General features: G+C 50.0%; 47 protein-coding genes and 1 tRNA gene (1 of these 48 running past the window's edge). 22 read left to right on the forward strand and 26 right to left on the reverse strand.

Annotation, left to right across the window (positions count from 1 at the left end):
- The coding region (locus C233_RS22295; RefSeq protein WP_039747275.1) for a transposase at positions 1-183 on the reverse strand (183 nt) is incomplete at its 3' end.
- 239 nt (positions 184-422) lie between these two features.
- Between C233_RS22295 and cls the strand changes: the two genes are divergently transcribed.
- From cls to C233_RS0104895, 3 genes are all read left to right on the forward strand, one after another.
- Positions 423-1,613 (forward strand): cardiolipin synthase, encoded by a 1,191-nt coding sequence (gene cls, locus C233_RS0104885; RefSeq protein ID WP_262482810.1) that lies wholly within the window; start codon positions 423-425, stop codon positions 1,611-1,613.
- A gap of 91 nt (positions 1,614-1,704) precedes the next feature.
- Positions 1,705-2,499, forward strand: a complete 795-nt coding sequence (locus C233_RS0104890) for a thymidylate synthase (protein ID WP_018666304.1) — start codon at positions 1,705-1,707, stop codon at positions 2,497-2,499.
- 84 nt (positions 2,500-2,583) lie between these two features.
- Complete coding sequence (locus C233_RS0104895) at positions 2,584-3,072, forward strand: dihydrofolate reductase (protein WP_018666306.1); 489 nt, start codon at positions 2,584-2,586, stop codon at positions 3,070-3,072.
- A gap of 1 nt (position 3,073) precedes the next feature.
- Here the strand turns inward: C233_RS0104895 and C233_RS0104900 are convergent, their stop codons facing one another.
- Positions 3,074-3,550, reverse strand: coding sequence for an Lrp/AsnC family transcriptional regulator (locus tag C233_RS0104900; RefSeq protein ID WP_018666308.1), 477 nt, complete (start codon positions 3,548-3,550; stop codon positions 3,074-3,076).
- A gap of 188 nt (positions 3,551-3,738) precedes the next feature.
- On the opposite strand from C233_RS0104900, the gene C233_RS0104905 reads away from it, so the two are divergent.
- Entirely contained in the window at positions 3,739-5,016 is a 1,278-nt protein-coding gene (locus C233_RS0104905; RefSeq protein WP_026314737.1) for an IgA Peptidase M64, read from the forward strand.
- A 31-nt stretch (positions 5,017-5,047) separates the two neighbouring features.
- On the forward strand, positions 5,048-5,581 hold the full coding sequence (locus C233_RS0104910; RefSeq protein WP_018666312.1) for a GNAT family N-acetyltransferase: 534 nt from the start codon (positions 5,048-5,050) through the stop codon (positions 5,579-5,581).
- Positions 5,582-6,120: 539 nt separating this feature from the next.
- Here the strand turns inward: C233_RS0104910 and C233_RS0104915 are convergent.
- The 9 genes from C233_RS0104915 to C233_RS0104955 form a co-directional block, all read right to left on the reverse strand.
- A complete protein-coding gene (locus C233_RS0104915) occupies positions 6,121-6,585 on the reverse strand; it encodes an ExbD/TolR family protein (RefSeq protein WP_018666314.1) in 465 nt (154 codons plus the stop codon).
- The gene (locus C233_RS0104920; protein WP_018666316.1) at positions 6,585-7,175 is read right to left on the reverse strand and encodes an ExbD/TolR family protein; all 591 of its coding nucleotides are present in this window, start codon (positions 7,173-7,175) and stop codon (positions 6,585-6,587) included. The genes C233_RS0104915 and C233_RS0104920 overlap by 1 nt, the downstream gene beginning before the upstream one ends.
- A gap of 15 nt (positions 7,176-7,190) precedes the next feature.
- Complete coding sequence (locus tag C233_RS0104925; protein WP_018666318.1) at positions 7,191-7,673, reverse strand: hypothetical protein; 483 nt, start codon at positions 7,671-7,673, stop codon at positions 7,191-7,193.
- Between the two features lie 12 nt (positions 7,674-7,685).
- A complete protein-coding gene (locus C233_RS0104930; protein ID WP_025068646.1) occupies positions 7,686-8,501 on the reverse strand; it encodes a MotA/TolQ/ExbB proton channel family protein in 816 nt (271 codons plus the stop codon).
- Between the two features lie 80 nt (positions 8,502-8,581).
- Positions 8,582-8,669: transfer RNA gene (locus C233_RS0104935), tRNA-Ser, on the reverse strand.
- Positions 8,670-8,833: 164 nt separating this feature from the next.
- Positions 8,834-9,613, reverse strand: a complete 780-nt coding sequence (locus C233_RS0104940; protein ID WP_018666323.1) for a TatD family hydrolase — start codon at positions 9,611-9,613, stop codon at positions 8,834-8,836.
- Positions 9,610-10,323, reverse strand: coding sequence for a hypothetical protein (locus C233_RS0104945; protein WP_025068645.1), 714 nt, complete (start codon positions 10,321-10,323; stop codon positions 9,610-9,612). Before C233_RS0104945 ends, C233_RS0104940 begins: the two co-directional genes overlap by 4 nt.
- Before the next feature lie 22 nt (positions 10,324-10,345).
- Positions 10,346-11,320: a polyprenyl synthetase family protein gene (locus C233_RS0104950; RefSeq protein ID WP_018666327.1), complete on the reverse strand. Its 975-nt coding sequence runs from the start codon at positions 11,318-11,320 to the stop codon at positions 10,346-10,348.
- 78 nt (positions 11,321-11,398) lie between these two features.
- Positions 11,399-12,085 carry an energy transducer TonB gene (locus C233_RS0104955; protein WP_018666329.1) on the reverse strand — a complete coding sequence of 229 codons (687 nt, stop codon included), beginning with the start codon at positions 12,083-12,085 and terminating at the stop codon, positions 11,399-11,401.
- A 267-nt stretch (positions 12,086-12,352) separates the two neighbouring features.
- On the opposite strand from C233_RS0104955, the gene cmk reads away from it, so the two are divergent.
- The 3 genes from cmk to pfkA all read left to right on the forward strand — a co-directional run bounded on the left by cmk (position 12,353) and on the right by pfkA (position 14,967).
- Positions 12,353-13,042 carry a (d)CMP kinase gene (gene cmk, locus C233_RS0104965; RefSeq protein WP_018666333.1) on the forward strand — a complete coding sequence of 230 codons (690 nt, stop codon included), beginning with the start codon at positions 12,353-12,355 and terminating at the stop codon, positions 13,040-13,042.
- Positions 13,043-13,057: 15 nt separating this feature from the next.
- Positions 13,058-13,921, forward strand: coding sequence for a 4-hydroxy-3-methylbut-2-enyl diphosphate reductase (locus C233_RS0104970; RefSeq protein ID WP_018666335.1), 864 nt, complete (start codon positions 13,058-13,060; stop codon positions 13,919-13,921).
- A 65-nt stretch (positions 13,922-13,986) separates the two neighbouring features.
- A complete protein-coding gene (gene pfkA, locus C233_RS0104975; protein WP_018666338.1) occupies positions 13,987-14,967 on the forward strand; it encodes a 6-phosphofructokinase in 981 nt (326 codons plus the stop codon).
- 240 nt (positions 14,968-15,207) lie between these two features.
- Here the strand turns inward: pfkA and C233_RS0104980 are convergent, their stop codons facing one another.
- The 7 genes from C233_RS0104980 to C233_RS0105005 all read right to left on the reverse strand — a co-directional run bounded on the left by C233_RS0104980 (position 15,208) and on the right by C233_RS0105005 (position 23,422).
- Positions 15,208-16,047: an SDR family oxidoreductase gene (locus C233_RS0104980; protein WP_018666340.1), complete on the reverse strand. Its 840-nt coding sequence runs from the start codon at positions 16,045-16,047 to the stop codon at positions 15,208-15,210.
- A 34-nt stretch (positions 16,048-16,081) separates the two neighbouring features.
- Positions 16,082-17,302, reverse strand: a complete 1,221-nt coding sequence (locus C233_RS0104985; RefSeq protein ID WP_018666342.1) for an NADH:flavin oxidoreductase — start codon at positions 17,300-17,302, stop codon at positions 16,082-16,084.
- Between the two features lie 201 nt (positions 17,303-17,503).
- Positions 17,504-18,274, reverse strand: coding sequence for a DUF1295 domain-containing protein (locus C233_RS0104990; protein ID WP_018666344.1), 771 nt, complete (start codon positions 18,272-18,274; stop codon positions 17,504-17,506).
- Positions 18,275-18,385: 111 nt separating this feature from the next.
- Positions 18,386-18,571 carry a hypothetical protein gene (locus C233_RS24420; RefSeq protein ID WP_167321133.1) on the reverse strand — a complete coding sequence of 62 codons (186 nt, stop codon included), beginning with the start codon at positions 18,569-18,571 and terminating at the stop codon, positions 18,386-18,388.
- Between the two features lie 17 nt (positions 18,572-18,588).
- Positions 18,589-19,932, reverse strand: coding sequence for a citrate/2-methylcitrate synthase (locus tag C233_RS0104995; RefSeq protein WP_018666346.1), 1,344 nt, complete (start codon positions 19,930-19,932; stop codon positions 18,589-18,591).
- A 91-nt stretch (positions 19,933-20,023) separates the two neighbouring features.
- Complete coding sequence (icd, locus tag C233_RS0105000) at positions 20,024-21,175, reverse strand: NADP-dependent isocitrate dehydrogenase (protein WP_018666347.1); 1,152 nt, start codon at positions 21,173-21,175, stop codon at positions 20,024-20,026.
- 3 nt (positions 21,176-21,178) lie between these two features.
- Positions 21,179-23,422, reverse strand: a complete 2,244-nt coding sequence (locus tag C233_RS0105005; protein ID WP_025068644.1) for an aconitate hydratase — start codon at positions 23,420-23,422, stop codon at positions 21,179-21,181.
- Between the two features lie 193 nt (positions 23,423-23,615).
- Here C233_RS0105005 and C233_RS0105010 point away from each other — a divergent pair, with 193 nt between their 5' ends.
- Positions 23,616-25,517, forward strand: a complete 1,902-nt coding sequence (locus tag C233_RS0105010; RefSeq protein WP_018666350.1) for an AAA domain-containing protein — start codon at positions 23,616-23,618, stop codon at positions 25,515-25,517.
- Positions 25,518-25,837: 320 nt separating this feature from the next.
- On the opposite strand, the gene ilvC is transcribed toward C233_RS0105010, so the two are convergent.
- From ilvC to ilvD, 5 genes are all read right to left on the reverse strand, one after another.
- Positions 25,838-26,881, reverse strand: coding sequence for a ketol-acid reductoisomerase (ilvC, locus tag C233_RS0105015; protein WP_018666352.1), 1,044 nt, complete (start codon positions 26,879-26,881; stop codon positions 25,838-25,840).
- A 46-nt stretch (positions 26,882-26,927) separates the two neighbouring features.
- Positions 26,928-27,677 carry an acyl-[acyl-carrier-protein] thioesterase gene (locus C233_RS0105020; protein ID WP_018666354.1) on the reverse strand — a complete coding sequence of 250 codons (750 nt, stop codon included), beginning with the start codon at positions 27,675-27,677 and terminating at the stop codon, positions 26,928-26,930.
- A complete protein-coding gene (gene ilvN, locus C233_RS0105025) occupies positions 27,674-28,237 on the reverse strand; it encodes an acetolactate synthase small subunit (protein ID WP_018666355.1) in 564 nt (187 codons plus the stop codon). Before ilvN ends, C233_RS0105020 begins: the two co-directional genes overlap by 4 nt.
- A gap of 83 nt (positions 28,238-28,320) precedes the next feature.
- Complete coding sequence (ilvB, locus tag C233_RS0105030; protein ID WP_018666357.1) at positions 28,321-30,015, reverse strand: biosynthetic-type acetolactate synthase large subunit; 1,695 nt, start codon at positions 30,013-30,015, stop codon at positions 28,321-28,323.
- A gap of 112 nt (positions 30,016-30,127) precedes the next feature.
- Positions 30,128-31,930, reverse strand: a complete 1,803-nt coding sequence (ilvD, locus tag C233_RS0105035) for a dihydroxy-acid dehydratase (RefSeq protein WP_018666358.1) — start codon at positions 31,928-31,930, stop codon at positions 30,128-30,130.
- Between the two features lie 548 nt (positions 31,931-32,478).
- On the opposite strand from ilvD, the gene C233_RS0105040 reads away from it, so the two are divergent.
- The gene (locus tag C233_RS0105040; RefSeq protein WP_018666360.1) at positions 32,479-33,045 is read left to right on the forward strand and encodes an FKBP-type peptidyl-prolyl cis-trans isomerase; all 567 of its coding nucleotides are present in this window, start codon (positions 32,479-32,481) and stop codon (positions 33,043-33,045) included.
- A 148-nt stretch (positions 33,046-33,193) separates the two neighbouring features.
- Here C233_RS0105040 and C233_RS0105045 read toward each other — a convergent pair whose 3' ends face one another.
- Positions 33,194-34,480, reverse strand: a complete 1,287-nt coding sequence (locus C233_RS0105045; RefSeq protein WP_018666362.1) for an L-cysteine desulfidase family protein — start codon at positions 34,478-34,480, stop codon at positions 33,194-33,196.
- Between the two features lie 174 nt (positions 34,481-34,654).
- Between C233_RS0105045 and C233_RS0105050 the strand changes: the two genes are divergently transcribed.
- The 6 genes from C233_RS0105050 (at position 34,655) to C233_RS0105075 (ending at position 43,923) form a co-directional block, all read left to right on the forward strand.
- Positions 34,655-35,815, forward strand: a complete 1,161-nt coding sequence (locus tag C233_RS0105050; protein ID WP_018666364.1) for a PCMD domain-containing protein — start codon at positions 34,655-34,657, stop codon at positions 35,813-35,815.
- A gap of 7 nt (positions 35,816-35,822) precedes the next feature.
- Positions 35,823-36,608, forward strand: a complete 786-nt coding sequence (locus C233_RS0105055) for a porin family protein (RefSeq protein WP_018666366.1) — start codon at positions 35,823-35,825, stop codon at positions 36,606-36,608.
- A 601-nt stretch (positions 36,609-37,209) separates the two neighbouring features.
- Positions 37,210-38,541 (forward strand): TonB-dependent receptor, encoded by a 1,332-nt coding sequence (locus C233_RS0105060; RefSeq protein WP_018666368.1) that lies wholly within the window; start codon positions 37,210-37,212, stop codon positions 38,539-38,541.
- A 41-nt stretch (positions 38,542-38,582) separates the two neighbouring features.
- Positions 38,583-39,824, forward strand: a complete 1,242-nt coding sequence (locus C233_RS0105065; protein ID WP_026314738.1) for an imelysin family protein — start codon at positions 38,583-38,585, stop codon at positions 39,822-39,824.
- A gap of 87 nt (positions 39,825-39,911) precedes the next feature.
- Positions 39,912-41,573 carry a di-heme oxidoredictase family protein gene (locus C233_RS0105070; RefSeq protein WP_018666372.1) on the forward strand — a complete coding sequence of 554 codons (1,662 nt, stop codon included), beginning with the start codon at positions 39,912-39,914 and terminating at the stop codon, positions 41,571-41,573.
- A gap of 109 nt (positions 41,574-41,682) precedes the next feature.
- Positions 41,683-43,923, forward strand: coding sequence for a cytochrome c biogenesis protein CcsA (locus C233_RS0105075; RefSeq protein WP_025068643.1), 2,241 nt, complete (start codon positions 41,683-41,685; stop codon positions 43,921-43,923).
- Positions 43,924-44,364: 441 nt separating this feature from the next.
- Here the strand turns inward: C233_RS0105075 and C233_RS0105080 are convergent, their stop codons facing one another.
- Positions 44,365-46,167 carry a PCMD domain-containing protein gene (locus tag C233_RS0105080; RefSeq protein ID WP_025068642.1) on the reverse strand — a complete coding sequence of 601 codons (1,803 nt, stop codon included), beginning with the start codon at positions 46,165-46,167 and terminating at the stop codon, positions 44,365-44,367.
- Positions 46,168-46,534: 367 nt separating this feature from the next.
- On the opposite strand from C233_RS0105080, the gene aroC reads away from it, so the two are divergent.
- From aroC to C233_RS0105095, 3 genes are read left to right on the forward strand one after another with little or no spacing between them, the layout of a single operon-like run.
- Complete coding sequence (aroC, locus tag C233_RS0105085) at positions 46,535-47,611, forward strand: chorismate synthase (protein WP_018666377.1); 1,077 nt, start codon at positions 46,535-46,537, stop codon at positions 47,609-47,611.
- A 20-nt stretch (positions 47,612-47,631) separates the two neighbouring features.
- Complete coding sequence (locus C233_RS0105090) at positions 47,632-48,984, forward strand: dipeptidase (RefSeq protein WP_018666379.1); 1,353 nt, start codon at positions 47,632-47,634, stop codon at positions 48,982-48,984.
- Between the two features lies 1 nt (position 48,985).
- A complete protein-coding gene (locus C233_RS0105095) occupies positions 48,986-49,540 on the forward strand; it encodes an NUDIX hydrolase (RefSeq protein ID WP_018666381.1) in 555 nt (184 codons plus the stop codon).
- A 25-nt stretch (positions 49,541-49,565) separates the two neighbouring features.
- On the opposite strand, the gene C233_RS0105100 is transcribed toward C233_RS0105095, so the two are convergent.
- Positions 49,566-51,821 (reverse strand): DNA topoisomerase 3, encoded by a 2,256-nt coding sequence (locus tag C233_RS0105100; protein WP_018666382.1) that lies wholly within the window; start codon positions 51,819-51,821, stop codon positions 49,566-49,568.
- A gap of 349 nt (positions 51,822-52,170) precedes the next feature.
- Between C233_RS0105100 and C233_RS0105105 the strand changes: the two genes are divergently transcribed.
- From C233_RS0105105 to C233_RS0105115, 3 genes are all read left to right on the forward strand, one after another.
- A complete protein-coding gene (locus C233_RS0105105) occupies positions 52,171-53,574 on the forward strand; it encodes a sulfatase family protein (protein WP_018666385.1) in 1,404 nt (467 codons plus the stop codon).
- Between the two features lie 110 nt (positions 53,575-53,684).
- Positions 53,685-56,315: a DUF4962 domain-containing protein gene (locus C233_RS0105110; protein ID WP_018666386.1), complete on the forward strand. Its 2,631-nt coding sequence runs from the start codon at positions 53,685-53,687 to the stop codon at positions 56,313-56,315.
- A 279-nt stretch (positions 56,316-56,594) separates the two neighbouring features.
- Positions 56,595-57,671, forward strand: the 5' portion of a protein-coding gene (locus C233_RS0105115; RefSeq protein WP_018666388.1) for a SusC/RagA family TonB-linked outer membrane protein. Its footprint extends 2,109 nt past the window's final position; the window shows 1,077 of its 3,186 coding nt (coding positions 1-1,077); the start codon lies at positions 56,595-56,597; its stop codon lies beyond the right edge, outside the window.

Below are 57,671 nucleotides of genomic sequence, written 5' to 3' on the forward strand. Positions count from 1 at the left end.
TTTAGGATGATAAGCTGAGCGCCCCGTTTCTTTATAAAGCTTCTTGAAATTATCAAGATCGAGACTGTCAACAACTGCATTGACTATGCGGACAGGGTCGCCCGCAGCTATGTTTTCATCAATTCTTTGTGGAAAAAGAACCGTTTGGTTGGGAATGTAAGGACGAAAATGTAACTTTGCCATAACGAAAAAACTGATGCCTAAAGTTACATAAACTTTGGCTAATAACAAAGCCCGGGCTTGGGAAAGTCTGGGCTTTGTGCATAAAAAAGGTTGTGTCAAAATGTTGACACAACCTCCTAATTTTTTTTAAACGAATGAGCATATCTCGATGATATATTGTATATTTGCCAACTCATAAAACTAAATAAACTTACAAAGTTTTGAGACAGGCTCTATTCGTCATATTATTTACATTTTTCATTGGAAGCGTCCGGGCGCAAAGTACCAGCGATTCTCTTGTAATGAACTACATGCAGGAAATGGGAATACCGCTGACCTACAACAATAAAGTCGGGCTATTGATGACCGGTCGCGAAAAGTTTATCGACTTATTCGAAACTATCCGCCATGCCCGGCATCACATCCACCTGGAATACTTCAATTTCCGCAACGACTCTATCGCCAACGCCCTTTTCGACTTACTGGCCGAGAAAGCAAAGGAGGGAGTAGAGGTACGTGCCATGTTCGATGCCTTCGGCAATTGGTCTAACAACAAACCGCTTAAAAAACATCATTTGCAGGCTATCAAAGAGCGTGGTATCGAAATCGTGAAGTTCGACCCTATCACCTTTCCCTATATCAACCATGCCATGCACCGGGACCACCGCAAAATCGTCGTCATCGACGGAAAAATCGGTTATACGGGCGGCATGAACATAGCCGACTACTATATCAACGGCTTACCCAAAATCGGCAAATGGCACGATATACACATGCATATAGAAGGAGATGCCGTGCGCTACCTGCAAGGAATTTTCCTGACTATGTGGAACCGGGAAACCGGGCAACACATCGGCGGTCCGGCATATTTCCCCGACCTGCCCCAGTTTCCCGACAGCATAGCCGAGGAAATTTCGATAGTAGACCGTACGCCCCGGGAAACGCCCCGCTCTATCAGCCATGCCTATACCGCCTCAATCGAAGCCGCCCAGAAAAAAATCCAGATAGTAAATCCCTATTTCGTACCAACGAAATCCATTCGTAAAGCTATTAAGAATGCATTAAAGAAAGGTACGGAAGTAGAAATAATGATACCGGCTGTATCGGATATTCCCTTCACTCCCGAAGCATCTTTCTACATCGCCCACAAACTGATGAAGCGGGGAGCGAAAATCTACCTGTTCAGAGACGGGTTCCACCATTCCAAGGTAATGATGATAGACGGCTCATTCTGCACGGTAGGTACGGCAAATCTCAACAGCCGCAGTTTGCGTTACGACTATGAAACGAATGCTTTCATTTTCGACCCGGCAACGACGCACCAACTGAACAGCATGTTCGAAAGAGACAAGCAGAACAGTACGCTGCTCACTCCAGAGTTGTGGAAAAAGCGCTCGGGCTGGAAAAAATTCATCGGCTGGGTAGGTAACCTGCTGACCCCTTTCCTATAAACCTTTCCTCCATTTTTTAATTTTTAAATTTTAATTTTCAATTCTCCCGAGAACTTTGGCTACCTTTGGCAAGGCTTTTAACAAGTAATCCATGAAACAATATTTAGATTTGCTCAACCGCGTGCTGACCGAAGGCACAGAAAAAAGCGACCGTACCGGAACCGGTACAATCAGCGTATTCGGACACCAGATGCGCTTTAATATGGACGAGGGTTTTCCTTGCCTGACAACTAAGAAACTTCATTTGAAATCCATTATATACGAACTGCTATGGTTCCTGAAAGGTGATACGAATGTAAAGTACCTGCAAGATAACGGCGTGCGTATCTGGAATGAATGGGCCGACGAAAATGGAGACTTAGGACACATCTACGGCTACCAATGGCGTTCGTGGCCGGATTACAAAGGCGGGACAATCGACCAGATTAGCGAAGCCATAGAAACTATCAGGCACAATCCGGACTCGCGCCGTATCATAGTCAGTGCCTGGAACGTAGGCGACCTGGACAACATGAACCTGCCGCCCTGTCACGCATTCTTCCAGTTCTACGTAGCCAACGGGCGGCTCAGCCTGCAACTCTACCAGCGAAGCGCGGATATATTCTTAGGAGTGCCGTTCAACATCGCATCGTATGCCCTGCTTCTGCAAATGGCAGCACAAGTAACCGGGCTGAAAGCAGGAGATTTCATACACACCCTGGGAGATGCGCACATCTACCTGAACCACCTGGAACAAGTGAAGCTCCAACTGAGCCGTGAGCCGAGGTCGCTCCCGCAGATGAAAATCAATCCGGATATAAAAAACATCTTCGACTTCAAGTTCGAAGACTTCGAACTGGTAAACTATAATCCGCATCCGCACATTGCCGGAAAGGTAGCTGTATAAACTACCGTTTCCCGGTATAAACCCGGTACGGGAAAGCACCCCTTATCTTAAAAAAACAAATCGGACTCCTATACAACAAGACATATGATTAGCATTATCGCTGCAGTAGACCGCCGCATGGGTATCGGCTATGAAAACAAGTTATTATTCTGGCTTCCCAATGACTTGAAACGCTTCAAAGCGCTCACCACCGGACACACAATCATCATGGGGCGCAAAACCTTCGAGTCGCTGCCCAAAGGCGCCCTACCGAACCGGCGGAACATCGTCCTGTCTACCCGTCGCGACATCCGATGCCCGGGTGCAGAAGTTTTCCCCTCCCTCGAAGAAGCCCTGAAAAACTGTGCACAGGATGAGCAGGTTTACATTATAGGCGGAGCCAGCGTATACCGCCAGGCTCTCCCGCTGGCAGACGCGCTCTGCCTTACGGAAATAGATGCGGAAGCCCCCGAAGCAGATGCCTGCTTTCCGGAAGTAGACCCCGAAATATGGCAAGAAAAAAGCAGGGAGTCTCATCCGGTAGACGAGAAGCATCCCTGCCCTTATGCTTTTGTCGATTATATCCGCAGATAGTTTATTCCTCCTCCTCTTCCACGATTATCGGCATCTGCCGTTTAATGGCCTCGTGGAATGAAATCAGCGTTTCCGTACGCGACAACCCCAGCGGCTGCAACTTATCGTGGATAATACTCAGCAGATGATGATTATTCCGGGCGTACAACTTAATAAACATATCATACTTACCCGTTGTAAAGTGGCACTCCACAATCTCGGGAATGGCTTCCAACGCTTTTGTCACGGCATCAAAAGTAGCGGGATCTTTTAAATAGATTCCAATATACGCACAAGTCTCATATCCTATCTTTTCCGGGTCTATGACATATTCCGACCCCTTCAATATACCCAGATTGGTGAGTTTCTGAATACGCTGGTGGATAGCCGCCCCAGATACATTGCATGCCCTGGCTACTTCAAGGAAGGGAATACGCGCATTATCGGCAATCAACTGCAATATTTGCTCGTCTAAAGTATCCAATTGATGATGTCCCATTTCTAATTCCAATAATTAATTAAATGAATATTTTACCGTATTCTGCTACGGCAATGTGCAAAGTTAGCCATTTTTTCTCCAATTAAAATACGAATTATAACTTTTCTTGCTAAAAAGAGAATAATCGCATATGCCGGGTAATACAGACAAAAATCGTATCTTTGTAAAACGGTTAAATTACAATGGATATGAAAAAATATATATTACTCTTACTCTGTTCGGTAGCGCTCTCCCCCCTCCGCGCACAGGTTTTCGCCGACTATTTCGCGGATAAAACCCTCCGTGTAGATTACATCTTCAACGGCAATGCATCCCGGCAGGATATTTGCCTGGACGGACTATCCTCCCTCCCGACCTGGGCAGGCAGAAAACACCACCTGGCAGAACTGCCGTTGCAAGGCAACGGGCAGATTGTCATGCGCGATGCAGCCAGCGGAAAAACGATATATGCCACATCCTTCTCCTCGCTTTTCCAAGAGTGGCTGGAAACGGAAGAAGCTACAAGCATAACGAAAGGATTCGAGAATACATTTCTTCTCCCCTATCCGCTCCAACCGGTCGAGATAGAAATCACGCTGCTCGATTCCCGCCGCAACATACGTGCCGCAATGAAACACACCGTACATCCGGACGATGTATTAATCGCACAGAAAGGCACTTCGCACATCACCCCGCACAAATACCTGCTGCAAAACGGAAACACGGAGCAATGTATCGACGTAGCAATCCTTGCAGAAGGATATACCCCCCAGGAAATGCCGACATTCTACCGGGACGCCGGTATTGCCTGTGAAAGCCTTTTTGCACACGAACCGTTCAAGTCGATGAAGAAACGGTTCAATATCGTGGCAGTAGCCAGCCCTTCCATGGACAGCGGGGTCAGCGTACCCAGATTAGGCGAATGGAAGCATACCGCTTTCGGCTCTCATTTCAGCACCTTCTATTCCGACCGCTACCTAACCACGTCGCATGTAAAAGCGATACACGATGCCTTAGCGGGAATACCTTACGAACACATCATTATATTAGCCAATACGGAAGAATACGGAGGAGGAGGTATCTATAACTCATATACCCTTACCACAGCCCACCACCCGCTGTTCCGTCCGGTAGTGGTACATGAATTCGGCCATAGCTTCGCTGGGCTTGCCGACGAATATTTCTATGACAACGACATTATGACGGATACTTATCCGCTGGACATAGAACCCTGGGAGCAGAACATCAGCACACGGGTAGATTTCGCCTCGAAATGGAAAGACATGCTTGCCGAAGCCACCCCTATTCCCACCCCGTCCGGTGAAAGCGGTAAATACCCGGTCGGTGTGTACGAAGGAGGCGGTTATTCCGCAAAAGGAGTTTACCGCCCGGCAAACGATTGCCGTATGCGTACCAACGAATATCCCACCTTCTGCCCCGTATGCCAACGCGCTATCCGTAAAATTATCGAGTTTTATACAGAATAAACAACAATAACCAACTTCAAAAAACAGACTTATGATTAAATTTCAACGTATCACGACTGCGGATACAGCCCTGTATAATTACATGGAGCAGTTAATGACCGCTTCTTTCCCACCCGAAGAATACCGTTCATTGGAGGAGCTCCGTACCTATACGGATACCAAACCGCATTTTCACTGTAATATCATCCTCCACCATGACACCCCGGTAGGGTTTATCACCTACTGGGATTTCGGGCAGTTCTATTATGTGGAGCATTTTGCTATCGACCCGTCCCAACGCAATGGCGGTCACGGAAAGAATGTCCTGGAACATTTGTGCCGGCAGATAGACAAACCCATTATTTTGGAAGTGGAAGCGCCCGAAGAAGAAATGGCTGTGCGACGCATTAACTTCTATAAACGGCATGGCTTTACCCTATGGGAAAAGCCTTATATGCAACCTCCCTATAAACCGGGAGACAACTACCTACCTATGTTGCTAATGGCGCACGGCAATCTGGAATGCGAGAAAGATTTCGAACAGGTAAAAGAACATATCTACCGGGAAGTGTACAATGTGAAATAAACGATGAGGTTATGTAAATCCCTATTAAGTAATAGGAGATAAAAATATAGACGGGTATCAAAGCTAAGATGAACAGTACAACCGTCCGCGATAGCATATTATAACCTGCCAATAGTGTTCAGTTTTCTCCATATTGATAAATTCAAAATTTATGGCTAAGTTAGAACTGATATGAGCAAGTTATAATATGCTATCGCGGACGGTTGTACTTCGGGATATTCAGTAAATGTCTTTAAAAAAACAACTAATTCGCAATAATTCGAATATGAATTAGTTGGCTAATCTTATTCTATCTACTGAATGTCCCTACCCCGAACTGAAGTGCACCCCAAAAGTTTTGTGTCTAACTTTTGGGGTGCACTTCAGTTATACGTTTTTTTATTACCGATAAAGGGTATTTAGCTTCAGATTAAAAATTCATTCCCTCTAAAGCCGAGCTTTGACCTCTTCTCTTGCTGTAAAGCAGTACATTAGTTACAAACAATAAAGGTCGCCTGTTGGAACAAGCGACCTTTATTATATAGTCTGAATTAACTTTCTTACTGGCGCGGTTGCGCAGAGTAGTTAATTTTCAATGCATAAGCTTTACGAAGAGCCTCTTTGATATCTGTTACGATACCCATTTTCGTATCTTGGTCAACTTTCAAGGATACTGTCATTTGCGGCTGGTCCTCTTCCTTCATACTGGCGCGTTCACCAATAATGTAGTCCTGGATTGCAGCAACTTCAGCATAACTGTCGTTCAACTGGATACGGCTCTCATTACCTAATTTCTTACGGAATTCAGCAGTAGGTTTTCCTACGTAGATAAACGTAACCAAAGACTTCTTCTCGAGTTTTTCCAACTCCGTACCTTGTGGAACCTTAAACTCAACCTTCAATGTTACCTCACGCATGGTCGTTACAATCATGAAGAAGAACAACAGGGTAAAGATAAGGTCAGGCAGAGAAGAAGTGTTCAACGCCGGCATTCCGCGCTTTCCGGTTTTATTAAATTTTCCCATTACTTCTTTTCTCCGTACTTTTTAGGTTCTGCCTCAGAAATCTTCTGAGGATAAATATCACGAATCGCTTCTTGTTGTACTTCATCTAAGTCGGCATATTTTTTCTGCCACTTTTCCTGAGCCAATTCATCGCGTAATTCATTGTACGCAGCTACCAGCTCATTCTGTACAGCTATATATGTCTTATAAGAAGTACCGCGGTCGCATCGCAAAGAAACTACGTGCTTTTCCGTAACCATCATATTTCCAAAAAATGGCACATCTTTGGCGTGCTTTTCCGGTTTTGTTTCATCGTTATACGGATTAGCAATAAACTCCTTTGCCTTTGCGCGCAATTCGTCTATACTAATATAATCGTTACCGCACATTAACTGGTCGTTCATATTCACGAACACCTGCAATACGTTGCGCTCTTTCAACTTTACATCGTCATTTTCCTGATTCTGTTCGGGCGGAGGCGGCAAACGTCTTGCCAAACCACGGTCAGTATCCATTGACGTTGTAATCAAGAAGAAAATGAGCAACAAGAAAGCAATGTCCGCTGTAGAACTAGAGTTGATTTCAGGTACTTCTCTTTTCTTTTTAGCCATCTCAGTTTCCTTTTATTATTTAAACTTTTTAGCTATACCAAAACCAAATATCAACAGAATCATTGCACCCATCATAATATAGATAGTGTACAAGAACATATCTGTCAACTTCAACCAGAACGGAACATTTTCTGCACCATCATAGCCAGGCATTACCAATGGTTGGTCGCTTCCCATAGCCCATGATATAACCAATACCACGATAATGAGAATCAAACCTAACAATGATTTAATTGCAGTCATAGGAGAATCAATGAATCCTGTTACAAATTGATAAATAGCAGCTACGATTGTAATAATAACAGCTATTCCAAACAGGATATACATCCAGTATATCAAAGCATCTGTTTGTGCAGGCTCCTCCATTGCAGTATCTGCGACCAAACGCTGATCAACTGGGGTTTCTCCGCCAAAGAAGAACATACCCAGGATGACCAATGTAATGGCAAGCATCACATACAATACAGTACCTGAAACTTTTTGAATTCTAATTTTCATATCGCAGATAAATTATTTTTTATATTTCAAATCATATTTGATAACCATATCCAACAGAGTGATAGAAGAGTCTTCCATGTCGCTGGTCAGAGCTTCAATCTTAGACAGGATATAGTTATAGAATACCTGGAGAATCAAGGCAACAATCAAACCGAAGATAGTCGTAATCAAGGCAACCTTCATACCACCTGCTACAACCGTCGGAGAGATATCACCTACCTGTTGGATTTTATCAAATGCCTGCACCATACCGATTACAGTACCCAAGAATCCCAATGACGGAGCCATTGCAATGAACAGCGTAATCCAGGAGCAACCCTTTTCCAGGTAACCGGCCTGTACGCCACCGTAAGAAACAACAGACTTTTCAACAACATCGATACCCTGGTCGATTCTCATCAAACCTTGATAGTAGATAGAAGCGATAGGACCTCTGGTGTTACGTGCGATGTCTTTAGCAGCCTCAACGTCTCCTTTTTCCAAAGCAGCCTCGATAGCGGCGATGAACTTCTTGGTATTGATTTCTGCCAAGCTCAGATAGATGATACGTTCGATACAGAAAGCAAGACCGATAACCAATGCTATGGCAACGAAACTCATAAAGAATGCAGAACCTTCAATAAATTTCGTTTTCAGTTCTTTGTGGATACCACCTTCTTCTGCTTCGATAGTAGCAGGAGCAGCAGCTTCATCGGCAGGAGCTGCTTGTGCTGCAGGAGCAGCTTGTTCTGTTTGTTCAGCGGCAGGAGCATCTTGAGCCTGAGCAAGTTGAGTTGAGCCAAATGTTAAGACTCCCATCACAGCAACAATTGCAAATAACTTTTTCATTGTGTGTCTAATTTTTAAGATTAATTAATTAAATTACTTATTATGTTTATTTATTGTTCTTCTTCTATCTTAAACATCCGCGGAGAGACGGGGATTCGAACCCCGGATACCCTTTAGGGGTATACACGCTTTCCAGGCGTGCCTCTTCAACCACTCGAGCATCTCTCCAAATAGACGCCTTTCCTCGAAATCGGGTGCAAATTACAAAAAAAATGCGAACCCCAAGCGTTTTCAGCTACAAATGTATTCTTTTTTTTGTTCTTCCACAGCATTCTCAAAGTTTTATCCGCAATAAAATCTCAAAATTAATAAACTTTAAAATCTTCGAAACGTTATTTGAGCATTCCAAACACTTTTAAAGCATTTTCAGAGGTGATGCAAGCTACTTCTTCGGGCTGCTTTCCGTATATCCCGGCCACTTTTAACAGAGTATCCTTTACATTCGCACTCTCGTTTCTTTTCCCCCGGTTCGGTACGGGAGTAAGATAAGGAGAGTCGGTTTCGAGGACTATCCGGTTTAAGGGAACACCCAGCAAAACCTCCGGTAAGTCCGACTTTTTAAATGTCACCACCCCGTTGATTCCGATATAGAAACCGGCAAACTCCAACAACCGGTGCGCCTCTTCCAGCGTCCCCGTGAAACTGTGGAAGATACCCCTCAGGGGAGACGATTTATAAGGTTCCAACACATTATATATATAATCGAAAGCCTCGCGGCAATGGATAACTACGGGCAACCCGTACTCCAACGCCCACTGCACCTGCTGTTCGAAAACCAGCAACTGTTCTTTCAAGAATGTCCTGTCCCAGTAAAGGTCTATCCCGATTTCACCGATTGCCACATAATTATCCGGCATCGCCAGACGTTCGGCCACAACCGCCAGCTCCTCCTTGTACCCGGTATCCACGGAAGTCGGATGCAGCCCTATCATCGGGAAGCAATAACCCTTATACTCCTCACACACACGGAGCATGGGCTCTACGGTCGTGCTGTCGATATTGGGCATAAAGATATGGGTTACCCCCGCCGCCTGCGCACGCGCTATCACTTGCGGCAAATCATCCCGGAACTCGTCCAGGAAAAGGTGGGAATGCGAATCGACTAACCTCATTGCGCTATTTCCTCTTTTTCTTTTTCACCGGTACGGTAATAGTAAATCAGGCCGTAGTCGCGGCATAAATCCAACCGCTTCTCGTTGGGTAGCACCTTTTCGTATTTCCGCTCCACCTGGTTCCAGATATCCAAAATCAGGGCATCGGCATCGGCGCGCATGGAAGCGAGAGTTTCCAGGCTGCGGGCAGTCAAAGTCTGCAAGTTCTTCTGCTTCTCATAGCTCTCCATGAAAATATCATAATGCACCCTTACTTTGGCTATCGTAGGATTATAAATAGGAATACCCCCTTGCGAAATGCGCCTGCTCTCACCGTCTACAATCTTACGTCCCCATTCGGCGAGCGCCGCCTCCGTCGATAAATCCGGCACGTTATTGTTTTTCGTATCCAGGCCGTAATACTCCTTATGCGCCGTACGCACCTCCGAACGGATTACCGCCAGATTCAGGACTTGGATGAAATGCGATATATACAGGCGGGCAATCTTTACATTAGACTGATGTTTGCGGGCAGCCTTGGACTGACGCTCGAAACACTCCGCATAATAAGTCTGGGCAGCCTCGAATTTCATCAGGAAATTCCGGGCATCCGTAAGTGTCTTTAAAGATACTGCCAAATCGTACACGTTATATATATCACCCTTCACGACTACGGCCTTCAACGCCCGTATCCTTGCTTGGTCTGTATTCGGTAATCTCCTATAAGGCATTTCTAATCGGATTAATTATGAGTTACACTTCCCGGTACATCAGATTTTCAATAAGTTTTCCAAGTTCGGTTTTCTTCCCGTCCGCCACACTCACGGCAGCCAGGCTCTCCATTGCCTTGTTGCTATATTCCACCATTTTATTCTCGCATAAACCCTTGACGCCTATCCGGTTATACAAGCCGGTTACCGCGGCAATCTTCTCCGCCGGTTCGAACTCCGCTGCATTTATCCAATGCTCCAATTGCTGCAACTGCTCCTTGTCCGCATGCTCCAATGCCTTAATCAGCATGTACGTCTTTTTGTTGCACAGAATATCCCCTCCTATATTTTTTCCGAAGACAGCAACGTCGCCATACACATCCAGCCAGTCGTCCTTCAGTTGAAAAGCCACTCCCATATTCATACCGAAATCATACAGGCGCCCTGCATCGTCTGCGGAAGCGCCGCCCAGCAGCGCACCGATTTTCAGGCTTGCCGCCAGCAGGACGGAGGTCTTCAGGCGAATCATCTCCAGGTACTCCTCCTCCTTCACATCATTGCGTTTCTCGAACTCCATATCCATTTGCTGTCCCTCGCATATTTCGAGAGCAGTGAGGCTGAACAAATCCATGACCTCTTTCAAATGCTCCACCGGACACTGCGCCATAAACTGGTAAGCCAACACCAGCATGGCATCGCCCGAAAGGATAGCCGCATTGTCATTCCACACCTTATGCACGGTTTCCTTGCCGCGGCGTTTATCGGCGCGGTCCATTAAATCGTCATGCAGCAACGTATAGTTATGATATACCTCGATACCCGTTGCCGGCGAAAATATGGAGACTACATCCTCCTTATAAAGATTATAAGCCATTAGCATCAGTACGGGGCGAATCCGCTTTCCACCCATTGACAAGACATAGGTAACGGGGTCATACAGACCTTTCGGGGTACGGACAAACTGCAAACCTGCAATATGGGAATTTATTTTTTCGAGAAGTTCGGAAGCTGTAAACATAAGTATTTCAATTTAGGAATGGCAGGGAATAAAAAGAGGCTGCCTAAAAGCAGCCTCTTTATGCTATGGATAATTTTATTACTGCAATCGGAACATTACAGGCACTGTGTACTTCACACGTACCGCTTTACCGCGCTGCATACCCGGTTTCCATTTCGGCATCGAGCTAATCACACGGATAGCCTCCTTATCCAGGTACGGGTCAACGCCTCTAAGCACTTTGGCATCTACGATACTACCGTCCTTGTTAACGACGAACTGTACGGTAACACGGCCTTGCGTACCGTTTTCCTGGGCGATAGTAGGATATTTGATATTCTTGCTCAGATACTGCATCAAGCCTGCCATACCGCCATTGGGAAATTCGGGCATCTGTTCTACCACCTCGAAGATAGTCTGTTCTTCCGGTTCCTCTTCTTCAACGGCTACGGGCACATACTTGATTTCCACCGCCTGGTTGGTTTCCTCAGACGTAGCGATAGTAGTTTCCTCTACATCGGCATCATCGTCCACGATTGTCAGGGTTTCTGCAATCGAAGGAGCCTCGGGAGGGGGAGGAGCAATCTGCTCGGGTTGTTCCGTAATAGGAATGATTTCCTCTTCAAATACAAGGTCGGTAATAGCCTGGCTCGTATCAATCTTGATATCACGCTTAGTCCATTCGAATGCGACGAACATAAACGCGAGCACAATCACGTAACCGACGAGCAGCCAAGTTGACTTTTTATTCTCCAAGTCTGCCTTAGGTGTCTTTTTAATTTCCATAATTTATAATATAATTTTAGTGTTTCTCATTTGTGGCAAATATAGTACTTTTCCCACGATTGTTCTTGCTTAGCTGTGTTTTTTTACACAATAAGCGGTGCATTTTCATTTTTTTAATTCTTCAAAAGCCTTCATCTGCTTTTGTGCCACAAATGTAACGAGATATTTTAAAAATACCGTATCTTTGGCAAGAATTTTAAACGAAACATTCAAATTTTCCTGTCCGGAAGAATATTTCTATATAAATATAGTATAAAATCTTTCCATATGAAAAAGATAACAATCGCAATCGACGGCTTTTCCTCCTGCGGAAAAAGCACAATGGCCAAAGACCTTGCCCGCGAGATAGGCTACATATACATAGACAGCGGAGCCATGTACCGCGCCGTTACCCTATACAGCATGGAGAACGGGCTGTTTACAGATAACGGCATCGATACGGAGGAGCTGAAAAAGCAGATTAAGGATATCCGCATATCCTTCCGGCTGAACCCGGAGACGGGCTGCCCCGACACCTACCTGAACGGCGTCAACGTAGAGCGGAAAATCCGTACAATGGAAGTGTCGTCGCACGTCAGCCCTATCGCAGCCCTGGATTTCGTGCGCGAAGCCATGGTAGCCCAACAGCAGGAAATGGGAAAAGCCAAAGGAATCGTAATGGACGGCCGCGACATCGGCACGACGGTATTTCCGGATGCCGAACTGAAGATTTTCGTAACGGCATCCCCCGAAATCCGCGCCCAGCGCAGGTATGAGGAACTAAAGGCGAAAGGCGAGGAAGCCGGCTTCGACGAAATCCTGGAAAACGTGAAACAACGGGATTACATCGACCAGAACAGGACGGTAAGCCCGCTCCGCAAGGCGGACGACGCATTGCTGCTGGACAATAGCCACATGACTATTTCCCAACAAAAAGAATGGCTGGCAGAACAGTTCGACAAGATTTGCAAAGCATAACCTAAACCCAGCGATATGGCAAAAGTAGAAATAGACGAAGGCTCCGGTTTCTGCTTCGGAGTAGTAACCGCAATTCGTAAAGCCGAAGAAGAACTGGCAAAGGGCGGAACATTATACTGCCTGGGAGACATCGTGCACAACAGCCGCGAGGTGGAACGGCTGAAAGCCATGGGACTGATTACCGTCAACCACGAGGAGTTCCGCCGCCTGCACGACACCAAAGTACTGCTGCGCGCCCACGGCGAACCACCCGAGACATACCAGACCGCCAAGCGGAACAACATCGAAATTATCGACGCCACCTGCCCGGTGGTACTCCGCCTGCAAAAGAAAATAAAGCAGGAATACACCCTGGAAAGCAACGAAGAGAAGCAAATCGTCATATACGGAAAAAACGGGCATGCCGAAGTACTGGGCTTAGTGGGACAGACCACAGGGAAAGCAATCGTGATAGAGAAGCTGGAAGAAGCACGGCTGCTGGATTTCAGCAAAAGCATACGCCTTTACTCGCAAACCACCAAGTCGCTGGACGAATTCCAGAAGATAGTGGCGTACATCAAGGAACACATATCCCCGGAAGTCACCTTCGAATACTACGACACCATATGCCGGCAAGTAGCCAACCGCATTCCCAATATCCGCAAGTTCGCCTCATCGCACGACTTGATATTTTTTGTCAGCGGCAAGAAAAGCTCCAACGGCAAAATCCTGTTCAACGAATGCAGAAAAGTCAATCCGAACTCGCACCTGATAGACAGTGCGCAGGAAATAGACAACCGGTTGCTCGCCGGAGCGGAGTCCATAGGCATATGCGGAGCCACTTCTACCCCTAAATGGCTGATGGAAGAAATATCCGAAGCCATAAAATCGCGAATTTAAAAAGCTTTTGTTATCTTTGCCGACGTATTTTAAGGTAATTATTAATACTAAATAAGGAGATTGTCATGGGAACAATTAAGTGTATCGGTATTTTAACTTCAGGAGGCGACGCTCCGGGAATGAACGCAGCTATCCGTGCAGTGACACGTGCAGCTATCTACAACGGGCTCCGGGTAAAAGGAATATACAGAGGTTACAAAGGTCTGGTAACCGGTGAAATCAAGGAATTCAAAAGCCAGAACGTAAGCAACATCATCCAGCAGGGCGGTACGATTTTAAAAACGGCGCGCTGCAAGGAGTTCACCACCCCCGAAGGACGCCAGATTGCGTATGACAATATGCAGAAAGAGGGCATCGACGCCCTGGTGGTTATCGGCGGCGACGGCTCTTTGACGGGAGCACGCATTTTTGCGCAAGAGTTCGACGTACCCTGCATCGGGTTGCCGGGAACTATCGACAACGACCTTTACGGAACGGACACCACTATCGGCTACGACACCGCCCTGAATACAATCCTGGATGCGGTGGATAAAATCCGTGATACGGCAACCTCTCACGAGCGTCTTTTCTTCGTTGAAGTCATGGGACGCGACGCCGGTTTCCTCGCCCTGAACGGAGCTATCGCTTCCGGAGCCGAGGCAGCCATTATTCCGGAATTCAGTACGGAAGTAGACCAGTTGGAAGAATTCATCAAGAACGGTTTCCGCAAGTCCAAGAACAGCAGTATCGTGCTCGTTGCCGAAAGCGAACTGACGGGCGGCGCCATGCACTATGCGGAACGCGTGAAGAACGAATATCCCCAGTACGACGTGCGCGTCACCATTCTCGGCCACCTGCAACGTGGCGGCAGCCCTACGGCACACGACCGTATCCTTGCCAGCCGCTTAGGAGCCGCCGCAATAGACGCTATTATGGAGGGACAGCGCAATGTGATGATTGGTATAGACCACGACGAAGTGGTTTACGTGCCTTTCACCAAAGCTATCAAGAATGACAAGCCGATAAAGAAAGACCTGGTCAATGTATTGAGAGCGCTTTCCATTTAAGAAGGGAAGGCAGACGAATACAAAACGGAGAGGGTGTACCTGAGTTCACCACAGATTACACGGATTATACGGATTACCACAGATTTAAAATAGAAAATTATCTGCTTCTAAAAGGGAAGAGTTTAGATAATTAGGTAATTAAACAACTGATTATCAAGACAGAAAATCTGTAATAATCCGTATAATCTGTGTAATCTGTGGTGAACTCAAGTATATCCTCTTTGTTTTACAGTCACTTCCTTACAACCACCTCTCCACAATCTTCTCCGTCCTGTCCCATAACTCCCGCATCTGTACATGAGCGGTGAACTTCCCGGAAAGCGGCCTGACACGGCAACTCGCATTCAAAGTACCCGTACGCTTCCCCACCTCCTCGTCCAGCAGCAGATGAATCGCCGTTGCAGCTCCCTGCCGGGGAGTACGGATAAAAGGACGAAAGAAAATATCCGTCAACGGGTCGAACCACATATGCATCGTTATGATATCGGTAGAAACGATGCCGGGGTCGGCAGCATTGACCGTAATGCCTTTTTCCCTGATACGGCGCGCCAGGTCTATCGTAAACAAGGTAAGCGCCAGCTTCGTATTGCTGTAAACGGGAATACGCCAGAAGCCCCCTTTCCTTCCGCGGAGAAAGAACTCCGGAAAGTCCAGGCGACCCACGGCATAAGTGCAAGACACCATATTCACGATGCGGCTCCCCGCCCGCATCAAGGGCAACAGTTTACGGGTCAGCAGATAAGGGGCGACATAATTGACGCTCACCGTACGCTCCAACCCGTCCGCCGTTATGCGGCGCTCCGTTTCCATAGTCCCCGCATTATTCATCAGCAGACCGACGGGCTCGCCACGCTCCAAAAGGGTTTCGGCAAGAGCCGCCACGGACGCAAGCGAGGACAAATCGACGCTCAACACCTCGATACATTCGTTGCCGGTATCACGCACCAGCATCCGCCTTACCTTCTCCGCCTTTTCCAGGCGGTAACAAGCCATAACAATCTTATATCCGGCATTAGCCACGGCACGCGTTATTTCCGTTCCCATACCACCGTCGGCTCCGGTTATGACAGCAAGTTCCACTTCGACAATCGATAATTTAAATTGATAACTAAAATCAGCCTCTCGCCTCTATCTCCCCAATCTCCTTTCTCAAACAAGCAGGGAGCTCTTCTCCTAAATGCCGGTGGCACGCCATTTCAATGGAGTACATCCGGGCGATGCAGTAGTTGCTGTGCCTGCAATCGCAGCGGGCATCTTCCTCCCGGCGCATGCGGTTCACGAAATCCGGCTCATTGAGCAGGGCACGCGCCATTTGCACGGCATCGAACCCCTTATCCAACACCTCGTCTATTTTAGGACGCGAAACCAACCCGCCTACATATATCAGCGGTATCTTCAGCACCGCCCGGAATTTCAAAGCGTCCTCCAGGAAATAAGCTTCCTCGAACGGCACGGCCGGTATCATCCATTTGCCTACCATGCGCACGCCGTATTTCAGCCACCAGCACGTCATGTAATGTGTCATGCTACGTATCGGCATCTCCCCGCGCATCACGTACATAGGCGCTTTACTCACAAACCCGCCGCTCAGCACCAGCCCGTGCGCCCCCGACTGTTCGAGGCGCCTGGCTACCTGCAACGTCTCGTCAAGCTCCATGCCACCCCGGAAGCCGTCGCGCATATTCATCTTCACGAGTACCGCCATGTCGTTGCCGGCAGCTTTCATCACCTCCTCCATTACCATATCCATAAAACGCATGCGATTCTCCAGGGAACCGCCGAACGCATCCTTGCGGTGGTTGGTGGCAGGCGAGAGAAACTGGCTTATGAGATAACCGTGCCCCGCATGGATTTCCACGGAATCGAACCCCGCCTCGCGTGCCAGGTTCACCGAGCGTCCGTACGCACGCGCCATTTCCGGCAGTTCGCCGGCACGCAGCCCGCGTACAAAAGTGGGCGAATACAGATTGAAACCGCTGCTGGCACCTACGGGGGTACAGCCGCAGATGCTTTTGTGCGACATGTTGCCGCAATGCCCCAACTGGATACCGGCAGCAGCTCCCTCCGCATGTACCGCATCGGTGAGCCGGCGAAGCCCCGGAACAATTTCAGGGCGCATCCATAACTGGCGGTCAAAGGAAAGGCCGCTGCGGGTTACGGCGGCATAAGCTACCGTAGTCATACCGACACCGCCCGCAGCAACCGAGCGGTGATAATCGAGCAACATGTCCGAAGGTGCATTGCCCGGACACATACTTTCGAAAGCAGCCGAACGAATGGTACGGTTGCGCAAGGTCAGAGGACCGAAAACGACTGGAGTGAATAGGGAGGACATGGGGAGTTATGAGTTTAAATTATGAGTTGTAAATTATAAGTTGTAAGTTATAAGTTATGAGTTCAGGACTATGAGTTATGACTATGAGTTATGACTATGAGTTATGATTTTGAGATATGATTTTGAGTTATGGGTTATGTATGAATTATGGCACAACTTCATCTTTTTGGGGAGAAACCACCTTTGATATTCATTTATCGTCTAATAAATATAAGGAAGGATACGTTTTCGCCTTCCTACCGCCTCATCGCCGAATTCCTCCCGGTAATGCCGGTGAATGGCATCGGCACGGGGAACGAGGTTGGCAAAAGTCCACCATACGAAAACCCAGGCAGCAGGCGAGAGCGTGAGTATGGCAAAACCAGTCCATTCTACCAGCTCGCCGAAGTAGTTGGCGGAAGTGACGTAGCGGTAAAACCCTTTGGAGGGAAGGTAATGCTTCGTGTCTCCCGGCTTACGCAGACGGCGTATCACACGGTCGGAATGGAGGTTGATAACCATGCCGGCAAAAAACAGCAGGAGCCCCGACAAGGCATGGGGTTGCAGTAAATAAGCCCAGCCACCGGTATAAAAGCCGCTGGGGGCAAAGTAGAACAAACCGCCTGCCTGCATCATGCCGTTCAGGATGTTGAACACGATACCCATAGCCATAATAGCTACCGGCATCCGGCTCCGCCCCTTCAGCAGAAAGGGAAAGACGAACGACCTCTGGAAATAGTGCAACTGAAACAGCAGGAAGAAGATACATACCGGTATGGAAAAACCGACGCCGCTCTTGCCCCACAGCCAGCACATGACGATGAAAACCGGAGCCTCCATAAGTACCCATGCCAGCTTGTTGTTAATGGAATATCCCCACGATGCCGTACGGAATATTCCGTAACCCGCCTTTACAAAATAGAGTGCAATGAATACGATAAGCGCCGTGATGCTCATCGCTCCCAAGAATATATGAAACCCTTCTTCGCTCATACCCTTCTGTTTAAGTAAGGCAAATATAGGGAAAACCCGCGATATTCAAAGCGTTTTCTTGTAAGAATAAAAAAATTGCCCGGCAGGGCTTTGCGCCGGAGATGCTAAAGTTTATCCGTTCCACCGTGGGGAAAATTTCGTTCCGCCGTGGGGGAAATACTGTTCCACCACGGAGAAAGTTATGTTCCGCCACGGCGGAACGAAAACTTCCCCGTGGCGGAACGAAAAAGGTATCGCCGTCCGGCTGCCTGAGCCTCGCAACGATACCTTATGACATCCGGCAAGCGGAATATCCATGCCTTTATACGCAGGCGCTAACGCTTCTTGATAGGGATGTACACCACTTCTTCCAGTACATTCTTGTAAGCCGGACGGATGATGCGCTTTCCCTCGAAATTCAGCTCCTCGTTGCGATGCGCGCACCAGCCTACGATACGCGCCATAGCGAACAGCGGAGTGAAGATTTCCTGCGGCAGCCCAATCATTTCATAGACGAAACCGGAATAGAAATCGACATTGCTCGAAACGGTTTTCCCGTTATTCTTCACACGGCCGAATACTTCGATAGCGCGTTCTTCCAGCAGCTCCAGGAAAGCGAACTCGCGTTCCTTGCCTTTCTCGCGCGCCAGGTCGCGGGCAAGCTCTTTCAACAGTATGGCACGGGGGTCGGAAATGGTGTAAACGGCATGGCCGATGCCATATATCAACCCGGTCTTGTTGTACACCTCTTTGTTCAACATACGGGTGAAGTAAGTGTCGATTTCGTCTACATTCGTCCAGTCCCGGATATTCTCCTGCAAATGGTGGAACATATCCGCCACCTGGATATTGGCGCCGCCGTGGAGCGGACCTTTCAGGGAACCGATGCCGGCGGCAATGGCAGAATAGGTATCTGTCCCGGTAGAGGAGGTTACGCGTACGGTGAACGTGGAGTTGTTACCGCCGCCGTGCTCCGCCTGCAATACCAACAGCAGGTCGAGGGTGCGGGCATCCAGCTCCGTATAGTCCTTTTTGAGCATATACAGGAAGTTCTCGGCAATGGAAAGCTGCTCCTGCGGATGACGGATATGCAACGAACGGCCGTGAGTGGCATGGCGCAGCATGTTGAAGGCATAGGCTATGATAGTGGGAAATTTCGATATCAGCTCGATGCTCTGGCGCATCAGGTTGTCGCGCGAGGTATCGTCGGCAGCCGGGTCGAAGCGGTACATCTCGAGCACACTGCGCGCCAGGATATTCATAATGTTGTTTCCTTCGAGCTCGATGATGTTCATCTTCGTTTTCTGCTCCAGCGGCATGTTGTCGTTAATCAGTTCGCGGAAGGAAACCAGCTCCTCCTTATCGGGCAGGCGGCCGGAAAGCAGCAGGTACGCCACTTCCTCGAAGCCGAAACGTTTTTCGCTGAGAATGGCATGTGCCAGGTCGTCCAGGTCGTAGCCGCGGTAGAACAGCTTGCCCGGAATAGGTTTCAAGCCACCGCCCGGAATGCGTTCGTAGCCCACTACGTTGCCAATCTTGGTAAGTCCTACCAAAACGCCCGTTCCGTCCTCGTTGCGCAGGCCGCGCTTTACGTCGAACTTCTTGAACAGGCTGTTCTCAATCCGGGTAGCTTCTTTCAGGTCTTCAGAGAGTTTGTAAATCAGGTACTCTTTCTTCATAATATGTATGTTTTTGTTGGTTAGTCCGCCGCAGGATACACGGAGTCCGGCAGGGGCTTTCTCTTTACCCCTGCGGAAACCGGCGGCGAGCTTATAATTTATCTATTCTCCCCGTAATCTCCCGCGTAAAGGCGGAAGTGGACAACGGGACGCCGCCCGGCATGAAACGCGCCAAATCGACTGTGGCACGGCCTTCCGTGAAGCTCTCCTCCAATGCCGCCTCTATCAGCGAGGCAGCCTCCTGCCAGCCCAGGTACTCGAGCATCATTACCGCAGAAAGGATGATAGAACAGGGATTGACCGTGTCTTTGCCCGCAATGCCGGGAGCCGTGCCGTGGGTGGCCTCGAAAATGGCATGCCCCGTCCAGTAGTTGATGTTGGCGCCCGGCGCGATACCGATGCCGCCCACCATAGCCGCCAACTGGTCGGAAATGTAATCGCCGTTCAGGTTCAGGGTGGCAACGACCGAATATTCCTCGGGAACAAGCAGCGTATTCTGCAAGAAGGCATCGGCGATGCAATCCTTGACAACGAGGCGTCCCTCTGCTATCTCCTTGCCGAACTCGCGTTCCGCCAGCTCATAGCCCCATTTCTTGAAGCCGCCTTCGGTGAACTTCATGATATTGCCCTTATGCACCAATGTTACGGAGGGCAGGCGTTTTTCGAGCGCATACAGGCAGGCGGCACGCACCAGCCGTTCCGTGCCTTCCCTGGATACGGGCTTTACGCCGAAGGACGAGGTTTCGGGGAAACGTACCTTGGACACTCCCATTTCATCGTGCAGGAAGCGGTAGAACTTTTCCGCCTCCGGCGTTCCGGCTTCCCACTCGATGCCCGCATAGATGTCCTCCGTATTCTCGCGGAATACGCACATATCCACCTTCTGCGGCTCTTTCACCGGAGAGATTACACCCTTATACCAACGCACCGGGCGCAGGCACACGTACAAATCGAGCGTCTGGCGCAACGCCACGTTCAGCGAACGGATACCGCCGCCTACCGGTGTCGTCAGCGGGCCTTTAATACCTATCTTGTAAGTCCGGAAAGCCTCCATGGTTTCTTCCGGCAGCCACGAACCCGTTTCGCGGAATGCCCGTTCGCCGGCAAGCACTTCTTTCCATTCGATGCTCCGGCGGCCGCCATAGGCTTTCTTCAAGGCTGCATTTACCACGGCCTGCATGGACGGGGTTATCTCCGCCCCTACTCCGTCGCCCGTAATAAAGGGTACAGTAATTTTTTCCATATTCTATCGTGCATTTAGTGCAGAGCCGGCACGGAACCAGCCTATCTGCTGTTCATTATACGTATGTTGTACTTCGAAACTCTCCTTACTGCCGTCCTCGTGGTGAAGCACCACCGTCAGGCTACGCCCCGGGGCAAAGTCCCGCAGGCCGGTAACGGAGAGCAAGTCGTGTTCCCGGATTTTATCATAGTCCGCCTTGTCGGTAAAGGTCAGCGCCAGCATGCCCTGCTTTTTCAGGTTCGTTTCGTGGATGCGGGCAAAGCTCTTTGCCAGTATAACGCGCACGTTCAGGAAACGCGGCTCCATAGCGGCGTGCTCGCGGCTGGAACCCTCGCCGTAATTCTCCTCTGCCACGACAATGGAGGGAATGCCCTCGGACTTGTACAGCTTCGCCGTACCGGATACGGTTCCGTAGGTATTCGTGGAGCGGTTCCACACCTTGTTCGTTTCTCCGTTGAAGGCATTGACGGCTCCCATTAGCATATTGTCCGAGATATTCTCCAGATGTCCGCGGAAGCGGAGCCACGGGCCTGCCATGGAAATATGGTCGGTGGTACACTTCCCCTGTGTCTTAATAAGGAGGGGCATGTTCAACAAGTCCGTTCCGTCCCAGGCGGGGAAAGGGGTAAGGAGTTGAAGGCGCTGCGACCGGGGATTTACCACGATATCCGTCTTTACTCCGGAAGGGGCGGTATAACCGCTGCTGCCTGCGGTAAATCCCTCCGGGGGTAGTTCCTCGCCTACCGGCACGGATAGCTTTACTTTCTCGCCGTCGGCATTGACCAGCGTATCTTTCAGCGGATTAAAGCATAAATCGCCGGCAATAGCCAATGCCATTGTCAGCTCGGGGGAGGCGACAAAAGCATAGGTGTTCGGGTTGCCGTCCGCACGCTTGGCGAAATTGCGGTTGAAGGAGGTCACGATAGAGTTCCTGCGCACAGGGTCGTCCGTGACGCGTTTCCACTGCCCGATACACGGGCCGCAGGCATTCGCCATAATCGTAGCGCCGATTTTTTCGAAGGCGTCAATCATGCCGTCGCGTTCTGCCGTGGCGCGTATGCGCTCCGAGCCGGGGTTCACAATCAGCGGAGCGGCCGCATGCAGGCGTTTATCCGCTACCTGGCGCGCCAAAGACACGGCACGGCTCAAATCCTGGTAGGACGAGTTGGTACAAGAGCCTATCAGCCCCACTTCCATTTTGCGGGGATAGCCGTTCTTCAACACCTTCTCGGAGAATTCGGATATGGGTGTGGCGGCATCCGGGGTAAACGGGCCGTTGATATAAGGTTCCAGCGCGGAAAGGTTTATGTCGATAACGCGGTCGTAGTATTTTTCCGGAGCGGCGGCCACTTCATCATCGGCACGAAGTTCCACAGCGACGTCGGTAGCCATATCCGCCACCTCCGCGCGTCCGGTAGCTTCCAGGTAGGCAGCCATGCGTCCGTCGTAGGGGAAAAGGGAGGCGGTGGCTCCTACCTCCGCCCCCATATTGCAAATCGTGGCTTTGCCGGTGGCCGAAAGCGAGGCGGCGCCTGTACCGAAATATTCGATAATGGCATTGGTTCCGCCCTTTACGGTCAAAATTCCGGCCAATTTCAGGATAACGTCCTTGGGGGCAGCCCACCCGCTCAGCTCTCCGGTAAGGCGTACACCGATAAGGCGGGGCATTTTCAGTTCCCATTCCATGCCGGTCATCACATCCACCGCATCGGCGCCGCCGACACCGACCGCCACCATTCCCAAACCGCCGGCATTCGGGGTGTGGGAGTCGGTTCCTATCATCATGCCGCCGGGGAAAGCGTAGTTTTCCAGCACGACCTGGTGGATAATGCCCGCTCCGGGCTGCCAGAAACCGATACCGTAGCGGGAGGAGACATCCCGGAGGAAGTCGTACACTTCCTCATTCGTCTTGGTGGCGACGGCGATATCCTCCTTCGCTCCTTTGTAAGCCTGAATCAAATGGTCGCAGTGCACCGTCGAAGGAACCGCCACCTCGTCGCGGCCTGCATTCATAAACTGCAACAGCGCCATTTGTGCGGTAGCATCCTGCATGGCTACGCGGTCGGGGCGGAAGTTTACATAGTCTTCGCCGCGCACGTAGCTTTTTATACTCTTTTCATCGTACAGGTGGGCGTACAAAATCTTTTCCGCCAAGGTCAGCGGACGTTGCAGTGCAGCCCGGACGCGTTCTATCTTCCTCTCATAATGCGCATAAAACGCCTTGAGCATCGTTAAATCATATACCATAACCACTTCTATTTTTTAGTTTTTCAATATTGTAAAGATTACAAATTAAAACAATAAACAATTTAAAATGCGGAAAAGTTTAACAAAATAAAGCATTTCTTCCCCCGGAGACAGAGATTTATTACCTTTGCGGAATGAATGTATCACCACAGAGGACACAGGGTCTCGCAGAATTTCATAATCATAGGCAGGCATGAGCGACAATAACGATATACAATCCCCCATTATACACCTTCAACGGCAGCAACTCCTGTTACGTATGGAGTACGAATACGAAAAAGAGGAGTTCGAGCGGCAGACGGAGAACATGGGCATTGCCCGGAAAGTCAAGCGGGGGCTCTGCTGGTATCCTGCCTCACCGGGTCGAAGTTACTATAATTCGCTGAATCAGTTGGTAATAGAGATTACACATACCGAAAATACTGATATAGAACATAATTTCGAGTTCGGACGTCCCGTCTGTTTCTTCCGCCAATCCGCCGACGGAAAAATCACTTACTTCAACTTCACCGCCACCGTCAGTTATGCGGACGAGGCGCGCATGGTAGTGGTAATGCCCGGTGCGGGCGCTGTCGTAGACGTGCAGTCTGCCGATAACCTCGGCGTCCAGCTCTATTTCGATGAGACTTCTTACCGTACGATGTTCGAGGCGCTGGAAGAGGTGCTCCGTGCGAAGGGAAACCGGCTCGCCGAGTTGCGGGACATCCTGTTGGGCACGGTGAAAGTCGGCTTCCGAGAGCTGTATCCGGTACGTTTTCCGTGGCTGAATGCCACTCAGGAGGCTGCCGTCAACAAAGTATTGTGCGCCCGTGATGTAGCCATAGTGCACGGCCCTCCGGGAACGGGTAAAACGACCACGCTCGTAGAGGCTATCTACGAAACGTTGCACCGCGAACCCCAAGTGCTGGTTTGCGCCCAAAGCAATATGGCGGTGGACTGGATTTCAGAGAAGCTGGTAGACAGGGGCGTGAATGTCCTGCGGATAGGCAACCCCACACGCGTCAATGACAAAATGCTGTCTTTCACCTACGAACGGCGTTTCGAGAACCACCCGCTTTATCCCGAGCTGTGGAGTATCCGCAAGGAGCTCCGCCAGTTAGGAAGTAGGGCGCGCCGCGGCAGCTACGATGAACGCGAAGGGGTACGCAACCGCATGAGCCGTCTGCGCGACCGTGCCACAGCGCTGGAAGTACAAATCAACGCCGAGCTGTTCGACAGTGCCCACGTCATCGCTTCCACGCTTGTAAGCAGTAACCACCGCCTGCTGAACGGACACCGTTTCGGCACGTTGTTCATCGACGAGGCTGCCCAAGCTTTGGAGGCTGCCTGCTGGATAGCTATCCGCAAGGCAGACCGGGTAGTGCTGGCGGGCGACCACTGCCAGCTACCGCCCACCATAAAATGCCATGATGCCGCACGCGGCGGGCTGGAACGGACTTTAATGGAGAAAGTGGTAGCCAACAAGCCGTCTGCCGTGTCTTTGCTGAAGGTGCAATACCGCATGCACGAGGATATCATGCGTTTCTCTTCTGCCTGGTTTTACGACGGCGAGCTGGAAACGGCTCCCGAGGTGCGCCACCGGGGGATATTGGACTGGGACACGCCCATTACATGGCTCGATACCTCGGAAATGGATTTCAAGGAGGAATTTGTGGGGGAGACGTTCGGACGTATCAATAAGGAAGAAGCCCACTTATTGCTGAAAGAGCTGGAAGCGTATATCCAGCGGATAGGCGGCAACCGTATTCTCGAGGAGCGTATCGACTTCGGGCTGATATCGCCCTACAAAGCGCAGGTGCAGTACTTGCGGGGAAAAATAAAGGCAAGCGCCGCCTTGCGTCCTTACCGCAGCCTGATAACGGTGAATACTGTAGACGGCTTTCAGGGGCAGGAACGCGATGTGATTTTCATCAGCCTGGTACGCGCCAATGAAGAAGGGCAAATCGGCTTCCTGAACGACTTGCGTAGGATGAATGTAGCGATAACGAGGGCACGCATGAAGTTAGTTATACTGGGAGAAGCAGCCACGCTGAGCCGCCATACTTTTTATAAGAAACTGCTCGAATACACCCGGCAGGTCAATGCAGGGCAATAATCGTACCGGATAACGAATAGGAAAACGGGAAGTGGTTCCGGACGGGAGGATATGGCGATGTGGGGATGTGTACAAAAATAGAAAGAGAAATATATAGAAAGAGAAAAAGACAGACAGAAAGAAAAAAAGATAGATAGATAGAAAGACAGACGGAAAAAAAAGAAAGAGGTTGTATCAAAACTCACCACAGACTACACAGATTACACAGATTTTCACAGATTATCTATCCTGATAATCAATCATTTAATTTCAATCTGTATAAGTTCTGTAATCCGTAATGGATTTTGGTACAACCTCTTATCATTTATCCCGAACGGGCATCAATTATTTTCCGGACGGAGTTTACGGACAGTTACGGCAGTCTGCCACATTTCGCTCTCGCGCAATGCTTTCAGCTCTGCATTCAGTTTCTCACGATAGTCGGGCTTGGAGTTGCTGTCGATAGAAATCTGCGCCTCGTTACCGGACTTCACGCTCTGATATAATTTCTGCACAACCGGCTTGATAGCATCGTGGAACGGGCCCATCCAGTCCAAAGCACCGCGCTGGGCGGTAGTAGAGCAGTTGGCATACATCCAGTCCATACCGTTCTTTGCAAACAACGGCATCAACGACTGGGTCAGTTCCTCCACAGTTTCGTTGAATGCTTCGGACGGTGTATGGCCGTTTTCACGCAACACCTCGTACTGAGCCAGCAGCAAACCCTGGATAGCGCCCATTAAAGAGCCGCGTTCGCCCGTCAGGTCGGAAGTAGCCTCGCGGATGAAAGTCGTCTCGAACAAGTAACCGGAACCGATACCGATACCCAGTGCCAGCGTTCTGTCCAGAGCCTTGCCCGTAGCATCTTGATAGATAGCGTAAGACGAGTTCAAGCCGCGGCCTTCGAGGAACATCGTACGCAGCGACGTGCCCGAACCCTTGGGGGCAACCATGATAACATCGATATCTTTGGGAGGAACCACACCGGTGCGGTCGCTCCACGTAATAGCGAAACCATGAGAGAAGTAAAGCGCCTTGCCGGCTGTCAGGTAAGGTTTCATCGTAGGCCATACGGACATTACGGCTGCATCGGACAGCAGGCACATGATGATAGTACCCTTCTGGCAGGCATCCTCGATGCTGAACAGCGTTTCGCCCGGAACCCAGCCGTCGGCTACCGCCTTCTCGTAAGTCTTGCCCTGACGCTGGCCGACGATTACGTTGAAACCATTGTCGCGCAGGTTGCAAGCCTGGCCGGGACCTTGTACACCATAACCGATAACTGCGATTGTTTCATCCTTTAAAATCTCACGTGCTTTTTCCAAAGGAAATTCTTCGCGGGTCATTACATTCTCAATAACACCGCCAAAATTCAATTGTGCCATTTTTTGTTCTAATTTTTATTGTGGCTTATGCCAACCGATTAATAAATTATTTTTCTACAAATATCACTTTGGAACGGCAAACCACCTCGCTGCCGTTCTTTCTCACTTCTATGTCGTACACGCCGTCGCCTGCATAATCCTTATAAAAGGTAAGCTCGTCGCCATAATAACTCTCGGCCACATACGCCATTTCAAAACGGCGGATACGGCTTTCTTTGTACAGCTCTATCGGAAACAGGTCGAGGATATGTTCGATATAACGGATGCTGTTCACATGTCCGTTGATGTCGATATCGCTGTACCTGGCGTTCAGGGAAGAAACCGGCTCCGTAGAAGCCACCTTTATGCGCGAGGGTTTCTCGATAGGGCAAGGCTCGTCGCACACATAGTCCACGATGCTGCCGCCATGCAGCGCCAGCAGGTCGGCGGGCTTGCGGGTATTGAGGTTAATCATCGCCCATACGGAACGGGCATATCCAATCTTCTTTCCGTCCTTGTCGATAAGGGCAAAGTTACGGTCGGTAAAGAGGCGGTACACATTCTCCACCCAGGTCTGGATAGAGAAATCCTCGTACTGGTAGGGCATCTCGTCCAGCTCGATAGCCAGGCGCGAAAGCACCCACGTGTAGTTGTCCTCGTTCAAGGTAGCGATACCGAAGCCGCGCTCCGTGGCATGGAACCCCGCACAGTTCAGCAGGTGGTTGCCGAGTACCCCCATTGTAAGGCGGCCGGTAAAATCCACATGGAACGGTTCCGCCACGAACTTATACGTACCTATCCTGTTATTCCCACTCATTGCTCTTGCAGTTCTTTACTCCGACGATATTTTGCCTCACGGTCTGCCAGGTACTCGTTGACGCGCTCGAAGCAACTGGTAGTGATAGCTACACGACCGGAACGCACGAACTGGAGCACGCACTCCAGGGCACGCAGCTCCTCATAGAGATTGGTTATCTCCTCGCTCATGCCGTTTTTCTCCACAATGGCGAACACGGGGTTCACCTCTACGATACGCGCATTGTGCTTACGGATGATTTTAGATACCTCCGGCTTTTCTTCCAGCGTGGGGGTCGTTATCTTATACAGCGCAATCTCGTGCTGGTAAATTTCATCGTCCGTGAAATAGTGCGCCTGCAACACATCTATCTTTTTGGTGATTTGCTTCGCCACCTTCTCGATAGTGTCCTTATCCGTCCAGGCCGTAATGGTATATTTGTGTACTCCCTTGATAGAGGATGCCGATACGTTCAGGCTCTCGATATTGATTTGCCTACGGGTAAATACAGCCGTCACCTGGTTCAGCAAGCCGGCAAAGTTCTCCGAATGAACGATAATCGTATATAATGTCTTGTCCACGTTGGTTTAATTATAAATTATGAGTTATGAATTATGAGTTATGAATGGGCTGCGCGATAATACCGCAGGTAATCCACAACTCCCTAACATTCCAGCAACATCTGGTTCACAGAGCCGCCCGGAGGCGTCATCGGCATCACGTTCCCCTCTTCTTCTACGCAAGCTTCCAGCAAGAAAGGGCCGTCCGTCGCAATCATCTCGCCAATGGCATCCGCCAGTTCACTGCGGGTAAGCGCACGCCGTGCGGGGATGCCGTAGGCAGAGGCAATCTGCATATAGTCCGGGTTCATCATCGGGGTGAACGAATAACGGCGGTTGAAAAACATCGCCTGCCACTGACGAACATTCCCCAGGAAGTTATTGTTCAGCAAAATCATCTTGACGGGAGCTTTCTGCTCCATTACCGTGCCTAGCTCCTGCAGGTTCATCTGCAAACCGCCGTCGCCCATAAAGACGCATACGGTACGGTCGGGACGGCCGAAAGTAGCGCCGATAGCAGCGGGAAGGCCGAATCCCATAGTTCCCAGCCCGCCGGAAGTAACGATGCTGCGTTTTCGGGTATATTTGAAGTAACGGGCGGACATCATCTGGTTCTGCCCTACATCCGTTACAAGTATCGCTTCGTTACGGGTAGCCTCGCTCACGGCGCGCACCACCTCGCCCATGCTCAGGGTATCGCCTGCCGGATGCAGCTCGGGGCGGATAACCTTCTCTTCCTCTACCTGCTCGTAAGGCAGGAAACTATCCAGCCATTCCTTATGTTCGGCAGGTTTCAGCAGTTCGGTCACCGCAGCCAGCGTCTCCTTGCAGTCGCCCAATACGGCTACGTCCGTCTTTACATTCTTGTCTATCTCCGCTGGGTCTATATCGAAATGGATAACCTTTGCCTGCGAAGCATAAGTGGACAGCTTGCCCGTAACACGGTCATCGAAACGCATACCCACCGCAATCAGCACATCGCATTTGTTGGTATTGATGTTCGGGCCCAGATTGCCGTGCATGCCCAGCATGCCCTTATTCAAGGGATGAGCCGTAGGCAACGACGAAAGCCCCAGCAGGGTACAGCCGGCAGGCATGCCCGCCTTTTCGATGAAGGCACGCAATTCGTCCTGCGCATTGCCCAGCTCCACGCCCTGCCCTACCAGTACCAGCGGACGTTCCGCCGCATTTATCAAATCGGCAGCCTGCCGTATGGCATCCGGGTCGGTTTCGGGTACAGGCAGGTAGCTGCGCACATAATCTACTTTGGTAGGGATGTACTCCGTCTTATCCACCTGTGCATTCTTGGCAAAGTCCAGCACAACCGGGCCGGGGCGTCCGCTCTGTGCGATATAGAAAGCACGTGCCACCGCCCAAGCCACATCTTCCGCACGGCGAATCTGGTAGCTCCACTTCGTGATAGGCTGTGTAATGCCTACCAGGTCTACTTCCTGAAAAGCGTCCGTACCGAGAAATCCCGTGGCAACCTGCCCCGCAATGACAACTATCGGCGTACTGTCTATCATGGCATCTGCAATACCCGTAATGGTATTGGTTGCTCCCGGGCCGCTGGTTACCAGGCATACGCCGACCTCGCCCGACACACGTGCAAAGCCTTGTGCGGCATGGGTGGCTCCCTGTTCGTGGCGAACCAGGATATGGTTCAGTTTCTTCCGGTGGTCGTACAAGGCATCGAATACCGGCATGATACTGCCGCCCGGATAACCGAAAATGGTCTTTACTCCCTGATGCTCCAGGGAGCGCATCAATGCTTCTGCGCCTGTTATTAAATTTTCCATTAAGTATTTTACTATTTATTCCCTACGGCCACGACACGTCTTTTATCTCCGGCACATAGGTACGTTGACAATCTGTTACTTGCTATTCCACAGCCTTACGGCAGAGGCTCCCTCAGTCTATCAACCTTACAGCCCCCTTGTCGGCCGAGCTCACCATGCTGGCGTATGCCTTCAACGCTTTCGACACCTGGCGGTCGCGGGTTACCGGCGTCATAGGACGGGCAGCCAGTTCCTCGTCCGTCAGTTTCACATTGATAGAGCGGTTGGGTATATCTATCTCGATAATGTCGCCGTCCTGAATCTTGCCGATATTACCGCCGGCAGCGGCTTCGGGAGAGATATGCCCGATGCTCAGTCCGGAAGTGCCTCCGCTGAAACGCCCGTCGGTAATCAGCGCGCATTCCTTACCCAAGTGACGGGACTTGATATAAGAGGTGGGATAAAGCATCTCCTGCATGCCCGGACCGCCCTTCGGCCCTTCGTGGGTGATGACGACGACATCGCCGCTGACTACCTTTCCGCCCAGGATGCCGTTGCACGCAGCCTCCTGCGAATCGAATACTTTGGCAGGGCCGGTAAACTTCCAGATACTCTCGTCCACCCCGGCAGTCTTGACTACGCAACCGTCCTGTGCGATATTGCCTTTCAGCACCGCCAGTCCGCCGTCCTTGCTGTAAGCATGCTGCAAGTCGCGGATGCAGCCGCCGGCACGGTCTGTATCCAATTCCTTATAATAGGTCTCCTGCGAACCGAGTGCCAGGTTGAACTTTCCGGCGGCAGCGCTGGTATATTTCCGGATTGCCTCCCCGCACACATTCGGGCTGGTGATGCAATACCGGTCTATCTCCTCCGCCAGCGTCATGCCGTCTACCCGGCGCACGCCCGTATCCACCAGCCCGCCCTTGGCAAGCTCGCCCATAATGGCAACGATGCCGCCGGCGCGGTTTACGTCCTGTACATGGTATTTCTGGGTGTTGGGGGCAACCTTGCACAAGCAGGGAGTTTTGCGCGACAACATATCTATATCGTCCATAGTGAAATCCGCTCCCGCCTCATGGGCTACCGCAAGCAGGTGAAGCACCGTATTCGTAGAGCCTCCCATGGCGATATCCAGCGTCATGGCATTCAGGAAAGCCTCACGGGTGGCGATACTGCGGGGCAGCACGCTTTCGTCCCCTTCCTCGTAATACTTATAGGCATTCTTTACAATCAGTTTGGCGGCATCTCTAAACAGCTCCTTACGGTTAGCGTGGGTAGCTACAATCGTGCCGTTGCCCGGAAGCGCCAGCCCTATCGCCTCGTTCAGACAGTTCATGGAATTGGCGGTGAACATGCCCGAGCAACATCCGCACGTGGGGCAGGCGTGCTGCTCTATTTCGGCAACATCCCCGTCACTCACAGTCTCGTCCGCCGATTTAATCATGGCATCGATTAAGTCGAGGTGCTGCCCGTTCCATTCGCCGGCCTCCATAGGCCCTCCGGACACGAACACCGTAGGGATATTCAGCCTCATCGCAGCCATGAGCATACCCGGCGTAATCTTATCGCAATTGCTGATGCAAACCATGGCATCCGCCTTATGCGCATTCACCATATATTCCACACTGTCGGCTATGATGTCGCGCGAGGGCAGTGAGTACAGCATGCCGTCGTGCCCCATTGCGATACCGTCGTCTATGGCAATCGTATTGAACTCGGCGGCAAAGCAACCCTGCTTCTCTATCTCCTGCTTTACGAATTGGCCTATTTCGTGCAGGTGCACATGCCCCGGTACGAACTGGGTAAAAGAGTTGACTATGGCGATTATGGGCTTGCCCATTTGTTCCTTCTTCATGCCATTGGCCGCCCACAATGCGCGGGCGCCCGCCATACGGCGGCCTTGTGTGCTGAACGAACTACGTAACTGATGTTTCATCTTCTCTGTCTCCTTTTATGAAAAAAGCCTCTCTCACCGGAATGAGAAAGGCTTACTATAAATATCTTCTACCGTACGAATACATACACAACCTTTCTCACGCTCTTGATGCCACCACCACGACGCGAATAATATGCAGGACTGCCAGGTTAACGGATGTATGTAGGTTCATAACTAAATTATCTTTATCGTTCTCTATTGTCGTTTCACTTAATTGTGCTGCAAAGGTAAGTGCTTTTTTATAAACTCCAAACAAATTGAAGAAAAAAAAGATATAAATATGAATAATCGTAAGAAAACGGCGCTTTAAAATCTTATTTTATCACTAATCGCTCCCAAACCGAGGCATCCGGTCACTTCCCGGACTGTATGCCCCGCCCACCCGAAGCACTTAATAATCTGAAAATTACCGGGGCACTTCCGTTCCCGAAACAAAATATTCGTATCTTTGCACCCCAAGCGGAGACAAACCCCACGGGGATTTGCCTTATCTCCGCCTCCTTCGGGACAGAGAACACAGTATTTACCAATAGAAATCAAAAAAATCAATGGAAACAGTAGAAAACAAGTACATCACCTTAGCATACAAGCTGTACTCAATCGAAAACGGAGAGAAAGAATTTACAGAAGAAGCTCCTGCAGAGCACCCGTTCCAATTCATCTCCGGACTGGGTCTGACCCTGGAAGCCTTCGAGAACCAGGTGAAAGACCTGAACAAAGGCGACAAGTTCGACTTTACAATCAAGGCGGAGGATGCCTACGGCGAGTATGACGACGAGCACGTTATCGACCTCCCGAAGAACATCTTCGAGATAGAAGGCGAGTTCGACAGCGAACGCGTGGTAGAAGGTGCGGTAATCCCCCTGATGACCTCGGAAGGACAGCGCATCAACGGAAGCGTGGTAGAAGTGAAAGACGATGTAGTGGTAATGGACATGAACCACCCCCTCGCCGGTTGCGACCTGAACTTCGTAGGCGAAATCACGGAGAACCGTCCTGCCACCAACGAAGAACTGGCGGAAATGGCACGCATGATGAGCGGCGGCGGATGCAATTGCGGAGACTGCGGCGGCGGATGCGGCGACCATGAATGCGGTGAGGGATGCTGCCATTAAGAGTTGAAAGATGAGAGTTGAAAGGTGGCTATGCAGCATTACAGCGCAGCTAACTTTCAACTTTCAATTCTTAACTTTCAATTCTAAACTCCCCCTCAACTCTTAACTCCCAACTTTCAACTATCAACTATCACCTTTCAACTCCCAATTACTTTCCCTTTCCTGTCATTATCTCCAATACCAGCCTGTCGGTTTCGTCCATTCCCTTAGAACCTATCTTGGTAAGGTTGCGGATAGTCTGGTCTACATCTTCGTCGATAATACCCTCTACGGAAGTAACGCAACGGTTCTCCATTGCCATAATGGCGGAAAGCACAGCGGTAGAAACGCCGGTAGTTACCTTCAGGGCACAACTGGGCTTCGCACCGTCGCAAATCATGCCGGTAAGGTTGGCAACCATATTCTGTACGGCAAACGCTATCTGCTCGTAAGTACCCCCCATTAGCCAGGTGATACCGCAACTGGAACCCGTAGCGGCCACCACACAGCCGCATAAGGCGGAGAGGCGTCCCAGGCTCTGTTTGATATAAATCACCGTCAGGTGGCTGAGCATTAGGGCACGCACCAGTTCTTCTTCCGACTTGCCGTTTTCCTCAGCATAAACCAGGACGGGCAATGTGGCGGAAATACCCTGGTTGCCGCTTCCGGAGTTGCTCATTACCGGTATCATCGCACCTGCCATACGGGCGTCACATGCGCCGGATGTATAAGAGAGGATATGCGAAAATACGCTGTCGCCCAATATCTTATGTTCGTACGTACCGCGCAGCATCCTGCCCAATCCGTGGCCGTAGTTTCCTTGGAAAGAACACTCGGCGGCGGCTTTGTTTAAACGCGCAGTTTCAAGGATAAAGCGGATTTCATCCAACGGGGCATCCATAGCGAAGTCGTACACCTTGCGCAATGTCAAATCCACGGCGGGTTCCTCCGCTTCCTCGCAACCTTTATTCTGCCTGTTCAGCAGGATATCGCCATTGCGGGCTATATATATAAAGGTGGTATGTCCGCCGGCTATAACAGCAGTGGCGTTGTCCGCTCCCGCCTCGCAGCACACCTCGATGTAGAGTTTCTCCGCGATGCCCTCTTTCAGCGCTATGCCGATGCGTTTCTCGCCGATAAAGCGCTTTCCCTCCTCCACTGCGGCAGGGCTGCTGTCTTTCAGCACCTCCAGCCGGTATTCCGACTTGCCCACCAACGCCCCCAACGCTATGGCAATGGGCAAACCTATCATCCCCGTACCGGGAATACCCACTCCCATTGCATTTTTCAGGATATTGGCACTCAACCGTACGGCTATCTTTTCCGGCCGCGCTCCTAAGGTTTCGGTTGCTTTCGCCACGCACAAAGCCACAGCAATAGGTTCCGTACATCCGATAGCGGGAACCACTTCGCGTCGCACCAGGGCTATTATCTGTTTTCTTTCTGTTTCAGTCATACCGCCGATATGTATATTTTTTATTCGATATTTATGCAAAGATAGAACGGAATAACAAATAAATAACAGAGTTTACCACACTTTTTTCTCCTCTAATCTGTTATTACAAAATAATAGCGTATTTTTGCAAATCGCTAAACTATATCAATTTATCAACTTTCAAAAAAGAAGTATATGAATTTTAAGAAGTGGACTACTGCCCTCATGCTTACCCTGACCGTTTCGTCTTGCATACAGGACGAGGCTCTCAACTCCGAAGCAGCTATTGATGCCTGTATAGGTACGGATGTACAATTAGCTCACATCAACAGCGACTCCAAAGAAATAAATGTATACGTGCATAAAGGAGCAGACTTATCGAAACAGCAGCTATCGTTTACTCTACCCGCCGGTGCAACCCTTAAGGCGGACGAGCATTACGCCAATGACATCGTAGACGAAAGCAACCCGGAGAAAGTTATCTATAAGTACGATTTCGACAACGATACACACTCGCGTACCTTCACCGTAACCTCCGAGGACGGAGAATGGCACTCTACCTATACTGTAAAGATTATACCTACCGAAATACCGGACTTCTTCCATTTCGAGGAGCTGCTTCCGGCAAGCAATACCGAGTACGACATCCTTTATGAGTTCGAACCCGGAACCTCCACCACCGCTTCGCGCGTGCTGCAATGGTCGAGCGGCAATCCCGGTTTCAAGCTAACCAGCATGGCGGACGACCGTACCGGCTATCCCACCCAGCAGGTAACCGACGGTTACCGCGGCAACGGTATCAAGCTGACTACCTGCGACACCGGCAGCTTCGGCGCTATGGTCGATATGTACATTGCGGCAGGCAACCTGTTTATCGGTTCTTTCGATTTGGCGAACGCCCTCAAAGACCCCTTGCGGGCTACCAAATTCGGTATCCAATACTACAAGCGCCCCGTAGCATTGAGAGGCTATTATAAATTCAAGGCAGGAGATGTCTATACCGATGCAGGTGTGGTACAGAAAGACAAAAAAGACCGTTTCGACATCTACGCCATACTGTACGAGGCAGACGACAACTCTTTTATGCTGGACGGCGGCTCCAGCCTGAATTCCAATAAGCTCGTATCTATCGCACGATTCAGCGAGGAAGATGCCAAAGAAACCGATACATGGACTGCATTCGATTTGCCTTTCAAGGCGGTAAACGGTAAAAGCATAGACGCCACTAAGCTGCAGAACGGCAAATACAAACTGAGCATCGTCCTTTCTTCCAGCGTAGACGGCGCATACTTCAAAGGTGCTGTAGGCAGCACATTGTATGTAGACGAATTAGAACTTATAAGCCAAGACAACTGATTGTAGTATGAAAAAATATCCATTTATTTGCATGATAGCCGTATTGCTGGCAATGGTTGCCAACGTACAGGCACAAGAAGAAAGAAACAAAAGCCTTATCAACTCCTACCTGCACGGTTGGGAATACGGCATAAAGGCAGGGTTCAACATCGGCGGTACATCCCCTATCCCCCTGCCCAAAGAGATACGCAAGATAGACAGTTATGCACCGGGCATAGCCATTGCTATCGAAGGTAACGCAACCAAGTGGTTCGACAAAGAAAAGAAATGGGGACTCACGCTGGGACTGCGCCTGGAAAATAAGCACATGACTACCGAAGCCACTGTAAAGAACTACGGTATGAGAATTATCAACACCAATGGCGGGGAGTTGGCAGGTCTTTGGACGGGAGGCGTCAAAACCAAAGTGAAGAACTCTTACCTCACCATTCCTATCCTGGCGGACTACCGCATCAGCAAGCGTTGGATGTTGTCTGCAGGTCCTTACTTCTCCTACCTGTTGGAAGGTAACTTCTCCGGACATGTTTACGAAGGACATCTGCGTACCCCCGACCAGACCGGCTCGAAAGTGGAGTTCACCGGCGAAAGCATTGCCACCTACGACTTCTCCGAGGATTTAAGGAAGTTCCAGTGGGGAATACAGTTCGGCGGAGAATGGAAAGCATTCAAGCACCTTACCGTACATGCCGACCTGACGTGGGGATTGAACAACATCTTCCAAAAGGATTTCGATACGATAACATTTAATATGTATCCTATCTACCTGAATTTAGGTTTCGGATATGCTTTCTAAGCAATAAGAGTTTTCACTGTTTTTCTCGTCACTCGTCACTTTTTACCGTAATGCATTAAGTACAAATGGATTACGGAGTGACGACAACCGTTATAAGAAGAAGTGTGTCGTCACGTGCCCGATGATTTCTTTTAGGCACGGAATTCTATGATATACCCCTCTTGAAGTGAAATAAAGGCATTAGACAGCTTGTAGCGTCCCGCTTAAAAAAGGAGGGTATCAAAACGCTGAATGATATGTCATTCAGCGTTTTGATACCCTCCGTATTGGCTAAATCAGAAACAGACAGAGTAAAGCAGCATAGCATGATTAATAAAAACATCAGAAGAAGCCTTCGGCTTTCTTTCGGAACATCATGCCCAAACGGATAAAATCAAGATATACAGAGAATTACCAATAAAAATGGCATATGAAATGATTATAGTTACTAATCTTCATATGCCATTTTGTTTTTAAAGGTATTTACTGAATACTCCAAATCAAGTTATACCATACCTAATTGTAAGTAAACACACGCCTCTTATACTATCTTTTAGGTATTGTTTGCCCCTTTTACAACTTTTACCTTTGCCCCGATTTAAAATTATAAAAAAATAAGAAAATGAAAGGAAAAGATTTTGTGTTTTCTTTGTGTCTTGCATTCTGTGCCGTAAGTGTTTCGGCGGAAAACATAACGGAGCACGATAAAGATTACAACAACACGGAAAAGATAGAAAAAACGCCGCAAAAGAAGTCCAGGCTTACTTTAGGCGGATACGGCGAGGCTGTTTATAGCCGTAACTTCTTTAGCGATTCATGGAATCGTTATAAGAACGAAACTAACATAAAGGCGGCACAAGGAGACAAGCACGGCCGTTTTGACCTGCCGCATGTAGTCATATTCTTAGGATACGACTTCGGCAAAGGTTGGACAATGGGCAGTGAAATCGAGTTCGAACACGGTGGTACGGAAAGTGCAATGGAGATAGAAGACGATGAAGGCGGCGAATACGAAAGCGAGATAGAGCGCGGCGGTGAAGTGGCTCTAGAACAGTTCTGGATACAAAAATCTTTCTGTCCGGAGTTCAATGTGAAGCTGGGACATATTATTGTTCCCGTAGGTGCAACCAACCAGCACCACATGCCTACCGAGTTCTTCGGAGTTTACCGTCCGGAAGGAGAAAATACGATAATGCCCTGTACATGGCACGAAACGGGTGTCAGCATATGGGGACAGGCAGGCGACTGGCGCTACGAGGCTTTGCTGCTGCCCGGTCTGGATTCCGACCGTTTCGGTACGAAAGACTGGATTAAAGGCGGGGCAGGAAGCCCCTACGAATTTAAAATCGCCAATTCCATAGCCGGCGCTTTTCGCGTAGACAACTTCTCCATTCCCGGCTTGCGCCTTTCCTTGAGCGGATATGTAGGCAATACATTCACCAATACATTGGCGCACCCCAATACGTCATGGGAAGATGTGAAAGGAACAGTGGTAATCGGCGCTTTCGACTTTAATTACAATGCACACAATTGGATTGTACGCGGAAACTTCGACTATGGGCATTTGTCCGATTCCGACCGTATTACCGCATTCAATAAGAAATTCCGCGACGACGCTCCGTCACCCAAACAAAATGTGGCTTCGGATGCAATGGCCGCAGGCGTTGAAGCCGGATACGATATCTTCTCGCAGATTGATAAGATGAAGCAGAAAAAGCAGAGCTTGTATGCCTTTGCACGTTATGACTACTACGATGCAATGCACAAAACTGCCAATGGGGTGCTGAATTACGAATGGACCGGACGTCACCGCATAGCTGCCGGTTTAAACTACTACCCGATAAAAGAAATCGTCCTTAAGGGAGAGTATTCTATCGGACTGCTGAAAAGCCCCTATAATAACGAGCCGGCAATTTCCTTTGGAGTGGCTTATTCCGGCTTCTTTACGAGGTGACAAATTAAATAGGTTAACTATAAAACTCGATTAAAATGGAAATGAAAAGATTATTCAGATTGCCGATGTATTTGGCAATGGGAGCCTTCGTTACAATGAATCTGGTTGCTTGTGACGATGATGAAAACGGTGCCGGCGGAGAGACGGCACAAGAGCAGGCATTGAAGCTTGTTATAGAAGATTATGTGAACAATTCGGTTATTCCTACTTATAAAGGACTTGCCGATGCTGCCATAGAATTGTGCAATGCTTGTGAAGCGATGTGCGACGCAGGTGTCAGCGGACTGACAAAAGCCATGGTAGAAGATGCAGGCAATAAGTGGATTACTGCCCGCAGATATTGGGAGTTGAGCGAGGCTTGGCTGTATGGAGCTGCTGCCGATTACAACATCGACCCGCATATCGATACATGGCCTTTGGACAAGGTGGCAATGGAAGCCATGCTGGGAAATACGAAGCAGATGGAGCAGATGAAAGACAAAGAAAGTGCTGCCACCTATGTTAGTAACAGCCTCGGTCAAGGTCTGTTGGGATTCCATGCAATAGAATATATGTTGTTCGAGCCGGCTAATAAACAAACAGCTACTACATCTCCGCGCCCTGTCAGCAAATTTACTCAAAACGAACTGTATTACCTGGCCGCTGTGGCAGGCGATTTGCGCAACCAATGCGTACGTCTGGAAGTGGCTTGGTCCGATGAAGGTACTTATGGCGAGAGCTCTGAAAAATGGGGTTATTTGAGCAGTGCGGAATTGGAACCGACTTTCTACTATGGCGAGTCTATGAAAAATGCCGGTAGTGGCGGTAGCAAGTATAAATCTTATGCAGAAGCTGTTCAAGAACTGCTCGTAGGCGCTCAGGATATTGTCGACGAAGTAGGCGGACAGAAAATCGGTAACCCTATCGGTCATGGTGAAGATAATAATCCGGACTACATCGAATCTCCGTATGCTTTGAATTCCATTATTGACTTCGTAGATAATATCAAGAGCGTACGTACCGCTTATATGGGATATCAGACAGAGGCAAACGTAACTGAAAGCTACATCAAGCCGGTAAATCATTCTTTGAGCGACTATATCAAGACTGTTGATGCCGACTTGGATGAAAGAGTGCAGGATGCTATCGATAACGCTATCACTAAGATTCAACAGATGAAAGAACCGTTTGCATCCACTGCCAGTGACCCTCAATATGAACAAATTAATTTGGATGCCCAAGAAGCTTGTCAAGCTTTGAATGACATTCTGGATGAAGTAATGAATGCTGTACAGAAGAACTGATAACAATAAGTAATCTTTATTACAAGAGCGGATGTATATTGTTACGTCCGCTTCTGTCGTTATTATTACTGACTAATATTTTATGATATGAAAAAATTCCACTATTTATTGGGAGCCTTGATTTTTGTGGGCTTTACCGCTTGTAGCGATGACGAGCCCACGTCTGCCCCCGACGGCACTCCCTCCGGGGAGTTACCGGACTGGTATTATGCGGGAGGAGAGCTGGGTACGGCATTCATCACCACTTCCGCTGCATTCGAGCAACCGACCCCTGCGGTTGAAAATGCCGGTTTGACGTTGTCCTTCAAGCGCGGTGAACAACTATTCGAGAAAAATTTTGTGTCCAATACCGACGGAGTACGTGGCGGCCTGGGTCCCACTTATCTGCGCAGTTCCTGTATGCACTGTCATCCGGGATATGGACACGGAAAGAGCCAGCCCAACGGCACTTTCCGTACCAATGAGATAGGAAACGGCTATTTGCTGGTAGTGTATAATCCTGAAACGAACGCCTATGTGAACTGGTTGGCAGGTATGCCCCAGGGACACGCCGTAGCACCTTTTGAAGCCCCGTTGGATGAGTCTCAGATAACGATTACATGGCATGATTATACGGACAACTTCGGCAACAAGTTCGAAGACGGTGAAACCTACAAGTTGAGATATCCCGAAGTAGACCTGCCGAAAGAAGCCGTTTATGCATATAGGCAGGGTATCCTGAGCGATGCCGAAATGGGAGAGTACGATGTACGTCTGGAATCTACAATCGGTATTTATGGTACGGGCTTGCTGGATGCCATTACCGATGAAGATTTGAAAGAACAGTATGCCAAAGAAGAGAAAGACGGCTTTATGAAGAATGGGCTGAACCCGGCTTTCTTTGCAAACGGCGACTGGACAGGCCAATATACAAGCAAGGAAGCCACCAGTGACGGCAAGAAGTATCCTTACCGTTTTACTTATGCGCTGAGCCGCGGACCGTTGCAGGATGCCGCAGGAGCCAATGCTTTTTGGAACATCACCAACGTAACACGCAGCGACCGCAAGTACCACTATAAGGATGCAGGCGGTTTTTATGCCAAAGCAGCGGCTGCCGACCCGAATGTGCAGAGTGCCTTCCCTGCCTACATCGCCCAGGTAGACCCCGACAAGAAACATCCGGAATGGTTTACGGGAGATGTAGAGCAGAATATACTGAACTACATGAACTCTACGAACCTGGATGCGGAAGCTACAGACCAGAATTACATCGATTTAATGGTATGGCACCGGGGACTGGCAGTTCCAGCCGTCCGCAACATCGAAGACGAAGATGTGAAGCGGGGCAAGGAACTCTTCGAGGAGATAGGTTGCGCCTATTGCCACCGTCCGTCCTGGACTACGGGCAGCGACGAAATCAGAGACCCGGCACAGTTCTTCAACGGAAGCCAAGGGAGAGAGCTGCCGCGCTATCCCAACCAGACAATCTGGCCTTATACGGATATGGTACAGCATAAGTTACTGATGATAAACGATATCCGTACCGGCTGGTGCCGCACCACTCCGCTATGGGGACGCGGACTGCACCAACGTTGTACGGGTTCCGAATACATCGACCGCCTGCACGACTGCCGTGCGCGCACTACGCTGGAAGCTATCATGTGGCATGGTACAAACGAGCAGAGCGATGCTTACGAAACGGTAGTCGAGTTCCGCAAACTGTCCAAGACCGACCGGGATGCGGTAATCAAGTTCCTGGACTCTATCTAAAGGAGGCCGTTCGTAAAGCTTCTTTGGAATAGTTGAGTCATCTCGAATATGACGAAGGTTTCTTCATTATATTCGGGATGACATTTATGTATATTAACATAGTAATCTGATGAAACTACTGAAATCCCTTTCTTTTGGTTTAACGGGCGTGCTTGTCCTTTTCATGGTTGCGGCAACCTTATTGGAGAAACAGTACGGAACACCTTGGGTTGTCCGGTATATGTACGGTTCGCCTTTCTTCATAGCTTGCTGGGGAGGGCTTGCCCTATCTGCTGCGGCTTATCTCTACTGCCGCAAAACATACAGGCAACCTTTCACGTTTCTCCTGCATCTTTCCTTCCTTGTTATCCTGGCAGGTGCGCTGATTACCCATATTTTCGGGCAACAAGGAAGCGTACATCTGCGCCAGGATGCAGACGAGCCCGTTCGGGAGTTCACGGTGCAGGGAAAGACACAGCAGTTCCCTTTCGGACTTTCCTTGGAAAAGTTCTCTCTGGAATATTATCCGGGCACTTCCGCCCCTATGGACTTTGTCAGCGATATCATCGTGAAAGACGGAGCGGAAACATACGGGGGAAGAGTATCCATGAACCATATATACCGTTACCGCAACTACCGTTTCTACCAGTCCAAATACGATTCCGACGGCAAAGGGACTACCTTGTCCGTAGCTTACGACCCTTGGGGGATAGCAGTCACTTATACCGGGTACGGATTGCTGCTGCTGTCTATGTGCCTGTTCTTTTTCGGTAAACACAGCCAGTTCCGCCAGTTGCTACGCTATCCGCTGCTGCGTTCGGCGGCTGTTTGTACGATACTGCTCCTCTCCTCATCGGGCTGCATGCAGGCAAAGGCTACTCCGCGCGCCTTACCGCGTGAAACGGCGGCAAAGTTCGGCGAACTCTACATTTACTATAACGACCGGATATGCCCTTTGCAGACACTGGCAAAGGATTTCACCGTCAAGCTGTACGGAGCTTCCTCCTATAAGGGGCTGACTGCCGAACAAGTGCTGACCGGCTGGTTTTTCTATTACGACAGTTGGAAAGAAGAGCCGTGCGTGCTGGTCAAGAGCAAAGAAGTGCAACGCCTCTTGGGTATCGGCGGCAAATATGCCCGTCTGGTAGACTTCGCCGATATCAATGGCTACAAGCTGGATGAAGAAGTGCAGAACAAAATAGAGATGAAAGACATGCACGGCTTCGAAGAAGCGAATGAAAAATTCAGTCTCATCAGTATGGTGGCAGCCGGAAGCATCTGGAAAATATACCCCTACATTTCGGCAGGCGACAGCATTCACACTACACCCGGCGGACAGATTGTATGGTACTCCCTTACAGACCGCCTGCCGCATGAAATGCCCGAGGATTTATGGATATTCATACGCAACAGCATGAACTACGTTGCCGAGCAGGTTGCACGGGGAGACTTCCGGGAAGTAGGCTTGCTGCTCGACAAGATACGTAAGTACCAGGTGCGCGAGGCGGGAGATTTCCTGCCCTCCGGCTTCAGGTTCAAGGCAGAGAAATGTTACAACCGGCTCAACAACAGCCGTCCGCCGGCAATCGTTTCCATATTGCTGGGCATAGCGGCTTTTGTATTTTATTGCCGGTGCATGATTGCCGGGAAGCGTGCTTCCGGCAGGGTACATACGCTGTTCCTGTCCTTGCTGGGCGCGTTGTCTGTTTATCTCTGCTTCATGGTTACGTTGCGGGGGATAGTCAGCGGCCATGTACCTATGTCCAACGGACACGAAACGATGCAACTACTGGCGGCATGCTCGGCACTGCTGGCTCTCTTCTTTTACCGCAGAATATCCGTTGCCGTAAGTTTCGGTTTCCTATTTTCCGGACTTGCCCTGCTGGTGTCCATGTTGGGAGAATCCAATCCCCAAGTCACGCAGTTAATGCCGGTATTGTCTTCCCCCTTGCTCAGCTTCCATGTGGTGGTCATTATGATTGCTTATTCGCTGCTGGCATTCGTAATGTTCAACGGACTTACTGCGGTGCTTCTTTATTACTTCCGTAAAGACTGCGCGCTCGAGGCGGAACGTCTGCATATCATCAGCCGCATCATACTCTATCCGGCAGTGTTCCTGCTTGCGGCAGGCATCTTTATCGGTGCGGTATGGGCCAATGTGTCATGGGGGCGTTATTGGGGCTGGGACCCTAAAGAGGTATGGGCACTCATCACGATGATAGTCTATGCTTTTGCGTTACATCCGTCTTCTTTGCCATGCTTCCGCCGCCCTATGTTTTTCCACATATTCTCCATTATAGCCTTTTTCAGCGTGCTGATAACTTATTTCGGTGTAAACTTCCTACTGGGAGGAATGCATAGCTATGCATAGGACAAAATACGTTCTGCTACGTTACTTTTGTACTTAAAGAGCAGACAAAATACCGTTATACACTGAACAAAATCCCGTTTTACAGTTGCGGGCTGTACGGTTGCCAACTGCGGGCTGTTGAGCCCACAACTGAAAACCATACAGCCCACAGTTGCAAAACGGGGTTATACTACTGATAAAAGCGTAAAAGATACAGGAGAAAGTAAGATTTTCAAAAGGGCATTCCAGTGTTTTGATTTAGGAATTCCAAAGATAGTTCCATGATTGATAAAAACAAAGACAGAAAAGCAAAAATATTCTACCTTTCATTATACATGCCGGTCAAACAAAAAAAGAAACTCCAAGTCCTACATATATAAAAAATCTCTTCACCTATTTTCTTAGAAATAAATGAAGAGATTAATCGTAAATTAAAAAATTATCTACGTAAGAATATATAAGTTATTCATTGATAATTGTAACATTATCTATATACAATTTACTACCAATTGCAGCATTGTAATTAGCACCATCTTCGCTCGCAGAAAAGATAACAGCAAATTTATATTTTTTTGTTGTATCATATTCCTTCGTATAATCCAAAATTAAAGAAAATGGAGTATAATCTGCTTGACCTTCACTATTAAACATCGCTTTTGCTACAATCTTCTGCGAATTATAAATATTACCGCCATTCAGCGTCTCATCATCTGAATCAACCTCATACAAAACAGCAGCAATAGTGCATTTATCTTTCTTACTTGCATCCAATTGCCCATCGCTATTATAAAAAGAGTCTCCCGCTACATATTTAAAATATCCTTTCACCTCCAACGGTTTTTCTTCATATATGTTACCAAAAGAAGTGGTTGCCATAGGATCACTCATCGCTGCCATTGCATTAAAAGTGCCCAAGAAAGCCGTTCCTGCTGTAACTTTAGGAACTTTTTGTCCCCAAATTGTCCCACCTTTGGTATCGACCGACTCTAATAGCATAGCCTTATTTCCTGACACACAATCACTTGTTTCACGAGCAGGGAATTCACCTTCATAAGTTATACCACCACCCATGGATCCCATCTTCTTAATCAAACCTACAGCATCATTACAAGTAGCCCATCCAACCGGTTGCATTATATCGTTATACAGACCATCCTCAAAAAAATCCCACGCTTCAAAATCATATTCAATTTTATTTTCTACAGTACCTGAAATAAAAACCTTATACTCCTTTACTACTGTACCGTCTTCGGAAGTAACCGTATAAATTACTTCTTTATTATCAGAAAAATCTTGCGCTACGCCAGACTCAGGGATTATGGTAGCCTTATGAGAATAGGTAATGGTAGGTACTAAAGCCTTCAAAGCATCAGTAGTAGCAGAAGCTTTAACTTTAAAAGTGATAGTATTATCTTCATTGATTACTGGCTGTTCTGCTACAATAGGATTGTCAAAAGTGAATCCTGTAATTAAAGCATCCGAACTCTTTCTGGCAAATACTTTATATTCCCTCATTGTTTCACCGTCTTCCGAAGTAACTTTATAAACCACCACTTTATTTTCAGAGAAATCTTGTGCCACACCCGATTCAGGAGTAATGGTTGCATTTTCTGAATAAGTGATAATAGGTATCAGTGCTCTTAAATCATCAGCAGTTGCAGTCTCAACCACTTTAAAAGTAATAGTCCTATCTTCTTCGTTGATTACCGGCTGTTCAGCAATGACATCGCTCTCAAATTTAAACTCTTTAATCAGAGCCTCCGAACTCTCATTACCTGTCATTTTGTGGCCTTTATATTCTACGCGAACTTTCATGGGAGTATCAGCCACATTAACTTTAATTATTAGTTCAATATCTTCACCATTGATAGCTCCTTCAACAGAAACCGCACACTTACCGACAATCAAATCCAAATCGGCATTACCTGTAAAGGAATATTTATCTCCCTCAACCGTCAAAGGACAATTATCAATAGCCAAATCTCCAATAGGAATTACCGTGCCAGCAACTGTTATTGAAAAGTCCTTTAACTCCAACCCTATGGAAGTAGCAGAAGATTTCTTAATAGTTATCTTCTGCTGCATATCTTCAGCAATTACGTTTTCAGGTTCTTCATAAAAGACATCCATTAAACCTTTATAATTACCTGCAATCTCCTCCTCAATGACTTTAGAATAATCCACAGCATCGTCGTCATCGCTACAAGCCGTAAATAAACTCATCGAACAGAGCAATGCAAATAAACAAAACATTTTTTTCTTCATATAAGTACTTGTTTAGTTAATAAATTCACCCTATAGTTGGGGTGCATAATACTCTCTTTTTTATCAAGGGCACAAAGTAACAGTTTTTAAAGCCTTTATACAAGGTCTTTTCTAAAAAATAGATGTTCCTTTTTTCATATAATGATAAATACATAATCTATTCACATCCTTAAATACCTCTATATATATTAAAATGAAATAAACGTATCGAGACAGCGGCGGCAACCAGAAAGTCGGGAAATAAAAGATTTATTGTCATTTTTGAAACGATTTACAAAAAAAATTGTTACCTTTAAAAAGTCAAAAGCCCCTAAAGCAAGGCAAACTTGGCACATTAACCTCATTATAAACTATTAAAGCATTTGATATGTTCAACTCATTCGGCAATATTCTCCGGCTTACCAGCTTCGGAGAGTCACATGGCAAAGGCATAGGCGGCGTAATAGACGGGTTTCCCGCAGGAATTACTATCGATATGGATTTTGTACAGGCAGAGCTCGACCGCCGCCGTCCGGGACAGTCGCGCATCACCACCTCACGGAAAGAATCCGACAAAGTAGAATTCCTTTCGGGCATTTTCGAGGGCAAATCCACCGGATGCCCTATCGGTTTCATCGTATGGAACGAGAACCAGCATTCCAACGACTACAACAACCTGAAAGAAGTATACCGCCCCTCGCACGCCGACTATACCTATAAGGTAAAATATGGAATACGCGACCACCGCGGCGGCGGACGTTCGTCGGCACGCGAAACCATTTCGCGCGTCGTAGCGGGCGCACTGGCTAAACTGGCACTGAACCAGCTCGGCATACACATTACGGCGTACACCTCGCAGGTAGGGCCTATCAAGCTGGAAGAAAACTATACCGCCTACGACCTCGACCTGATTGAAACCAATCCGGTACGCTGCCCCGACCCGGAGAAAGCGAAAGAAATGGAAGAACTTATCTTCAAGATAAAAGGCGAAGGCGATACCATTGGCGGCGTAGTGACCTGTGTTATCAAGGGATGCCCTATCGGACTGGGACAACCCATTTACGGAAAACTACAATCCGCCCTTGCCGCCGGCATGCTCAGCATCAACGCAGCAAAGGCATTCGAATACGGCGAAGGGTTCAAAGGGCTGAAAATGAAGGGTTCGGAACAGAACGACGTATTTTTCAATAATAACGGGCGCATCGAAACGCATACCAACCATTCCGGAGGCATCCAGGGCGGTATCAGCAACGGGCAGGACATCTATTTCCGGGTAGCCTTCAAACCGGTGGCAACCGTACTTATGGAGCAGCACACCGTAAACCTGAACGGCATAGACACCACGCTCAAAGCCCGCGGACGCCACGACCCCTGCGTACTGCCCCGCGCCGTGCCTATCGTAGAAGCTATGGCGGCATTGACGCTACTCGACTTCTACCTGATTGACCGTACCACACAGTTATAATGAAAAAGCGGTAATGTAATATGGAAATAAAGAAATATATCGCAGAGAACGAGCCCCGGATGCTGGAAGATTTGTTCAGCCTTATCCGCATTCCCAGTATCAGTGCCAAACCCGAACACCACGACGACATGCTGGCGTGCGCCGAGCGCTGGGCGCAACTTTTGCTGGAAGCCGGTGCGGACGAGGCGCTGGTGATGCCCTCGGCAGGCAACCCTATCGTGTTCGGACAGAAGATTGTAGACCCGGAAGCTAAAACGGTATTGATATACGCGCACTACGACGTGATGCCCGCCGAACCGCTGGAACTTTGGAAAAGTAATCCCTTCGAACCGGAAATACGCGACGGCCATATCTGGGCGCGCGGTGCGGATGATGACAAAGGCCAATCGTTCATCCAGGTAAAAGCTTTCGAATACCTGGTGAAGCACGGTCTGCTGACCCACAACGTGAAGTTCATCTTCGAAGGAGAGGAAGAGATAGGCTCTCCCAGCCTCGAAAGCTTCTGCCGGGAACATAAGGAGCTGTTGAAAGCCGATGTTATCCTCGTTTCGGACACCAGCATGCTGGGTGCAGACCTCCCCTCGCTGACGACCGGGCTGCGCGGGCTTGCCTATTGGGAGATAGAAGTAACCGGACCGAACCGCGACCTGCACTCCGGTCACTTCGGCGGTGCGGTAGCCAACCCTATCAACGTGCTCTGCCGGATGATAAGCGAAGTGACGGATGCGGACGGACGCATCACCGTGCCCGGCTTCTACGATGATGTGGAGGAAGTGCCGCAGGCGGAACGCGAAATGATAGCACGCATCCCCTTCGACGAGGAGAAGTACAAAAAGGCTATCGGCGTAAATGCCCTCTCCGGCGAAAAAGGGTACAGTACACTGGAACGTAACAGTTGCCGTCCGTCTTTCGATGTATGCGGCATATGGGGCGGCTATACGGGAGAAGGCTCCAAAACCGTGCTCCCCTCCAAGGCATATGCCAAAGTATCGTGCCGGCTGGTTCCGCACCAGGAGCACCACAAGATTTCGCAACTGTTTGCCGATTATATCCGGAGCATAGCCCCCGACACCGTACAGGTAAAGGTTACTCCGATGCACGGCGGGCAGGGCTACGTATGCCCCATTACCCTCCCCGCATACCAGGCGGCGGAGAAAGGTTTTGCAAAGGCTTTCGGGAAGAAACCGCTGGCCGTGCGCCGCGGCGGAAGCATCCCTATCATCTCCACGTTCGAGGAGGTGTTGGGCATCAAGACCATACTTATGGGATTCGGGCTGGAATCCAATGCTATCCACTCGCCCAACGAAAACATTCCGCTGGATATCCTGCGGAAAGGTATCGAGGCAGTTGTCGAATTTCATCTGAATTACTGATATGGACGATTCGAACAAACCCTGGGAAGTGGTTTCCAGCGAGTACCTGCACAAAGCCCCGTGGCTCACCGTACGCAAAGACCATGTAGTATTGCCGAACGGTAACCACATTCCCTCTTATTATATATTGGAATACCCCGATTGGGTAAACACCATTGCCATTACGCGCAACGGGCAGTTCGTTTTCGTCCGCCAGTACCGCCACGGTATCCGGCAAACCTGCTACGAGCTTTGTGCCGGCGTGTGCGAGGTAGAGGACGCCTCTCCGCTGATTTCCGCCCGGCGGGAACTGCTCGAGGAGACGGGCTACGGAAACGGGACATGGCGGGAGTATATGCAACTCTCGCCCAACCCGAGTACTCATACCAATATTACGTATTGTTTCCTGGCTACCGGGGTAGAAAAGGTTTCGGAACAGCACCTGGAAGACACGGAAAGCCTCAGCGTACATCTGCTTACGCTTGCAGAGGTTAAAGAACTGTTGCAGAAAGGGGCAATCAAGCAAGCTTTAATGGCCGCCCCGCTATGGAAATACATAGCCGAAAACGGATTATAACCCGAAAAAACCCGGAATACGAACCTTACTGGAACGGCTTACGGAACGTGCAGCCGCTTTTCCACTCGGAGCAGCCGTAAGCCGTTTTTCCCTTAATGACCGTACCCTTTCCGCAAAGTGGGCAAGGCTGCCCCACCAGCGCATCACCGGCAGGTACGGCAGAAACCGGACTGCTGGTGGCTGGCGGACTACCGGCGGCAGAAAGGCTATCAGGAACAGAAAGACTATCGGCAGCAGGAAGATTATCAGTAGCAGGGAGGCTATCGGACGCGGCTTGTTCCGCTTTCTTTGCGGCAGGTTTCCGGGGGGCTCTTTTCTTCGGTTCTTTTTTCGGCTTATCGGCGGAAGCGGCGGATGTCTTTCCGTTCTTGTCCGGCGCAGGCGCCTGTATGGTGATGTGCCGGTTGCTGTTATCGGAAAGGACGCTCAATACGATTTCCGACACCATTTGCTTCAATTCTTCCAGGAACTGCCCCGCATTGTACGTGCGCTTCTCTATCTCGCGTAACTTCTTCTCCCAGATACCCGTCAGCTCGGCGGATTTCAGCAGTTCTTCGTGGATAATCTGAATCAGCTCCACACCCGTAGGGGTGGCTATCAGGTTCTTCTTCTCCTTACGAATATAGTTGCGTTTGAAAAGTGTCTCGATAATGGCGGCACGGGTAGAGGGACGGCCGATGCCGTTCTCCTTCAAGGCATCGCGCAGCTCGTCGTTGTCCACCAACTTGCCAGCGGTTTCCATAGCACGCAGCAAGGTTGCCTCGGTATAAGGGCGCGGCGGCTGCGTCCACTTCTCGTAGAGGTCGGGCAGGTGCGGGCCGCTCTCCCCTACTGCGAATGCGGGGAGTACGTTCTCCTCCTCTCCGCCTTTTTCTTCCCTCTCCTCCTGCGACTGCGCCGAAGGAGTACCGAAAACGACCCGCCAACCGGGTACGAGTATCTGTTTGCCGGACACCTTGAACTCAATCCCTTCCACCTCGCCTATCACGGTGGTGGTAGCAAACTGGCAGTCCGGATAGAACACGGCGATGAAACGGCGTGCAATCAGGTCGAACACCCTACGTTCCATGTCCGTCAGGTTTTGGGGCGGCTGCCCGGTAGGGATAATGGCGTGGTGGTCGGTTACCTTCGCGTTGTCGAACACCTTCTTCGACTTCGGCAATGAGGCTCCGTCCAGCGGAGCGGTCAGCGCCTGATAGTCGCGCAAGCCTTTCAGTATGCCGGGGCATTTGGGATAGATGTCGTCGCTCAGGAAGGTGGTATCCACGCGCGGATAGGTGGTTACCTTCTTTTCGTACAACGACTGAATGGTTTTCAGCGTCTCGTCGGCAGAGAAGGCAAACTTCTTGTTGCACTCCACCTGCAAGGAGGTCAGGTCGAACAAACGGGGCGGGGCTTCCTTACCGTTCTTGCGGGTGACATTCGTTATGGTAAACGGGGCATTCCTTATCTGTTCCAGCAAAGCCGTTCCGCGTTCCCGGTCTGCGATAGGCTCTATGCCCCGGTTCTCCTCCGCCTTCGCTGTTTTGGGGGCAGCTCCCTCTTTCTGCTTCTCCGCCTCCAACACCAGTTCCTCGTCGCTCTTGCGGAGAATGGCGGAGAAGGTGGTATCGCGATACACCGTTTTCAGCTCCCAGTACTGTTTGGGCACGAAGTTCTGTATCTCCAACTGGCGGTTCACAATCAATGCCAGCGTGGGTGTCTGGACGCGTCCGATAGAAAGTACCTGCCGGTTCTGACCGTACTTCATGGTGTACAGGCGGGTAGCGTTCATGCCCAGCAACCAGTCGCCGATAGCACGCGAAAGCCCTGCTTCGTACAGCGGCTGGAAGTCGGACGCATCCCGCAGCTTGGCAAATCCCTCGCGGATAGCTTCTTCCGTAAGCGAGGAAATCCAGAGGCGTTTCACCGGGCAGCGCGCACCGGCTTTCTGCATTACCCAGCGCTGAATCAGCTCTCCCTCCTGTCCGGCATCACCGCAGTTTATAATCATGTCGGCGTGCTGCATGAGGTGCTCTATTATATGGAACTGGCGTTCGTAGGTGGGGTTGCTGATAAGCTTGATACCGAAACGGGGTGGAACCATAGGCAGGCTGCCCAGGCTCCACGACTTCCAGTTGGGCGTGTACTCGTGCGGCTCCTTAAGGGTACAGAGGTGGCCGAATGTCCAGGTTACCTGGTATCCGTTTCCCTCGATGTATCCGTCTTTCTTATCTCTCGCTCCGAGTACATCGGCTATGTCACGCGCCACAGAAGGCTTTTCGGCAATACAAACTATCATTCGCTTTTCTTTTAGGTGGGCAAAGATAATGCAAAACGGGGGCAGTATGAAAAGAACCCGTTCATTTTTTACGCCGGAGCGCGGTTTATCTTCGCCCGGCAAAGATAGTGCAAGCCGGAGGCAGAAACAAACGGAGCCGCCCTGCAAGGTGAAAAGAGCTGTCCCGTAAAACGGATTCCAGCCCCTGCAAAGGCTTTTAGCACAAATTTGAAAGATAACTGTACAAAATTGACAACCGGCTGAACATTCGGCACTATAAAAAAAACATCAGAGCTCACGGTTGCATGGAAAAAGGCGTAATTTAGCAACCGGGGAAACAGCCTCCGAAATCAATTATAAAACTAATAATATGGTAAAACAAATCTCAATGAAGCACATAGCTTGCCTATCCCTGCTAAGCTCATCCGTGGCATATGCCGCCGAACGTCCCAACATCATTTACATCTTCACCGACCAGCACACGGCAAGCGCCATGAGCTGCGCCGGAAACCCGGACTTGCACACGCCCAACCTGGACAGGCTGGCAGCCGCCGGTATCATGTTTCAGAACGCTTACTGCACCGCACCGCTCAGCGGTCCCTCGCGCAGCTCGATGTTCACGGGGCATTATCCCGATGCGGTAGGGTTGTCGGTAAACGGCTCGCCGCTGCCCGACTCTCTTAAGACCCAGACGCTGGGTACGCTCGTCAAGAACGCCGGATACGAATGTGCATACGGCGGCAAGTGGCATGTGCCCGAACTCGATATTCCCGACAAGCAATACGGTTTCGACCAGATATACAGACACAGCGACGACGGACTGGCGGAGGCCTGCGTGGAATTCCTCTCCAAGAAGCACGACAAGCCTTTCTTCCTGGTAGCCTCGTACGACAACCCGCACAATGTCTGCGAATACGCACGCAGCCAGAACCTGCCTTACGGCAACATCAACACGCCGGAGATACGCAACTGTCCGGGACTTCCGCCCAACTTCGCCAAGAACCCCTACGATGCCGATGTCATCGAAAACGAACGCGCCAACAATTTCAACGTGTACCCCACCGCCACCTTCACCCCCGAGGACTGGCGCATGTACCGCTATACGTACTATCGCCTGGTAGAGAAAGTAGACCGTGAAATCGGCAAGATTGTCGATGCTATCGACAAGAACAACCTGTGGGAAAACACGGTCGTTATCTTTTCCAGCGACCACGGCGACGGCATAGGCGCCCACCAATGGAACCAGAAGTCGGCGTTGTACGAGGAAGTGGTGAACATCCCGCTCATCGTAACCCTACCCGGCAAGAAACATGCTGGTGGGAAACTGCCGCAACTTATCAGCAACGGGGTGGACTTCTTCGCCACTATCTGCGACTGGACGGGTGCTAAGATGCCTAAAGGCGCTGCCGGCAAGTCTTTCCGCAAAATTGCCGAAGAAGGCAATCCGCAAGCTCCCCACCAGGATTACGTCGTTACCGAAACCCGCTTCGACGGCAGCAAGACGCGTGGTTGGATGATACGTACCGAGCGCTACAAATATGTGCTGTACGACAAGGGGAGACACCGCGAACAGTTGTTCGACATGAAGAACGACCGGGGCGAAACGAGAAACCTGATGATGGAGAATGCCTACAAGGAAGTAGCCCAACAACACCGCGACCTGCTCGAAAAATATATGAATACGTACAAAATCAGGCCGACACGCCCCAAGCTGCACGACGTACCGGGAAAGGTACTGCCCAAGAAGGCAAATTACCAGACGGCATACAAATAAACCTACCACAGCGGATGCAGCGTCCCGCAGGGTGTTTTCTCCTTGCGGGACGTTGTGCCTGCTGTGTAAGGAACAACGATTCATTATCTTAAACATATTACCTACCGTACATGAATAAGACTTTATCGATTACCCTCCTCTCCCTGCTGGCAACCGGCGTACAGGCGCAAACTACCGGAGAGGCCACTATCAGGCTTACCGATACGACGCTGATGCACGAAATGCGTGCAACCCCCTCGCCGCTGAACGATGCCGTTGTGGACGACCGTGCCGTGTCCTTCCAATGGCCGTTGCCTGCCGGCCTCCATATCCTGCGGAGCGGCCTGGACGGTGCAGAGGAGAGCACCCCTCCCAAAGAGATAGACAAGAGCAAAATGCGTTATTTGCTGCGTTACTCGCAAAGCCCGGCATTCGGGCAGGAAGCTACCGTGCAGGTAGAGACTCGCTGGCCGTTCTTCAACCCGGAACAAGACCTGGCGCCGGGCACGTGGTACTGGCAGTACGGCTACGTTACGGACAAGGGAACGGAATGGAGCGACCCCCTGCGGTTCACGGTAGAGGCCAATCCGCAGAAGTTCTGTCCACCCGCCCTGAAAACCGTACTCGCGAACCTGCCCGCACATCATCCCCGCATATGGCTCGACAAGGACGAATGGGACGGTTTCATCCAGCACAGCCAGGGAAAGACCGAACGCCATACTTACCTCGAACGTGCCGGCAAGGTGCTCGCCACCCCGATGAAGTCCGTAAACGACATCAACACAGACCTGGCGAAAGGGCTTGCCAACGAGGTACAGAAAAAAGCCATGCTCACCCGCGAGAGCCGCCGCATCATCGACAGCGAAGAAGCCAATACGGACGTGCTGATTCGCGCCTACCTGCTTACCAAAGACCGCCGTTATGCCAACGAAGCCGTGAAACGCGTCAAGGAAATGGCTACGTGGGGAGACAACGAGAACGTGGTGGGCGACTTCAACGAGGCTACCCTGCTTTCGCTCTGCTCCATGGCATACGACGCCCTGTATGACGTACTGGACGACAGTACGCGCAAGTTCCTGCTGAATGAAATAAAGGAGTTCGGCGGCAGTATGTTCGCACACAACATCAACCGGTTGGAAAACCACATCGCCGACAACCATGTGTGGCAGATGACCTTCCGCATCCTTACCATGGCGGCATTCACCGTTTACGGCGAACTGCCCGAAGCCGATGTATGGACGGATTACTGCTATAACCTATGGCTCGCCCGCTTCCCCGGACTGAATAAGGACGGAGGGTGGCACAACGGCGATTCTTACTTCCACGTCAATCTCCGTACGCTGGTGGAAGTGCCCTATTTCTATACCCGCATTACGGGTTACAACTATTTCTCCGACCCGTGGTATCAGGGAAATACGCTGTACGTCATTTACCAGCAGCCGCCGTTCTCCAAATCGGGCGGCAACGGCAGCTCGCACCAGAATATCCTGACACCGAGCGGCACGCGGGTAGGCTACGCCGACGCCCTGGCACGCATGACGGGAAACACGTATGCCGCAGACTACGTGCGCCACATCAGCGTCCGCCAACCCGATATATTGGAACAGGGCAGCACCTCGAAAGCCGGCGGGCTGGCATGGTTCCGCCTCCAATGCGACAAGCCCCTGCCCACCGGTCTCGGGCTGAAAGACCTGCCCATGGGACATGTGTTTCCACAAACCGGGCTGGCATCTTTCTCCACCGACCTGGACGACACCGGCAAGAGCGCCATGCTCAGCTTCCGCAGCAGCCCGTACGGTAGTACCTCGCACGCCATAGCCAACCAGAATGCCTTCAACACCTTCTGGAACGGGCAACCGCTCTTTTACAGCAGCGGCCACCACATCAGTTTCACCGACAAGCACAGCATTTACTGCCACCGCGCCACCCGTGCCCACAACACGATTCTGGTGAACGGCATGGGACAGCGCATAGGTACGGAAGGTTACGGCTGGATTCCGCGCCATTACGTAAGCGACCGGATAAGCTATGTAGCGGGCGATGCGTCCAATGCCTACGGCAAGGTTATCTCTCCGCTCTGGCTGCTGCGCGGCAAGCAGAGCGGGCTGGAATATTCTCCCGAAAACGGCTGGGACGATACGGGGCTGAAAACTTTCCGCCGCCACATCGTAACGCTGGGCAAAAGCGGCTACTCCTTCATATACGATGAACTGGAGGCTGCCGAACCCGTAACCTGGAGCTACCTGCTGCACACGGTAACCAACCCGATGCATGTAGACAAGACCGGAGAATACGTGCATGTACGGGCTACGAGCAAGGACGGCGTATCGGATGTTTACCTCTACTCCGCCGGAGCGCTGAAGACGGACACCACCAGCCGGTTCTTCGTACCCGCCGTCAACTGGCTACGTGCGGACGAGAAAGGCCGCTTCAAGCCGTACCCCAACCACTGGCACTTCACCGCAACATCAGGCAAGCAGAAGGTGTACCGCTTTGCAACGGTTATATACACCCACGCCAAAGGCAATGACGCGGAAGCCACCCACGCCGCTCCCCAGAAGTTGAAAGACGGCAGCATCCAGGTAGGCGACTGGAACATCAAAGCGAACATCTCCACCCACGGCAAGCCCGCATTCGAGGTGCGGAATACGCGCAAGGGCTACGACGCAAGCGTAAGCTACAAGGATTACGGTGCAACGATAATACAAGACGGCAACAAAAAGACGGTGCTGAAAGACGAGGTTCCCGAACTGGAAATCTGACCCCGCCGCATACCGGCTTCCTTATTCGCCGCAATTCCAACCAGAATGCCTTCGACAGAGGCGGCTGAAAACCCTTCCGGATACCGGAAAGAGGGTTTTCAGCCGCTTTTGCCATATATCCCCCTCCTGTTTATACAGAAATGAAAGCGGGATGTACAAAACTGAAAGCCAAATCAACACGCCGATAACATCAAAAACACGCCATAAAAAGACCGATACAAAGAAAATCCATAATTTAGCAGCAGGAAAATCAGTATTACTATCATATTAATATTCCATATGAAAAACATGCGAAAAATTCTCCTGCTGGTAACCGGTCTGCTCGCCGTACTGGAAATCCATGCGCAAACCCTGACCGTCACCGGCAAGGTGGTGGACAACGAAGGGTTGGAAGTTATCGGCGCCAACATCAAGGTAAAAGGCAGCGCCGGCATAGGAACCATTACGAACATAGACGGGCAATATACCCTGAAAGTGGACAATCCGTCCAAAGCCGTACTCATATTCTCTTATATAGGTATGAAAACGCAGGAAATCCCCGTGAAGAACCGGAAACGGATTGATGTAACCATGCAGCCGGACAACAAAGTGCTGGACGAAGTGGTCGTTATCGGTTACGGTACGGCAAAGCGTAGCGACCTGACGGGTTCCGTCGTATCGGTGAAGGGCGACGACCTGATGCAGACACCCACGTCCAACGTAGCGCAAGCATTGGTAGGACGTGTGGCCGGTGTCAACATCACACAGGCGGAAGGTGCTCCGGGTTCCAGTATCTCTATCCGGGTACGCGGCGGCATCTCCATTACCCAGAGTAACGAGCCGCTCTACGTAATAGACGGATTTCCCAGCGAGGACGGCATGGAGAGCCTCGACCCGGGCGAAATAGAAAGCATAGACATCCTGAAAGATGCCTCGTCCACCGCTATCTATGGTGCACGCGGCGCCAACGGCGTAGTGGTAATCACCACCAAGTCCGGCGGCAAGGGCAACGATACCAAAATGAGCGTCAGGTTCGACAGTTATATAGGGGTAAAAAAGGTGTCCAAGAAGCTCCCCGTCCTTTCACCCCGCGAGTTCGTCCTGCTGGACTACGAACGCCAGCTCGCCTTCAAGGGCGAGGAGGGTATAAAGACTTTCCAGAACAAATACGGCTCTTTCTCCGAAATAGACGAGAATTACGCAAACCGGGAAGGCATAGACTGGCAGGAGGAGGCATTGGGGCGTACCACCACCTCGCAGAACTACCGCGTAAGCATCTCCGGCGGAAACAAGGAGTTGAAATACAACCTGAGTTACAGTTACTTCAAAGATTTGGGAGCCATGATAAAGAGCGGAAACAACAAGCACAACGTGGCC

The sequence above is a fragment of the Bacteroides gallinarum DSM 18171 = JCM 13658 genome, assembly GCF_000374365.1.
Lineage (GTDB): Bacteria > Bacteroidota > Bacteroidia > Bacteroidales > Bacteroidaceae > Bacteroides > Bacteroides gallinarum.

Bases quoted from the DNA above. Each gene is read 5' to 3' on its own strand.
- C233_RS0104905 (WP_026314737.1), top strand. From the start codon at position 3,739: ATGAAAAAATATATATTACTCTTACTCTGTTCGGTAGCGCTCTCCCCC.
- ilvB (WP_018666357.1), bottom strand. From the start codon at position 30,015: ATGGAAAATTTAATAACAGGCGCAGAAGCATTGATGCGCTCCCTGGAG.
- C233_RS0104930 (WP_025068646.1), bottom strand. From the start codon at position 8,501: ATGAAAAAGTTATTTGCAATTGTTGCTGTGATGGGAGTCTTAACATTT.
- C233_RS0105040 (WP_018666360.1), top strand. From the start codon at position 32,479: ATGGAAACAGTAGAAAACAAGTACATCACCTTAGCATACAAGCTGTAC.
- C233_RS0105010 (WP_018666350.1), top strand. From the start codon at position 23,616: ATGAGCGACAATAACGATATACAATCCCCCATTATACACCTTCAACGG.
- C233_RS0104915 (WP_018666314.1), bottom strand. From the start codon at position 6,585: ATGGGAAAATTTAATAAAACCGGAAAGCGCGGAATGCCGGCGTTGAAC.
- C233_RS0105110 (WP_018666386.1), top strand. From the start codon at position 53,685: ATGAATAAGACTTTATCGATTACCCTCCTCTCCCTGCTGGCAACCGGC.
- aroC (WP_018666377.1), top strand. From the start codon at position 46,535: ATGTTCAACTCATTCGGCAATATTCTCCGGCTTACCAGCTTCGGAGAG.
- C233_RS0105050 (WP_018666364.1), top strand. From the start codon at position 34,655: ATGAATTTTAAGAAGTGGACTACTGCCCTCATGCTTACCCTGACCGTT.
- C233_RS0104945 (WP_025068645.1), bottom strand. From the start codon at position 10,323: ATGCCTTATAGGAGATTACCGAATACAGACCAAGCAAGGATACGGGCG.
- C233_RS0105105 (WP_018666385.1), top strand. From the start codon at position 52,171: ATGGTAAAACAAATCTCAATGAAGCACATAGCTTGCCTATCCCTGCTA.
- C233_RS0105060 (WP_018666368.1), top strand. From the start codon at position 37,210: ATGAAAGGAAAAGATTTTGTGTTTTCTTTGTGTCTTGCATTCTGTGCC.
- C233_RS0105100 (WP_018666382.1), bottom strand. From the start codon at position 51,821: ATGATAGTTTGTATTGCCGAAAAGCCTTCTGTGGCGCGTGACATAGCC.
- C233_RS0104890 (WP_018666304.1), top strand. From the start codon at position 1,705: ATGAAACAATATTTAGATTTGCTCAACCGCGTGCTGACCGAAGGCACA.
- C233_RS0105055 (WP_018666366.1), top strand. From the start codon at position 35,823: ATGAAAAAATATCCATTTATTTGCATGATAGCCGTATTGCTGGCAATG.
- pfkA (WP_018666338.1), top strand. From the start codon at position 13,987: ATGGGAACAATTAAGTGTATCGGTATTTTAACTTCAGGAGGCGACGCT.
- C233_RS0104940 (WP_018666323.1), bottom strand. From the start codon at position 9,613: ATGAGGTTAGTCGATTCGCATTCCCACCTTTTCCTGGACGAGTTCCGG.
- C233_RS0104950 (WP_018666327.1), bottom strand. From the start codon at position 11,320: ATGTTTACAGCTTCCGAACTTCTCGAAAAAATAAATTCCCATATTGCA.
- C233_RS0105005 (WP_025068644.1), bottom strand. From the start codon at position 23,422: ATGGTATATGATTTAACGATGCTCAAGGCGTTTTATGCGCATTATGAG.
- C233_RS0104925 (WP_018666318.1), bottom strand. From the start codon at position 7,673: ATGAAAATTAGAATTCAAAAAGTTTCAGGTACTGTATTGTATGTGATG.
- C233_RS0104895 (WP_018666306.1), top strand. From the start codon at position 2,584: ATGATTAGCATTATCGCTGCAGTAGACCGCCGCATGGGTATCGGCTAT.
- C233_RS0105020 (WP_018666354.1), bottom strand. From the start codon at position 27,677: ATGAGTGGGAATAACAGGATAGGTACGTATAAGTTCGTGGCGGAACCG.
- icd (WP_018666347.1), bottom strand. From the start codon at position 21,175: ATGGAAAAAATTACTGTACCCTTTATTACGGGCGACGGAGTAGGGGCG.
- C233_RS0105095 (WP_018666381.1), top strand. From the start codon at position 48,986: ATGGACGATTCGAACAAACCCTGGGAAGTGGTTTCCAGCGAGTACCTG.
- C233_RS0104920 (WP_018666316.1), bottom strand. From the start codon at position 7,175: ATGGCTAAAAAGAAAAGAGAAGTACCTGAAATCAACTCTAGTTCTACA.
- cmk (WP_018666333.1), top strand. From the start codon at position 12,353: ATGAAAAAGATAACAATCGCAATCGACGGCTTTTCCTCCTGCGGAAAA.
- C233_RS0104910 (WP_018666312.1), top strand. From the start codon at position 5,048: ATGATTAAATTTCAACGTATCACGACTGCGGATACAGCCCTGTATAAT.
- C233_RS0104900 (WP_018666308.1), bottom strand. From the start codon at position 3,550: ATGGGACATCATCAATTGGATACTTTAGACGAGCAAATATTGCAGTTG.
- C233_RS0105045 (WP_018666362.1), bottom strand. From the start codon at position 34,480: ATGACTGAAACAGAAAGAAAACAGATAATAGCCCTGGTGCGACGCGAA.
- C233_RS24420 (WP_167321133.1), bottom strand. From the start codon at position 18,571: ATGGATATTCCGCTTGCCGGATGTCATAAGGTATCGTTGCGAGGCTCA.
- C233_RS0104985 (WP_018666342.1), bottom strand. From the start codon at position 17,302: ATGTCCTCCCTATTCACTCCAGTCGTTTTCGGTCCTCTGACCTTGCGC.
- C233_RS0104995 (WP_018666346.1), bottom strand. From the start codon at position 19,932: ATGAAGAAAGAGTACCTGATTTACAAACTCTCTGAAGACCTGAAAGAA.
- C233_RS0105065 (WP_026314738.1), top strand. From the start codon at position 38,583: ATGAAAAGATTATTCAGATTGCCGATGTATTTGGCAATGGGAGCCTTC.
- C233_RS0105075 (WP_025068643.1), top strand. From the start codon at position 41,683: ATGAAACTACTGAAATCCCTTTCTTTTGGTTTAACGGGCGTGCTTGTC.
- ilvD (WP_018666358.1), bottom strand. From the start codon at position 31,930: ATGAAACATCAGTTACGTAGTTCGTTCAGCACACAAGGCCGCCGTATG.
- C233_RS0104955 (WP_018666329.1), bottom strand. From the start codon at position 12,085: ATGGAAATTAAAAAGACACCTAAGGCAGACTTGGAGAATAAAAAGTCA.
- C233_RS0105090 (WP_018666379.1), top strand. From the start codon at position 47,632: ATGGAAATAAAGAAATATATCGCAGAGAACGAGCCCCGGATGCTGGAA.
- C233_RS0105080 (WP_025068642.1), bottom strand. From the start codon at position 46,167: ATGAAGAAAAAAATGTTTTGTTTATTTGCATTGCTCTGTTCGATGAGT.
- C233_RS0104990 (WP_018666344.1), bottom strand. From the start codon at position 18,274: ATGAGCGAAGAAGGGTTTCATATATTCTTGGGAGCGATGAGCATCACG.
- C233_RS0105070 (WP_018666372.1), top strand. From the start codon at position 39,912: ATGAAAAAATTCCACTATTTATTGGGAGCCTTGATTTTTGTGGGCTTT.
- ilvC (WP_018666352.1), bottom strand. From the start codon at position 26,881: ATGGCACAATTGAATTTTGGCGGTGTTATTGAGAATGTAATGACCCGC.
- C233_RS0104970 (WP_018666335.1), top strand. From the start codon at position 13,058: ATGGCAAAAGTAGAAATAGACGAAGGCTCCGGTTTCTGCTTCGGAGTA.